This is a genomic window from Cupriavidus sp. GA3-3 (assembly GCF_000389805.1).
Classification (GTDB): Bacteria; Pseudomonadota; Gammaproteobacteria; order Burkholderiales; family Burkholderiaceae; genus Cupriavidus; species Cupriavidus necator_D.
This window is the reverse complement of sequence record NZ_KB944473.1, coordinates 1-56929: the sequence shown is the minus strand read 5'-3', so window position 1 is coordinate 56929 and position 56929 is coordinate 1. Positions and strand designations below refer to the sequence as shown.

The following is a 56929-nucleotide window of genomic DNA, read 5'->3' as shown; positions in this document are numbered from 1 at the left end:
CGTCGCCGTAGATGTTGATCGCGTAGACCACGATAGTGAGGCAGATGCCCGGCGCCAGCGCCAGCCAGGGGCCCTGGAACATGAAGGTGCGCCCATCGCCGGACAGCATGCCGCCCCAGGTCGGCGCGGGCGGCGGCACGCCCAGGCCCAGGAAGGACAGGCCCGATTCCGCCAGGATTGCCGTGCCGACCCGGGTGGTGAACAGCACGATCACCGGGGGCAGCACATTGGGCAGGATATGGCGCCACAGGATGCGCGTGGTGGACGCGCCCATCGACTGCGCGGCGTGGACATACATGTTCTCGCGCACCGAGACCACCGCGCTGCGCACGATGCGCGAGCCGCCGATGCCAAGCAGCAGCCCCAGCGTGCAGACGATCTGCCAGCTGCCCGGGCCCAGCACCGAGACCACCACGATCAGGATCACGAGGTCCGGGAAGCTCATCCAGGCATCGACCATGCGCTGCACGATCAGGTCCAGCTTGCCGCCGAGGTAGCCGGTCAGGATGCCGAGCAGCACCGAGATCGCCGTGGCCAGCGTGGCCGCGCTCAGGCCGATCACCACCGACAGCTGCGCGCCGTACAGGCAGCGCGACAGCATGTCGCGGCCAAGGTTGTCGGTGCCGAACGGATGCGCCCAGGAGGGCGCCTGCAGCCGCTGCAGCATGCTGATCTCGTTCATGCCGTACGGCGCCAGCAGGTCGGCGAACACGCCGCAGAACAGGAAGATGGCGCAGATGACGGCGCCGGCGGCGCCCAGCGGCTTGTCGCGGAACAGCCGCCTGAGCAGCCCGCGGCCGGGCACGGCGCGCCGGACCGGTGCGGCAGCGGCCGCGGGGGCGGCGGGATTGGGGTGCAGGGCGGGCTTGGCCATCAGCGGTGCCTCACTTTCGGATCGAACAGCCCGTAGCTCAGGTCGACGAGCAGGTTGATCAGCATCACCGCGACACCCACCACCAGGAATACGCCGGTGATGACCGGATAGTCGCGCTGGTGCACGGCGTCGAGCAGCAGCAGGCCCATGCCGGGCAGCGCGAAGATCTGCTCGATGATGACCGCGCCGCCGATCAGCAGCGGCGCCTGCAGCCCGATCAGCGTCACCACCGGGATCAGCGCATTGCGCAAGGCGTGGCGCAGCACCACCAGGCGCTCGCTCAGGCCCTTGGCCCAGGCCGTGCGGATATAGTCCTGGCGCAGCACCTCCAGCATCATGGTGCGCGTCATGCGCATGGTGATGGCGGACAGCGCCATGCCCAGCACGATGGCGGGGATCAGCATGTTGCGCACATGCTGCACCGGGTCTTCATGGAAGGGCACGTAGCGGGCCTCGGGCGACCAGCCCCACCAGACCGACGGGAACACCATCACCATGGTGCCTAGCCAGAAGCTGGGGATGGCCAGCATCAGGATGGAGAACGAGCGCGCGATATAGTCGGCGGCGCTGTCCTGGCGGATGGCCGACAGCACGCCGATCGGCAGCGCCACCGACAGCGCCACCACCAGCGCGATCACGCCCAGCGAGAACGTGGCGGGAATGCGCGCGGTCACCATCGACAGCACCGGCTCGCCCTGCCACAGCGACTGGCCCAGGTCGCCGCGCAGCGCGATGCCGCCGACCCAGCGCACATACTGCTGCCACATCGGGCGGTCCATGCCGAGGGCGCGGACCAGGTCTTCACGGGTACGGGTATCGGCGCTGATGTCGTTCTGGCTCAGCATCAGGTCGACCACATCGCCCGGCACCATGCGCACGATGGTGAAGACGATCAGGCTGGCAAACAAGAGCGTGGGAATCAGCGCCAGCAGCCGGCGCAGCACGTAGGCGCTCATCGCAGCCCTGCCTTGGCGCGGCTAGCCGAAACGGAAGATACCGGCAACACGAATCTGCATGATGCTTGGTACATGTCGTCTCCTGTCTCCCGATCCCCTTGCATCCGCCAGCACCGGATCATGCTGCTGAGGGGGGGTGATTTCTTGATATTGCGCCAGTGGCGAAATACCGTTGCGGGTGGTCTTGCGAGGCCGTGATCCCAGCATACTGATCGTTCGAAACGAAAACAACCCGATTGCCGCGCGGAAAAGCTAGTGGTTTTCCATGGTCCCGCGGCGGTATGCGGGACGCGCCGGCTAGTAGCCGCGCAGCGTCGCCCAGCGCTGCAACTGGACGTTGGTATCGCCGAGCAGTTCCTGGGCGGTGCGTGCCCGCTTCATGAAGAAGCCGATCTCCAGCGCGTCGGTCATGCCGATGCCGCCATGCATCTGCACGCCCTCCTGCACGGCCAGAGTCGCGGTGGTGCCAGCGCGCGCCTTGGCCACGCAGACCAGGCCGGCGGCGTCGTCCGTGCCGGCATCGAGCCGCTGCTGGCACTGCAGCACGGCGGCGCGGGTGATCTCGATCTCGGTGAACAGGTGCGCGGCGCGGTGCTGCAGCGCCTGGTACTCGCCGATGATGCGGCCGAACTGGCGGCGCTCCTTCAGGTAGGCAAGCGTGCGGTCGAAGGTTTCGTCGGCGATGCCGAGCAGTTCGGATGCCAGCACGGCGCGGCCCACGTCCAGCACGCGCTCCAGCATGGCGGCGCCATTGCCGGGGGTGCCCAGCACAGCGGCGGCCGGCAGCCGGACCTCGCGCAGGGTCACGCGCGCCGCATTGGTGGCGTCGGCCATGACTGTGCGCTCGATCGAGAGGCCGGCGCTGCCGGCGGGCACCAGGAAGAGCGTGATGCCGTCGCGGTCGTCGCGCGCGCCGGCGGTGCGCGCCGCCACGATCAGGGTGTCGGCGACGTGGCCATCGACGACAAAGACCTTGTCGCCATCGAGGCGGAAGCCGTCGCCGTCGGCGCTTGCGCGCAGGGCATGGCGCGTGGGCCGGTGCCTGGCGCTCTCTTCCAGTGCCAGCGCGGTCAGGTGCTGGCCGGCGGCGATGGCGGGCAGCATCGCCGTGCGCTGCGCATCGCTGCCGTAGTGGCTGAGCAGCGCCGCGCCCAGCACGGCGGTGGACAGGAACGGCGAGGGCGCCAGCGTGCGCCCGATCGCTTCCATGATGACGCCGGCCTCCACTACGCCCAGGCCGCTGCCGCCATATTGCTCGGGCACCAGCACGCCGGCGAAGCCGAGTTCAGCGAGCTGCTGCCACAAGGCGCGGGAGAAGCCGGTCTCGTCGCGGGTATCGCGCAGCATGCGCAGCGCGGAGATCGGGGCGGATTCGCGCAGGAAGGTCAGGGCGCTGTCGCGCAGCATTTCCTGCGTCTGGTTCAGTACGATGGGCATGGGCGGACTCGAGTCTGGGTACGGGGCAGCGGGGGGAAGCGCACGGGGCCGGGCTCAGGCGCCCGGCAGGCCGAGCAGGCGCTTGGCGACGATGTTGAGCTGGACCTCGCTGGTGCCGCCCTCGATCGAGTTCGCCTTGCTGCGCAGCCACGCGCGTGCCAGCGCGCCCTGCTGGCTGCGCTCGCTTTCCCATTCCAGCGCGTCGCTGCCGCCGATTGACATCAGCAGCTCGTAGCGGCGCTTGTTCAGTTCCGCGCCGTAGTACTTGAGCACCGACGAGAACGCCGCGATGCCCTCGCCCTGGCGGGCCAGGTCGCGCACCCGCTCGCCGGCCGCGGCAAAGGCGGCTTCGTCGATCTCGAACTGTGCGACGTGTGCGCGCAGCATCGGCTCGTCGAGCCGGCCGGCGGCGTCCAGCCCGATGGCCTTTGCCGCATGCGCGCCAAGCGGCTGCCGCATGCCGCGGCTGCCGATGGCGCTGATCATCTCGCGCTCGTGGGTGAGCAGGTACTTGGCAATCTCCCAGCCGCCGTTGAGCTCGCCGACCAGCTGTGCGCGCGGCACCGCGACGTCGTCGAAGAAGGTCTCGCAGAAGGGGGATTTGCCGGAGATCAGCAGGATGGGCCGGGTCGTCACACCCGGCGTTTCCATGTCGAACAGCAGGAAGCTGATGCCGGTGTGCTTTTGCGCCGCAACATCGGTGCGCACCAGGCAGAAGATCCAGTCGGCCTGGTCGGCATAGGACGTCCACACCTTCTGGCCGTTGACCAGGAAATGATCGCCGCGGTCCTCGGCGCGGGTCTGCAGCGCGGCCAGGTCGGAACCGGCGTTGGGCTCGGAGTAGCCCTGGCACCAGCGGATTTCGCCGCGGGCGATGCGGGGCAGGTGCTCGCGCTTCTGGGCTTCGGTGCCGTACCTGAGCAGGGCGGGGCCAAGCATGGAGATGCCGAAACTCTGCAGCGGCACGCGGCAGCCGAGCCGGGCCATTTCCTCGCGCAGCACCTTGGCCTGCTCGCGCGCCAGGCCGGCGCCGCCGTATTCCGTGGGCCATTCGGGCACGGTCCAGCCCTTGTCGGCCATGCGGCCAAGCCACTGGCGCTGGGCCTCGGACTGGAAGCGGAACCTGCGCCCGCCCCAGCAGATGTCGTCTTCGTTGCGCACCGGCTGCCGCATCTCGGCCGGACAGTTCTGCTCCAGCCAGGCGCGCGCCTGCTGCCGGAAGGTCTCCAACTCGTCCACGCGTGTCTCCTTGTGCTCAGGTGCCTTTCGCTGGACGCCTCTTTCTCTGGCGCGCTGCCGGTGAGGTCGCCCGCACCTGGCTGGTCGGCCAGGCGGCGTATCCCGTTATACAAGTCGCATCTGGCAGCGTCAATACTCAATTACCTAAAATGGATGTGGCGGGAGCAGCGGCCGGATCTCCGATGTGCGTGCATTGCAGGCCATGGGTCATGTCTGAGGTTGCGCTGCAGCACGAAAAATCCGGGGAAATAAGCGGTAATTCGACGTAGTCATCCAGTGAAAGGAAGGCCGGGCGTTGAAGATGTTTCCTGTGGTAGCATCCATTCAAAACATACTGCTATCACTAAAAAACGGGATGCGCTGGTTGCGTGCGATGCCGGACAGGCAGCTTGCCAACGCAGACCGGTGCCATAGGGAGACCAAGCCGTGCCCGTCGTCATGCCTTCGCTCGACCAGCGAACCGTTTCGTATCCCGGTGCCCGGGCGCCGGACTGCGTGCGCTGGGTGGATTCAGGCGGCACAGGTCTCGGCGCATGACAGGCGAGCGGACCCCCGAGCGGGTAGCCGGCCCCGACGAGGGGCCTGACCTGAGCGCGCATGAACAGGCTGAGCGGTGCTATCTCCAGCATGTCGACCAGCACCTGCCGCGCAACGCCCGCGCCTACCTGGCGCACGGCATGCTGGGCATGACCGGGTTCCGGCTGGTGACCGCGCCCACCTTCGTGCCGGCCTACCTGTACCTGCTGTCCGGCTCCAAGCTGACTGTCGGCATCGTGCTGTCCGCGCAATATGCGGGCATGGCCGCGTCGTCGATCTGGGGCGCCACGCTGATCGAGCACCGCCCGCGCGTCATGCCGCTGATCTATCTGGTGGGCTGGCTGGTGCGCGCGCAGATCCTGGGGCTGGCGCTGTCGGCGCTGTGGCTGTCGGGACGGGCGGCGCTGGTCGCGGCGGGCATCTTCCTGCTGCTGTTCGGGCTGCTCAACGGCGTGCAGAACGTCAGCTTCAACTACCTGACCTCCAAGATCATCCCACTGGCGCGCCGCGGCCGGCTGACCGCGCTGCGCAATTTCTGCGGCGGGCTCACCGCGGCCGCGGTGGCGTGGCTGGGCGGGCGCTACCTGGTGGGCAACCAGGTGCTGGGCAACGGCTATGCCGCCACCTTCCTGGCGGCCTTTGTGCTGACCAGCATCGGCATTTCAGCGCTCACGCAGATGCGCGAGCCGACCCTGCACGACGTGCGCCTGCCGGCGGGCTTCCTGCGCCGCCTGGCCGAGGTGCCGGCGCTGCTGCGTGCGGACCGCGATTTCGTGCGCTTTTTCGTGGCGCGCGCGCTGGTGGCGTCCGGCATGATGGCGATGCCGTTCTATGCGATCTATGCCGGCACCCATATCGACCTGTCCGGTGCGGTGCTGGGCTACATGAGCCTGGCCTACCTGCTGGCGCAGACCACCAGCAGCCTGGCCTGGGGCCGCATCGCCGACCGCCACGGCTACCGGCTGGTGTTCCTGGCCAGCATCGCGCTGTGGGTGGCGGCAACGCTGCTGCTGTTGTGCGGCACCACGCTGCCCGGCTTCCTGCTTGCCTTCTGTGGGCTGGGGGCCGCCTTTGGCGGCTTCTTCATCTCGGCTGACAACCTCGTGATGGAGTTCGGCAGCCGCAAGGACCGGCCCATGCTGCTGGCGGTGTCCGATACCGCCACCTACGCGATGATGGCCATCGGCCCGGTCTGCGGCGGCCTGCTGGCCCAGGGCGTGCGCTTCTGGGTGGTGTTCGCGCTCGCCATCGTGGTCAAGTGCGCCGCCTTCGTGCTGGCCCTGCGCATTGTCGACCCGCGCCGGCGCAGGGCGGCGCTTGAGCATCCGCCGGGCCTGCACCGGCACCCCACACCGATTCAATCCAGGAGAACCGATCCATGACCGCCATCAACGCCGTGACCGACCTCACGGTGGACGCCGACATCGCCGTCCTGAGCCTCGACTCGCCCCCCGTCAATGCACTGTCCGCCGCCGTGCGCAGCGGCATCCGCGACGGCATGGCGCGCGCGCTGGCCGACGATGCCGTCAAGGCCGTGGTGCTGATCTGCGCCGGCAAGACCTTTGTCGCGGGCGCGGACATCACCGAGTTTGGCAAGCCGCCGGCGGGCCCGTCGCTGGCGGAGGTGCAGGCCATGATCGAGGACGCGCCCAAGCCGGTGGTGGCTGCCATCCACGGCACCGCGCTCGGCGGCGGGCTGGAGCTGGCGCTGGTGTGCCACTACCGCATTGCCACGCGCTCGGCAAAGTGCGGGCTGCCGGAAGTCAATCTCGGCCTGCTGCCGGGGGCGGGCGGCACCCAGCGGCTGCCGCGTATCGTGGGCCCGGAACAGGCGCTGGAGATGGTCACCTCGGGCACGCACGTGGCGGCCAGCGCAGCGGCGGAGATGGGTCTGGTCGACCTGCTGACCGATGACGCCTCGTTGCGTGCCGACGCGGTGGCGTTCGCACGCAAGGTGGTGGCCGAGAAGCGGCCCCTGCGCAAGGTGCGCGAATCCGATGACAAGGTGGCGGCCGCGCGCGGCAAGCCGGAACTGTTCGCTGCCTTCCGCAAGGCCAATGCGCGGCGCTTTCGCGGCTTCGATGCGCCCGAGTTCAATATCCGCTGCATCGAGGCGGCGGTGGAGCTGCCATTCGAAGCCGGCCTGAAGCGCGAGCGCGAGCTGTTCACCGAACTGCTCAACGGCACGCAGTCGGCGGCCCAGCGCTACTACTTCTTTGCCTCGCGCCAGGTATGGAACGTGCCGGATGTGGGAGCCGACACGCCCGCCCTTGCGGTCAGGCGCATCGGCATCGTCGGCGCGGGCACCATGGGCGGCGGCATCGCCATGAACTTCCTCAACGCCGGCTATCCGGTGACCATCGTCGAGTCCTCGCAGCAGGCGCTGGACCGCGGCCTGAAGACGATCCGGGCCAACTACGACAACACCGCGCGCAAGGGGCGCCTGAGCGCGGCCGATGTCGAGGCCCGCATGGCGCTGCTCACGCCCACGCTGGACCTGCAGCTGCTGGCCGATGCCGACCTGATCATCGAAGCGGTGTTCGAGAACATGGAGGTCAAGCAGGAGCTGTTCGGCAAGCTGGACAGGATCGCCAAAGCGGGCGCCATCCTTGCCACCAATACCTCGGCGCTGGACGTGAACGTGATCGCGGCCGCGAGCTCGCGCCCGGAGGCGGTCATCGGCCTGCATTTCTTCTCGCCCGCCAACGTGATGAAGCTGCTGGAAGTGGTGCGCGGCGACAAGACCGCAAAGCCGGTGATCCGCACCGCGATGGAACTCGCGCGCAAGATCGGCAAGGTCGCGGCGCTGGTCGGGGTATGCCCGGGTTTTGTCGGCAACCGCATGCTGGCCCAGCGCCAGCGCGAGGCCCAGAAGCTGGTGCTGGACGGGGCGCTGCCGTGGGACGTGGACCGCGTGCTGTACGACTTCGGCTTTCCGATGGGCCCCTTCGCCATGAGCGATCTCGCCGGGCTTGACCTTGGCTGGGTGCGCGAGAAGTCCAGCGGCTCGACGCTGCGCGAGGTGCTGTGCGAGATGGACCGCCGCGGGCAGAAGGCCGGCGCCGGCTACTACGACTACGACGAACAGCGCAACGCGAAGCCGTCGCCGGTGGTCGAGCAGGTCATTCGCGACTTCGCCGCGAAACAGGGCAGGAACAGCCGCGTGGTGTCGGAGCAGGAGATCCTGGAGCGCTGCATCTATCCGATGATCAACGAAGGCGCGAAGATCCTGCAGGAAGGCAAGGCGATCCGCGCCTCGGACATCGACGTGATCTGGGTGAACGGCTACGGCTGGCCGGTGTATCGCGGCGGCCCGATGTTCTATGCCGACACCATCGGGCTGGACAAGGTGCTGGCGGCGATGCGGCGCTATGAGGCGCTGTATGGCGCGGACTTCGCGCCGGCGCCACTGCTGGAGGAACTGGCGGCGCAGGGGCGCAGGTTCGCCGATCTCTAAGGCAGCAAGGGCTGCCTCGGCCGGCCGGTGCCATGCGCCGGCCAGGCGCTTACTTCTTCTTGACCACGCTGACCTTGCCGTCGGCCTCCAGGTACAGCGCCTTGACCTCGTCGATCGATTCCAGTCCCTCCTGCCGGTACTTGGCTTCGAGCTCTTCGTCGGTGATGGATTCGCGCCGCATGTTCTCGCGCAGCTTGGTGCCATTGCGCACCAGCAGCACCTTCCTGGGTTCGGCAAAGCGCTGGAAAGCGGGGGAGTGGTAGGCCAGCAGGTCGATCAGCCGGTTCCAGGCGATCAGCGTGACCACCAGCAGCACGGCATCGGCGACGCTCTCGCCGTTGCCTGCCATGCCGTTCTGCGCGGCGTCGGCGACGATCACCACCAACAGCAGGTCGGCGATGCCCAGCGAGCCGATGTCGCGCCGGACCACGAAGCGGAACAGCAGGAACAGCACCCAGTACATCAACGTGCCGCGCACGATGATCTCGAGCGGGGACAGGGTCAGGAGGAGGGCTTCGCGCCAGTCGAACGACAGGTCCATGCGCGCTACCCAGCAACTTCCGGGCCACTTTGCAACGATGGCGGCTGTGGCGCGGGAGTCGCCGCGCCGCGGGTAATTCTTACACCTGGCGCGTACGGTTTGCTGCGCTGAAAGCCAGGCGTCCCGCACGCGGCGGGGACGCCTGGCGGTCCGGCCTCAGGCTAGTCCGCCTGGATGCCGAACTCCTTGACCACCTTGGTGTAGCGGGCGGTGTCGGCGGCGATCAGCTTCGACAGCACCGCCGGCTCGCCGCCCGCAGGCGTGACCGCGATGGTGGCCATGCGCGCCACCACGTCGGGCATCTTCAGGATCTCGTTGACGTGCGTGTTGAGCGTGCGCACCAGGTCGGCCGGCATGCCCTTGGGTCCGAGCAGGGCCTGCCAGGCGCCGATTTCCACGTCCTTGTAGCCCAGCTCGGCCAGCGTCGGCACGTTGGGCGCGAACGGCGAGCGCTTCTGGTCCGCAACCGCCAGCGGCACCAGGCTGCCGTTGCCGACATACTGCGAGATTGCGCCATAGGTGATGTAGGTCACCGGCACCTGCCCGCCGATCACGTCGACGATGGCCGGCGCCAAGCCGCGGTAGGGCACCTGGCTGATCTTGATGCCGGCGGACTTGTTGAACATTTCGCCCATGATGTGCATCGGCGAGCCATTGCCGGGCGTGGCATAGGTTTCCACCTTGCCGGCCTTGGCGCGCGCCACCAGCTCGCTGACCTTGGTGATGCCGCTGCCCTTGTTGACGACCACGAACAGCGACTGCGTGCCGATCTGGCTGATGGGAGTGAGGTCGTGCTGCACGTCATAGCTGGCGCCGGTGCCGGCCTTGAGCACCAGCGGCGCGAGGGCGACGGTGTTGGGGGCCAGCAGCAGGGTGTAGCCGTCCGGGTTGGCGCGCGCCACGTAGGCGCTGCCGATGGTGCCGGCGGCGCCGGTGCGGTTTTCCACCACCACCGACTGCTTCAGGCGCGGGGCCAGCTTTTCCGCGAACAGGCGCGCCAGCACGTCGACGTCGCCGCCGGCCGGATAGGCTACAACGATGGTGATGGGCTTGTTCGGGTACGCACCCTGGGCCAGGGCGGTGCCGCCGGTGGCAGCGACCAGGGCGGTCGCGGCGGCCAGCGTGGCGAGTACTTTGCGGCGTACGGACTTCATGATGTTCAGACCTCTGTAAGACGTGGCGCCCGGACGGGCCGGGGCCAATGGCTGTGTTGGCGTCCGGCGCCTTGCATGCGCCGGACGGTACCGCCGGGGGGGGCGCGGAGGAAATCAGAAAACGTGCTTGATGCCGATCATCGAGCCCCACTGGTTCTCGCCCGGGCGCGGGTTCGAGCCAGGCGAGCCGCCGCTGACCGACATGGCCAGCTGGCCGCCGTTGTTGATGAAGCCGGCGGTGGCGTACACCGAGGTGCGCTTGCTGAAGCTGTACATCGCGCGCAGCGTATACAGCATGGCCTGGTTGTCGCTGCCGTGGTAGTTCAGGAAGTAGACCTGGCCGGCCAGGTTGACCGCGGGGGTGATGTCGTAGGACGCGCCGGCGTAGTACAGGTCGCTGATCGGGGTGGGGCTGCCCTCGTTGTCGCGGCGGATCCAGCCGGCGCCGATCTTGGTGCGCTGGAACAGCATGTAGCCGCCGAGCGACAGGCGGTCGTCGGTCAGGTTGCTGTTGGTCAGGCCGCCGAAGGCGCCCGGGCCGCCGCGCTGCGAGTCATACGCGGCGGTGACGCCCCAGGTCTTGTTGTCGTAGCCGAGCATGGCCGACCACTGGCGGCACGCCTTCTTGTCGGTGGCGTTCTCGCCGGCGCAGTTGGTGCCCGAGGGGCTGGGGCCGGCGTTGACCGCATCGCGCCCGAAGCTGTAGGTGGCGCCCACCACGAAACCGCTGAAGTTGGCCTTGTACGACACCGCGTTGTCGGCGCGCGTATTGGGCAGGTAGCTGTCGAGCGAGCCCGAGCCGTACACGTTGGGCCCCAGGACATCGCTGTCGAGCGTGGCCCAGAACAGCATGGTGTACTGGCGGCCGAACGACAGCTGCCCGTACTGGTTGCTCAGCCCGACCAGCGCCTGGCGCCCGAACAGGCGGCCGCCCTGGTTGGAGGTGCCCGAATCCGGCGAGAAGCCCGACTCCAGCACGAAGATGCTCTTCAGGCCGCCGCCAAGGTCTTCAGTGCCGCGGATGCCCCAGCGCGAGGGCACGGTCGCGGTCAGGTTGGGCATGCGCACCAGGCCGTCGCCGTTGGCGCCGACATTGCTCACATACTCGACGCCCGTGTCGATGACCCCGTACAGGGTGACCGAGGATTGTGCCGAGGCCAGCAGGGGGAAAGCCGCGGCCAGGCCTGCGGCGATTCGTGCAAGTTTCATCTACCAGTTTCCTTCCGTTTTCCGTTTTGTCGTCTTGTCGTCCGCTGCCACTGCGGATGGCGGCAGCGGATGCTGTTTCGGTCTCTTTTGTGTTTTATATATGAAACATCAAACAACATAAGAAACGTCAAGCAAAATATAGCTGCGAGTTTCCACAAGATGTGAGGAGGGTTATCCCTAGTGAGGCGACGCCGCGACGGCTAACGCCGGCTCTGCGCGGAGGTTTCCGATCTTTCTATCGTTAACCCTCATCCCGGCTGGGCCCCGACACGCCTATGCTTTAAAAGTTTTATTCTCAAACCTAAGTTTTATATATGGAACAAAATCAGCCCCACATCCTGGCCGAGCCAGACCGGCAGTTGCTGGAAGCCCTCGACAGCGGGTTTGCCCAGCGCGTGGTGCAGGTGGGCGCGGACGGCGAGCGCGTGGCTTACCGCAGCGGCGGGAGCACGGGCCCGGCGGTCGTGCTGCTGCACGGCATCAGTTCCGGGGCGGCGTCGTGGCTGCCGTGCGCGAGCCTGCTGGCCGCGCACGCGCGGGTGATCGCCTGGGATGCGCCGGGCTATGGCGATTCGTCGCCGCTGCCGCAGGCGCGACCGCTGGCGTCGGACTACGCGCAGCGGCTGGACCGGCTGCTGCAGGCACTGGGCGTGCAGCCGGCGTTGATCGTCGGGCATTCGCTGGGCGCGCTGATGGCGGCGGCCTATGTTGCCAACGCGCGCCAGCTGCCCGCGCGCCTGCTGTTGCTCAGCGTGGCGCAAGGCTACGGCGGCGCGGGCAGGGAGGCACAGGCAAGGGAAGTGGCGCGGCAGCGGCTGGAGGCGCTGGAATCCCTGGGCGTCGATGGCCTGGCGCAACGCGGCCCGGCCCGGCTGCTGAGCGAGGAAGCCGACCCCGGCGCCCAGGCATGGGTGCGCTGGAACATGCAGCGGCTGAACCCGGACGGCTACCGCCAGGCGGTGGCGATGCTGTGCGGCGACGACATCCACGCCTACCTGGCGCGGCGCCCCGATGCCTTGCCCACGCAGATCGCCTGCGGCAGCCGCGATGTCGTCACCACGCCGCCAGCCTGCGGCACGCTGGCCGAACGCTTCGGCCTGCCGTTCTCGCTGATCCCCGATGCCGGCCACGCCTGCTATATCGACCAGGCCGCCGCCACCGCGCGGCTGATCCGCTCGGTGCTGGACGACGCCACCTGAAGCCACCGCGGCGGCGCCTGCCGCCGCATCCCGAGCGGTGTCGCGCAGCTTGCGCCACCCGTTCCAGATTTCGTATGCCGATCGCGGGTTAACCCCAGTCAATTTTTGCGGCCGCGTTGTCTATAGTCGTACCTGTGTTCAATATCTAAACCAGTGTTTCATTAGTAAAACGTAGCCAGGCGATCGCAAGACCGGTCGGCGAGGCACGCGGAACACGGTCCCCCCGCTGCAAGACATGGAGCAAAGCGCAATGGAAAGCCTCTCGTACAACCCGAACCTGGTGCCCTGGGAGCGTCCGGCGCCGAACAACGTGGCAGGCAAGGGCCATATCGAGCAGCCCGGCAAGGTCGCCAACATCGTCTGGCAGACCCGCGCCGCCGCGCCGACCGCCTATGAGAACGCGCTGGGCGATGCCCTCGAAGCCGCGTTCGAAGGCGGCGCGCAGAACCCGCAGGACATCGTGCGCGCCTTCAATGACGCCGGCTTCCTGGGCGTGGACGGCCAGCCCTGGACCGAAGAGCGCTTCCTGTCCGAAATGCGCCGGCTGGGTGCCTGAGCCCGCCCCAGTCCAAGTCCAGCCTCGAAGCGAGAAAACCATGGAATCGAACAAGCAAGCCCGCACCGAAGCCCGCCTGAACACCGGCCTGCGCAACTACTGGTACCCGGTCGCCGCCTCGTGGGCGGTGTCCCATGCCCCGATCGGCATTACCCGCCTGAGCCAGAACATCGTGCTGTGGCGCGACGGCGAAGGCCAGGTCCACGCCCTGGAAGACCGCTGCCCGCACCGCGGCGCGCGCCTGTCGATGGGCTGGAACCTGGGCGACCGCGTTGCCTGCTGGTACCACGGCGTCGAAGTCGGCGGCGATGGCCAGGTCAAGAGCGTGCCGGCGGTGGAAAGCTGCCCGCTGGAAGGCCGCACCTGCGTGCGCAGCTACCCGGTGCAGGAGAAGGCCGGCGCCATCTTCCTGTGGTTCGGGGACCAGGCCCCGCAAGGCGAGGGCAGCCCCGACGAACTGCGCCTGCCGGAAGAACTGGTCAGCGAGGAACACAGCAACTTCCTGTGCGTGGCGCACTGGGACTGCAACTACCGCTACGCCATCGACAACGTGATGGACCCGATGCACGGCGCCTACCTGCATGCGGTGTCGCACTCGATGGCCAGCGGCGAGAAGTCCGCCGTGATGCAGGTGCGCGAGACCGAGCACGGCCTGGTGTTCGAGAAGACCGGCCAGCGCGGCGTCAATTTCGACTGGGTGGAATTTGGCGAGACCGGCACGCTGTGGCTGCGCCTGGCGATTCCGTACCGCGCCAGCGTCGGCCCCGGCGGCCCGTTCGGCATCGTCGGCATGGCCACGCCGGTGGATGAAGACCACTGCATGGTGTTCTTCTGGCGTACCCGCCACGTGCAGGGCTGGGAGCGCGACGTGTGGCGCTTCCTGTACCGCAACCGCCTGGAGCAGCTGCACTGGGACGTGCTGGAGCAGGACCGCGTGGTGCTGGAAATGATGGCCCCGAACGCGCGCGACCACGAGATGCTGTACCAGCACGACGCCGGCATTACCCGCGTGCGCCGCCTGCTCAAGCGCCGCGCCGAGCAGGAAGTGGCCGACGAGCCCGTCGCCACGCTGCAACCCGCCGGAGCCGCCAGCCATGCCTGAGGCAAACACCAACAACACGCTGCTGGCCGGGCGCAAGGTGCTGGTCACCGGCGCCGCGCGCGGACTGGGCCTGGCCTTCGTCAAGGCGCTGGCCGAAGCCGGCGCCACCGTGGCCATGGCCGACATCCTGGCCGAGCGCCTGCAGCAGGAAGCCGACGCCCTGCGCGCCCGCGGCCTGAAGGTGGTGCCGGTCACGCTGGACCTGTCCGATCCGGCCTCGGTGCAGGCTTGCGCCGAGGCCGCGGTCAAGGCGCTGGGCGGGCTCGACGGCCTGGTCAACAACGCCGCCGTGACGGATTCCGGCGGCCGTGACGCCGCCGCCATCGACATCGCCACCTGGGACCGCGTGATGAACGTCAACGTGCGCGGCACCTGGCTGATGACCACCGCCTGCCTGCCGGCGCTGCGCGCCAGCGGCCGCGGCGCCATCGTCAACCTGGCTTCGGACACGCCGCTGTGGGGCGCGCCCAACCTGCTTGCCTACGTGGCGAGCAAGAGCGCCATCATCGGCATGACCCGTTCGCTGGCGCGTGAACTGGGCAAGGACCAGATCACGGTGAACGCCGTGGCCCCGGGCCTGACGCTGGTGGAAGCCACCGAATACGTGCCGCAGCACCGGCACGACCTGTACCGCGAGCAGCGCGCGATCACGCGCGAGCAACTGCCCGACGATGTTTGCGGCGCGGTGCTGTTTGCACTGTCCGACCTCGCCCGTTTCGTGACCGGCCAGACGCTGGCGGTCAACGGCGGCTTTGTCATGCATTGATCCAACCGATCCACTGAAAACAGAAGGAATCCAAATGAGCGATCTTTCTCAACCGCAAAACATCAAGCGTTCCTGGGACCAGCCGGAGAACGCTTCGTTCGACCAATGGATGGAAAGCCGCGTGGCGCGCTTCTCCACGCGCAAGTACGACTGGGACGCGCTGAAGTTCCAGGCCGACTACGACCCCAAGTACCGCCGCGCGCAGATGCGTTACCTGGGCACCGGCGGCACCGGCGTGGCCGCCGACACCAACACCGTGCCGAGCGAGCATTTCACCTTCTCCACCATGATCATCCCGGCCGGCCATGAAGGCCCGTCGCATATCCACACCGACGTGGAAGAGGTGTTCTTCATCCTGCGCGGCAAGGTCAAGCTGATCCTGGAAAAGGACGGCGAGCGCTACGAGACCATCCTGACCGACCGCGACCTGGTCTCGGTGCCGCCGGGCGTCTACCGCGAGGAAATCAACATCGGCGAGGAAGACGCGCTGATGTGCGTGATGCTGGGCGCGAAGAAGCCGATCACGCCGACCTACCCGCCCGAGCATCCGCTGACGAAGATCAAGCGCTGATGCCGACGAACGTCCGTCAGCACGCATCCACCGAAGCCATGAGCAGCAACCCCATCCCGGCCACGCCCGCCGCCAGCGGAACCCCGGACAAGTACATCGTCCCGGGCCTGGAGCGCGGCCTGCGCCTGCTGAGCGAGTTCAGCAGCAAGGACCGCACCATGTCGGCAGCGGAACTGGCGCGCCGCCTGAAGGTGCCGCGCTCGACCGTGTTCCGCCTGCTGGCCACGCTGGAAATGCTGGGCTTTGTCGAGCGCGCCGATGGCGGCCGGGATTTCCGGCTGGGCATGGCCGTGCTGCGCCTGGGGTTTGAATACCTGGCGTCGCTGGAGCTGACCGAGCTGGGCCGCCCGCTGCTGGAGCGGCTGCGCGACGAGATCGGCTATCCCAGCAACCTGGTGGTGCGCGACGGGCGTTCGATCGTCTACGTGGCCAAGGCGGTGTCGCCGCGGCCGTTTGCCAGCTCGGTCAACGTCGGCACGCGCCTGCCCGCGCATGCCACGGTGCTGGGGCGCGTGCTGCTGGAAGACCTGTCGCTGGCGGAACTGCGCACGCTGTACCCGGAGACGCAGCTTGCGGTGTTTTCCGAGAGCACGCCGCGCACCGTCGACGAGCTGCACGAGATCGTGCAGCGCGACCGCGAGCGCGGCTACGTGCTGCAGGAAGGCTTTTTCGAAGCCAGCATTTCCACCATCGCCGCGCCCGTGCGCGACCGCACCGGCAAGGTGGTGGCGGCGTTGGGCGCCACCATCCCCGCCGCGCATATCGATCCGGCGCAACTGGATGCGATGGTGGAGAAGGTCAGGGATACCGCGGGCGAGTTGTCGCGCCTGCTCGACTACCGCCCGTCGCTGCGCAGCAGCGGCGCCAAGGTGGTGAATCTGTATCGGGAGTGAGGACAATGTCCATGATTGAACTCGGCGGCAAGGTTGCCGTCGTCACCGGCGGGTCCTCCGGCATCGGGCTGGCGACCGTCGAGCTGCTGCTCGAAGCGGGCGCCGCCGTGGCCATGTGCGGCCGCGACGAGAACCGACTGCGCAGCGCCGAAGCGCAGCTGCGCGAGAAATTCCCCGGGTGCCGGCTCCATGCCGCCACCTGCGACGTGCTCAAGCCTGAACAGGTCGCCGCCTTTGCCGCTGCCGTGCAGGCCACGCTGGGCAACGTCGACATGCTGGTCAACAACGCCGGCCAGGGCCGTGTCTCCACCTTCGCCAACACCGAGGACGCGGCCTGGATGGAAGAACTGCAGCTCAAGTTCTTCTCCGTGATCCACCCGACGCGCGCGTTCCTGCCGCAGCTTGAGAAGTCAGGCCAGGGCGCCATCGTCTGCGTCAACTCGCTGCTGGCGCAGCAGCCGGAGCCGCACATGGTGGCGACTTCCGCCGCGCGTGCCGGCGTGCTCAACCTGGTGCGCTCGATGGCCACCGAGTTTGCGCCCAAGGGCGTCCGCGTCAACGGCATCCTGATCGGCCTGGTCGAATCGGGCCAGTGGCGCCGCCGCTTCGAGGCGCGCCCTGAAGCAGACCGCCACCTGGACTGGGCCGCATGGACCGCGCGCCTGGCCCAGCAGAAACATATTCCCCTTGGCCGCCTGGGCCTGCCGGTCGAGGCAGCCCGCGCCATCCTGTTCCTTGCCTCGCCGTTGTCTTCGTACACCACGGGCAGCCATATCGATATCTCCGGAGGACACTCCCGTCATGCCTAATCAACAACAGTACGAGCAACAGCAGGTCACCGTCGGTTGCGCCATCACGGCGTTTCTCGAGCAGTGCGGCGTCAAGGCCGCCTTCGGCGTGATCTCGATCCACAATATGCCGATCCTCGACGCCATGGGCGAGCGCGGCAAGATCCGCTTCGTGCCGGCGCGCGGCGAAGCGGGCGGCACCAATATGGCCGATGCCTATGCCCGCACCACCGGTGGCCTGGGCGTGTGCCTGACCAGCACCGGCACCGCCGCGGGCAACGCCGCCGGCGCCATGGTGGAAGCGCTGACCGCCGGCACGCCGATGCTGCATATCACCGGCCAGATCGAAACGCCTTACCTGGACCAGAGCCTCGCCTACATCCACGAAGCGCCGGACCAGCTCACCATGCTCAAGGCCGTGTCCAAGGCCGCCTTCCGCATCCGCAGCGCCGACACCGCCATCAGCACCATCAAGCTGGCCGTGCAGACCGCGCTGACGGCGCCGACCGGCCCGGTCAGCGTGGAGATCCCCATCGACATCCAGGCCGCGCTGATCGAGATGCCGGCCGACCTGCAGCCGCTGACGGTGCCGCAGCACGTGCCGTCGGCACATGCGCTGGACGCGCTGGCCGAGCGCCTGGCCAAGGCCAAGCGCCCGCTGCTGTGGCTGGGCGGCGGTGCGCGCCACGCCAGCAAGCAGGTGCAGCGCCTGCTGGACCTGGGCTTCGGCGTGGTCACCAGCACGCAAGGCCGCGGCATCGTGCCGGAAGACGATCCCCGTTCGCTGGGCGCCTACAACCTGCATAAGCCGGTCGAGGCCTTCTACCAGACCTGCGACGCGATGCTGGTGGTGGGCTCGCGCCTGCGCGGCAATGAAACCCTGAAGTACGAACTGAAGCTGCCGCGCCCGCTGCTGCGCATCGACGCCGACCCGGCCGCCGAAGGCCGCTGCTACCTGAGCGACTACTTTGTCAGCGGCGACGCCGCGCTGGCGCTGGACGCCCTGGCGGATCGGCTTGAAAAGCGCATGCAGATCGACCCGGCCTTCGCCGCCGACCTGCGCCGCGCCCATGACACCGCCGTCAACAGCCTGGTCGACGGCCTGGGCCCGTACTCGGCGCTGGTGCAGGCGCTGCAGGGCGCGGTCGGCCGCAGCTTCAACTGGGTGCGCGACGTGACCGTGTCGAACAGCACCTGGGGCAACCGCCATCTGCGCATCTTCGATTCGCGTGCCGGCGTGCATGCGCTGGGCGGCGGCATCGGCCAGGGCCTGGCGATGGGCATCGGCGCCGCGATCGGTGCTGCGGCGACCGCTTCGGGCAAGAAGACCTTCACGCTGGCCGGCGACGGCGGTTTTATCCTGAACCTGGGCGAACTGGCCACCGCGGTGCAGGAACGCGCCGACATGGTGATCGTGCTGATGAACGACAAGGGCTACGGCGTGATCAAGAACATCCAGGACGCCCAGTACGGCGGCCGCCGCCACTACGTGGACCTGCATACCCCGGACTACGCCACGCTGGCCAAGTCGCTGTCGCTGCGCCATGCGCGCGTGAGCAACCTGGCCGAGGTCGGCGCCGCGCTGGAAGCGGCCACGGTCGAGTCGGGCCCGTTCCTGCTGGAGATCGACATGCTGTCGATCGGTTCCTTCAAGACCATCTTCGCCGGCCCCCCGGTGAACAAGGACAACGAAGAGCCGGCGCGCGAACAAACCACTGTCACCGCCTGAGGGAGACCGGAGATGCTGCATGTGTCCATGGTTGGCTGCGGCGCGATCGGCCGCGGCGTGATGGAATTGCTCAAGAGCGATCCCGAGGTGGTGTTCGACGTGGTGATCGTGCCGGAGCACACGATGGACGAGGCCCGCGACGCGGTCACCGCGCTGGCGCCGGGCGCCCGCGTGGCGACGCACCTGGACGACCAGCGTCCCGACCTGCTGGTCGAGTGCGCCGGCCACCATGCGCTGGAAGAGCACATCGTGCCGGCGCTGGAACGCGGCATCCCGTGCATGGTGGTGTCGGTGGGCGCGCTGTCCGAGCCCGGCATGGCCGAGCGGCTGGAAGCGGCCGCGCGCCGCGGCGGCACCCAGGTGCAGCTGTTGTCAGGTGCGATCGGCGCGATCGATGCGCTGGCCGCGGCGCGTGTCGGCGGGCTGGACGAAGTCATCTACACCGGCCGCAAGCCGGCTCGCGCCTGGGCCGGCACGCCGGCCGAGCAGCTCTTCGACCTGGATGCGCTGACCGAGGCGACCGTGATCTTCGAAGGCACGGCCCGCGACGCGGCGCGTCTGTATCCCAAGAACGCCAACGTGGCCGCCACGGTGTCGCTGGCAGGCTTGGGGCTGGACCGCACCTCGGTCAAGCTGCTGGCCGACCCGCATGCGGTGGAGAACGTGCACCACGTGGAAGCGCGCGGCGCCTTCGGCGGCTTCGAGCTGACGATGCGCGGCAAGCCGCTGGCGGCCAATCCCAAGACTTCCGCGCTGACCGTGTTCAGCGTGGTGCGCGCACTGGGAAACCGGGCGCACGCGGTATCGATCTAGTCCCGGCAGCCAACGCCCCACAGACTTAGCAGGCAACGACAATGAAGACGCAAGAAGTACTCCCCATCTGCATCGCGGGCGAATGGCGCCTGGGGACCGGCGACCGCTATGGCACCCGCTATCCGGCTACCGGCGAAGTGGTGGCCGAACTGAACGCCGCCAGCCTGGCGGACGTGGAAGAAGCGGTGCAGGGCGCCCATCAGGCCTTCCTCACCAGCGGCTGGGCCCAACGCAAGCCGCATGAGCGCGCCGCCGTGCTGTACCGCGTGGCCGAGCTGATCCGCGCCCAGGGCGAGCAGCTGGCCCAGCGCCAGCGCCTGGACAACGGCAAGCCGATCAGCGAGACGCGCGCCCTGGTGGCCAGCGCCGCCGGCACCTTCCAGTTCTTTGCCGCCGCCTGCGAGACGCTGGAAGAAACCATCACGCCGCAGCGCGGCGACTGCCTGACCATGAGCGTGTACGAGCCGATGGGCGTGGTTGCGGCGATCACGCCGTGGAACTCGCCGATCGCCAGCGAGGCGCAGAAGATGGCGCCCGCGCTCGCCGCCGGCAACGCCGTGGTGGTCAAGCCCGCCGAGGTCACGCCGCTGATGGCGCTGGAGCTGGCGCGCATCTGCGAAGAGGCCGGCGTGCCCAAGGGCCTGCTCAGCGTGCTGCCCGGCAAGGGCTCGGTCATCGGCGACGCCATCACCAAGCATCCGCTGGTGCGCCGCGTGTCGTTCACCGGCGGCACCACCACCGGCAAGCACATCGCCCATATCGCCGCCGACAAGATGATGCCGGTGTCGCTGGAACTGGGCGGCAAGTCGCCGACCATGGTGTTCGACGATGCCGACCTGGACCACGCGGTCAACGGCGTGCTGTACGGCATCTTCAGCTCGTCGGGCGAGTCGTGCATCGCCGGCTCGCGCCTGTTCGTGGCGCGCTCGCAGTACGAGGCCTTTATCGACCGCCTGGCCGCGGGCGCCGCGCACCTGCGCGTGGGCGACCCCGCCGACGAGCGTACCCAGATGGGCCCGCTGATTACCGACCGCCACCGCGACAGCATCGAGTCGTACGTGGCCGCCGGCGTGGAAGAGGGCGGCCAGCTGCGCACCGGCGGCCTGCGCCCAGACGTGGCCGGCCTGCCCAACGGCTATTTCTACACGCCGACCATCATCGAAGGGCTGGATAACAACGCCCGCATCTGCCAGGAAGAGATCTTCGGGCCGGTGCTGGTCGCAATCCCGTTCGACGACGAGGATGACCTGATCGCGCAGGCCAACGACAGCGTCTATGCGCTTGCCGCGGGCATCTGGACGCGCGACTACAAGCGCGCCTGGCGCGTGGCACGCGCCGTGCAGGCGGGCAATGTGTGGATCAACACCTACAAGCAATTCTCGATCGCGACGCCGTTCGGTGGCTGGCGCGACAGCGGCCTGGGCCGCGAGAAGGGGCGGCTTGGCATCCTGCAGTACATGGAGCAGAAGAGCGTGTACTGGGGCCTGAACGAACAACCGCTGCCGTGGGCCAACCACTGAACCCGGCAGGCTGGAGAGAAGCAATGATCAAGGTATTGGGGATCGACGAGATCGTCTACGGCGCGGATGACTTTGACGCCTGCCGTGGCTTTTTCACCGACTGGGGCCTGGCCATCAAGCGCGACGATGCGCAGGGCCTGGATTTTGAAACGCTGAACGGCTGCCGCGTGCTGGTGCGCCGCATCGACGATGCCACGCTGCCGCCCGCGATCGAGGCCGGCCCGACGCTGCGCGAAGTGGTGTGGGGCGTCGAGTCACAGGCCTCGCTGGACCAGCTCGCCAAGGCAATCGCTGATGCACCGGGCTTCGTGAAGCAAGGCGAGGGCGATACGCTGCGCGTGGGCTGCACCGATCCGAACGGCCTGGCCGTGCGTTTCCAGGTCACCCGCAAGCATGACGTGCAGGTCGAATGCGCGCTGATGAACACGTGGAACGACAAGCCGCGCCTGAACCAGCGCAGCCCGATCTACGACCATGCCACCCCGATCGAAGTGGGCCACGTGGTGTTCTTCGTCAAGGACGTCAAGGCCACTGAGCGCTTCTATGTCGAGAAGTTCGGCTTCATGCCGTCGGACCGCTACCCGGACCGCGGCGCCTTCCTGCGCTGCACGCCCGAAGGCGGCCACCACGACCTGTTCCTGCTGCAGCTGCCGGAACCGAAGAGCGGCCTGAATCACGTCGCCTTCACCGTGCGCGACATCCACGAAGTCTTCGGCGGCGGCATGCATGTCTCGCGCAAGGGCTGGGATACGCAGCTCGGCCCGGGCCGGCACCCGATCTCGTCGGCCTACTTCTGGTACTTCAAGAACCCGGCCGGCGGCCTGATCGAGTACTACGCCGACGAAGACCAGCTCGACGAACACTGGGAGCCGCGCGCTTTCGAGCCGGGCCCGACCATGTTCGCCGAATGGGCGATCGAAGGCGGCATCGACGGCAACACCCGCCGCCAGAAGAACGCGGGCGGACCGGCAGGCAAGTTCCTGACCGAGAAGCGGTAAGTCAGCAGCAATCGAAGGAAGCAGCAATGAGTGCCCACCAGTCCCTGACCCTGCGCGTCCACGCCATGCGCTATGAAGCGCGCGGCGTGGTCAGCATCGAACTGCAAGATCCCGAAGGGAAGACCCTGCCCGAGTACAGCCCGGGCGCCCATATCGACCTGCACCTGGGCAACGGCCTGGTGCGCAGCTACTCGCTGTGCGGCGCGCCCGAAGCGCGCCGGCGCTATACCGTGGGCGTGCTGCTGGACCGCGGCAGCCGCGGCGGTTCGCGCTACGTGCATGAGCAGCTGCGCGTGGGCGCCACGCTGACCGTGGGGGCGCCGCGCAACAACTTCGAGCTGGACGAAAGCGCCGCGCACACCGTGCTGGTCGCCGGCGGCATCGGCGTCACGCCGATCGTCTGCATGGCGCGCCGCCTGGCCGAGCTGGGCAGGTCGTTCACGCTGATCTACTGCGCCCGTTCGCGTGCCGAGGCCGCATTCGTCGAACAGCTGTCGGCCCATGGCGATGCCGTGCACTTTCACTTCGACGACGAGGCCGGCGTGCCGCCGGACCTGAACGCGATGCTGGCCGGCCAGGAGGTGCAGACGCACTTCTACTGCTGCGGCCCCGGTCCGATGCTGAAGGCGTTCGAGGCTGCCTGCGAAGCGCATGGCTACCCGAACGTGCATATCGAGCGCTTTGCCGCCGACCCCTCGACCGAGGCGGTGCAGGAGGGCGAGTACACCGTGTCGCTGTCGCGCACCGGCACCACCGTCAAGGTGCCGTCCGGCAAGTCGCTGCTGGACGCACTGCTCGATGCCGGCGTGCAGATGGACTACAGCTGCCGCGAAGGCGTGTGCGGCTCGTGCGAGACCGCGGTGCTGGAAGGTTGCCCCGACCATCGCGACAGCGTGCTCAGCAACAGCGAGCGCGCCAGCAACAAGACCATGATGGTGTGCGTGTCGGGGTGCAAGGGCAGCAAGCTGGTGCTGGACTTGTAATTTCGCGATTGTGTTCTCCCCTCTCCCGCGCGCGGGAGAGGGGCGGGAGAGAGGGCCAGCGCACGCCGTAGCCGATGCGCTGTCGAATCCCGACTGCCTCTTCCCAGGCCGCCGGGCAAGCCGCGGCATCTGCCGTTATCAAGTGCCTGCCCTCTCCCCGGCCCCTCTCCCGCAAGCGGGAGAGGGGAGCAACCCCCGAAGAATCAAACCGAGAAGCCCCGTGTTAACCCAGAGACAAGACGCAGCGTCCCCCGGCGCACCGGTGGCCGCCACCGCAGGTATCGTGACCACGGCCGACAGCGCCGGCCAGAGCGCGGCGGCGGCCCGCAGCGGCCCGCTCACGCGCGGCAATATCGTTGCCCGCATCGAGCGCATGCCGGGCAACGCCATGCATATCCGCGCCCGGCTGCTGATCGGCCTGGCCACCTTCTTCGATGGCTTCGACGTCATCGCCATCGCAGCCACGCTGCCGCTGCTGATCGCGCAGTGGTCGCTGACGCCGGGCCAGATCGGCGTGCTGATCGCTGCGCCTTCGGTCGGCCAGCTGGTCGGCGCGCTGCTGTTCCCGGGACTGGCCGAGCGCTTCGGCCGGCTGCGCTCGATCGGCTGGAGCGCGGGCATCATCGGCCTGATGAGCATTGCCTGCGGCTTCGCGCCGTCGTTCGAGATCTTCTTGCTGCTGCGCATCGTGCAGGGCCTCGGCCTTGGCGGTGAGCTGCCGGTGGCCGCCACCTATATCAACGAAGTCACGCGCGCGCATGGGCGTGGGCGCTTCGTGCTGCTGTACGAGGTGGTGTTCCCGATCGGCCTGATGGTGTCCAACGGCGTTGGCGCCTGGCTGGTGCCGCACTACGGCTGGGAGGTGATGTACTTCATCGGCGGCGTGCCGCTGGTGCTGTTCTTCATCCTGCGCCGCGTGATCCCGGAATCGCCACGCTGGCTGGCGGAGAAAGGCCGTCTTGAAGAAGCCGATGCCGCACTGCGTGCGTTCGAGGCGCGCGCCAAGGATCCGCTGCCGCCGCCGGTCAATGCCGGCAGCTACGACCGCATGACCCAGCACCCGCGCCGGCGCGTGCGTGACCTGGTCAGCAAGGCCTACCTCGGCCGCACGCTGGCGGTATGGATGCTGTGGGCAACCTGCGGCTTTATCCAGTACGGGCTGTCGACGTGGCTGCCCACGGTCTACAAGACCGTCTACCACGCGCCGCTGCAGCTGGCGCTGAACCTTGCCGCCGGCGCCTCGGTGCTGGGCGTGGTCGGTTCGCTGGTGTGCGCGATGATTGTCGACAAGGTGGGCCGCAAGCCGGTGATCAACGTGTCGTTCCTGCTGTGCGCGCTGTCGCTGGTGCTGGCGGGCGTGTTCCACGCTTCGAACGTGTACGTGGTCGCTACTTTCTGCGCGCTGGCGATGGGGTTCCTGGCCAGCGGCTTTATCACCGCCTATGTCTATACGCCGGAGCTGTATCCGACCAGTGTGCGGGCGATGGGGTGCGGGCTGGGTGGGGCGTGGCTGAAGCTGGCGGCGATCTTCGCGCCTGGCCTGATCGCCAGCACCATTGGCAGCGGCAACCTCAGCGTCGCCTTCTTCGCGCTGTCCGTGGTGCCGGCGCTGGCGGCTGTCACCGTGCATTTCCTTGGCATCGAGACCAAGGGGCGGGTGCTGGAAGAACTGGAGGTCTGAACGGGCGTGCTGGTCCCGTTCCCTTCGGGCCGCCCCGCAATCCGGGTGCGGCACTTTTTCTTTATTCCTGCGTGCGCAACAGCTTGCGCAGCCCCTGGTAAACCGCTTCCCGCTCCTCCGGCGACAACTGCCGGATCACCTGCGCCTGCCCCCGCCGCGCCAGCGGCATCACCTGGTCGTGCAGCGCGGCACCGGCTTCACTGATCGCGCAGATCAGCTTCTTGCGCGGCGTGTTGCCGGCTGAGGTCAGCCGCACCAATCCCCGATCCTCCAGCAGCCGCAGCGTGCGGCTCACCAGCGCCTTGTCCGAGGTCGACTGGGTCACCAGTTCGGCAAACGGCAGTTCGCGCGCGTGCGCCAGCAGCGCCAGGATGCGCCACTCCGGCACGGTCAGGCCGAACTGTTCCGCATAGGGCTTGGTCACCGTGCTGCGCAGCGCGGTGACCAGCTGGCTCAGCATCGTGGTCAGGAAATTGTCGACGGTCAGGCCGCTGCCGGCCTCGTCGAGGTCGGTCCACGGGCTGGTGTTGTCGGTGTCTGGCGCGGGCTGGCCGTTGGCGGGCGCGGCGTCACGGGGCATGCGTTCCTCTTGGTCAGGGTCTGCCGGCCGCGGAGTTCGGGCCGGTTGGCGGGCCCGATTGTCTCACAGGCGCTCGCCAATTCCGCCACCGGGTGTCGCTTTCGTGTCATGCAAAAGAATTAAGCAAACTAAATAATGTCAATAGGTATTTAACGTAAGTTGAGTTGTCAATATTGGCGACCTAGGATTACCAATGTTCCTGGTGTGAACGTACGTTTTACTAATAAAACAACCGAAAGTGTTGTAACCCGAGCCAACCCTGTTTTCGCGGTGCGCACAACAGCCCACTCCAACCGCGAATGCGCCCCCACAGGAGCTGTTGATGAGACACGAACGCCCCCGCCGCCTTTTCCTTGCAGCCACTGCCATGGCCGCGCTTGCGCTTGCCGCGGGCAGCGCGCTGGCCACCGCCGCGTATCCGGCCAAGACCGTGACCATGGTCGTGGCCTATCCGCCCGGCGGCGACACCGACGCCATGGCCCGGCTCTATGCCGACAAGCTGTCGGCGCGCCTGAAGCAGCCGGTCATCGTCGAGAACCGCCCCGGTGCCGGCGGCGTGGTCGGCGCCAGCTTCGTCAGCCGCGCGCCGGCGGACGGCTACACGCTGCTGTACACGCCCAACCCTTTCACGCTGGCGCCGATGGTGCTCAAGCTGGCGCCATCGGCCAGCTATGACCCGCTGCACGGCTTCACCCCCGTGATCCAGACCGCGGTGCAGGCGGTGCTGCTGGTGGCCAACCCGCAGGCCGGCATCAAGACCGTCGGCGAGATGATTGCCGTGGCCAGGGGCGGCAAGACGCTGACCTATGGCAGCCCGGGCGCGGGTTCGCCGATGCACATCGCCGGCGAGATGCTCAACCGCGCCGCGGGCGTGAAGATCCAGCACGTGCCGTACAAGGGCGTGGCGCCGGCGGTCAACGACGTGGTGGCGGGGCACGTGAACTTTGCCTACGTCACGCTGGGTCCGGTGGCGCAGTACATCAACACCGGCCGGCTGATCCCGCTGGCGATCACGGACGCAAAGCGCTCGCCGCTGCTGCCCAACGTGCCGACGCTGGCCGAGCTCGGCTACAAGGACGTGGTGGTCGGCGCCTGGCATGGCGTGATGGCGCCCAAGGGCACGCCGCCCGAGGTGGTCAAGGTGCTGAACCAGCAGCTCAACGACGTGCTGCGCCTGCCCGACGTGACCGAGAAGATGGCCACCTTCGGCGCCAGCCCGGTGGGCGGCGCCCCGGCCGCGCTGGAAAAGGTCAACGCGGCCGACTACGAGCGGCTGGGCAAGGTGATCCGCGACCTCGCGATCACGGCGGAATGACGCAGGGCAGCGCATCGCATTCATGCAACCAGACAAGCAGGAGGCCGGCATGAGCAAGGCCATCGTGGGAAGCTCCACGCCGCAGGTGACCGCGCGGGAAAAGGTCATGGGGCGCGCGCAGTATGCCGGCGACATCAAGTTGCCCGGCATGCTGCACGCCAAGGTGCTGCGCAGCCCGCACCCGCATGCGCGCATCGTGCGCATCGACACCTCCGCGGCGAAGGCGCTGCCCGGCGTCAAGCTGGTGGTGACCGGGCACGATGTGCCCGCCCGCAACTGGGGCCCGCACCGCAAGGAGCAGCGCATCCTGGCCTGCGGCGTGGTGCGCCACGTCGGCGAGGAAGTGGCCGCGGTGGTGGCGGTCAGCGAGGAGATCGCGCGTGATGCGCTGGACCTGGTCCGCATCGAGTACGAGGCGCTGCCCGCGCTGCTGACGCCGGAAGCGGCGCTGGCCGATGGCGCGCCCGAGATCCATGCCGGCACGCGCAATATCGGCCATGAGATGCACATCGTGCGGGGCGACGTGGATGCCGCGTTCGAAGCCTGCGCCGCGGTGCATGAGGCCACCTACGACATGCACTCGCAGTACCCGGGCTACCTTGAGCCGATGGCCTCGGTGGCAGCGCAGGACGGCAACGGGCGGCTCACGCTGTGGGCCTCGACCCAGTCCGTGTTCCTGGCGCGCGCGCGGCTGGCCGAGGCGCTGGACCGGCCGGTCTCGACCATCCGCGTGGTGCAGGCGACCACCGGCGGCGGCTTCGGCGCCAAGATCGTCGAGGAGAACAACAGCCTGATCTGCGCCTTCCTGGCCAGCCGGCTGGAGCGCCCGGTGCGGCTGGTCAACAACCGGCTGGAAGACTTCCAGGGCGCGCGCGCCAGCGTGCCGATGAAAGTGTGGCTGCGCATGGGGCTGTCCGCAGACGGCGTGATCCTGGCCAAGGATGTGCGCATCACGGCCGAATGCGGCGCCTACTCCGGGCTTGCCGGTGATGTGATGCACGTCACCGCCATGCGCAGCGACAACATGCACCGCGTGCAGAACGTGCGCTCGCATGCGGTCATGGCCTATACCAACAATCCGCCGCGCGGCGCCTTCCGCGGCTTTGGCGGGCAGCAGATGCAGTTTCCGCTGAACTGCCACCTGACCGTGCTGGCCGGCATGCTCGGCATGGACCCGGTGGAGGTGCACAAGCGCAATGCGATCGGCGCGGGCGAGACCAGCGTGCATGGCTGGAAGATCAGCAGCACCGGCATGGCCGAGTGCCTGGACATGACCCGCAAGGCCATCGGCTGGGACGAGAAGCGCGCCGCGCCGCGCGGCACCGGCACGCGCCGGCGCGGCGTGGGCATTGCCGCGGCCATGCACGTCAGCGGCAACCGCACGCTGGGCAACTGGGACGGCTCGACCATCCTGCTCAAGATCAACGAGGACGGGCGCGCGATGCTGCAGACCAGCGAGTGCGACATGGGGCAGGGCGCCAACACCATGCTCAGCCAGATCTGCGCGCAGGAGCTCGGCATCCCGCTGTCGCACGTGACCGTGATGGCGCCGGATACCGATACCGCGCCGTTCTGCCTGGGCTCGCTGGCGTCGCGCGTGACCATCATCGCCGGCAATGCGTTGCTGCGTGCCGCGCGCGAGGCGCGCCAGAAACTGCTGGCACTCGCGGCGGAGAAGCTTGGCGTGGACGCGGAACAACTGGCGATTGCCGATGGCCGCATCGCCGCGCCGGGCCAGCCCGACAAGTCCGCCACGCTGGCGGAGATCGCGCGGCTGCATATCTTCCGCCACGGCGGCGAGGGCATCCACGTGCGCGCCACCTATGACGCGCCCACGGTGATGCACGACGCCGACTACTACGGCAACGTCGCGCCCGCGCACTCCTTCGCGGCACAGGCGGTGGAAGTGGAAGTCGACACCAGCACCGGCCAGGTCACCGTGATCGACAGCTTTGTCGCCGACGACTGCGGCAAGGCCATCAACCCGCTCGCCGTGCACGGCCAGACCCACGGCGCGACCGTGCAGGCGATCGGCTGGACCCTGTACGAGAACCTGCAATACGAGGATGGCCGCCTGATGAACGGCAACTTTGCCGACTACACCATGCCGACCGCCGACGCGGTGCCGATGTTGCGCACCGACGTGGTGGAATCGAACGACCCCAACGGCCCCTATGGCGCCAAGGGCGCCAGCGAAACCGCGATCCTGCCGGGCGCGGCGGCGATCGCCAATGCCGTCTTCGACGCCGTGGGCGTGCGCATCCAGTCGCTGCCGATCACGCCGGAGAAGGTGCTGGCGGGCCTGCGCGAACTGAAGCAGAAGGAGGCCGTCCATGCGTGACTTTGCCTTCCTTGAGCCGGCCACCGTGGCCGAGGCCAGCCAGATGCTGGCCGAGCTGGGCGACAGTTGCCGCATCCTTGCCGGCGGCACCGCGCTGATGCTCGGCATGCGCCAGCGCATGCTGACGCCTGGCCACCTGGTCTCGCTGGGCCGGCTCAAGGCGCTGCGCGGCATCACCTTCGATGCGCGCGAGGGCCTGCGTATCGGCGCGCTGACGCTGCATGCCGAGGTAGCGCGCTCGCCGCTGGTGCAGGCGCACTACCCGATGCTGGCCAGCATGGCCTCGCGCGTGGCCAATCCGCAGGTGCGCAACCAGGGCACCATCGGCGGCAACCTCTGCTATGCCGACCCCGCCACCGATCCGCCCGGCTGCCTGATGGCGCTGGGCGCGCGGATCGTGGTCAGCGGCCGAGGCGGCGAGCGCGAGATCGATATCGAGGACTTCCTGGTCGACTACTACGTCACGGCACTGGCGCCGGACGAGATCGTCACGCAGATCCGCGTGCCGGCGCCGGGTGCCGGCGCCGATGGCCGCTATGCGCGTTTCCTGCGCACCGCCGCCGAGCACCGGCCGCTCGCCAGCGTGGCACTGGCGGTGCGGCGCGAGGGCGCGTTCTGCGTCGAGGCGCGGCTGGCGGTGGGCGCGTCCACGCCGATCCCGGCCCGGCTGCGCCGCGCCGAAGCGCTGCTGGCCGGCAAGGCCGTCACCGCGGAACTAGCCGAGGAGACGGCCGCCATTGTCGCCGCGGACATCAACGCGGTCTCGGACATGCGCGGGTCCGAAAGCTACCGGCGCGAGATGGTGCGGGTAGTCGCGCGCCGCACCATTGCCGAGCTGTTCGGCGTAGCATCGGAGTAAGGAATCCCCATGAACCAAGTCAGCATCGAACTCACCGTCAACGGCGAGGAACACCAGGTGGAGGTGCCGGCGCGGCGCCTGCTGTCCGACCTGCTGCGCGACGACCTGAACCTGACCGGCACCAAGCGTGGCTGCGAGACCGGCATCTGCGGCGCCTGCTCCGTGCTGGTCGACGGCGAGGTGGTCAAGTCCTGCCTGATGCTCGCCGTGCAGGCGCGCGGGCGCCATGTGATGACGGTGGAGGGGCTGGCCGCCGACGGCCAGCTGCATCCGCTGCAGCAGTGCTTCATGGACAACGGCGGGCTGCAGTGCGGCTATTGCACGCCGGGCTTCCTGATGGCCTCGTGCGCGCTGCTTGCCAATAACCCCAACCCGACCGAAGACGAAGTCCGCCACGGCCTGAACGGCAACCTGTGCCGCTGCACCGGCTATGTCGGCATCGTTGAATCGGTCCTGTCCGCCGCGGAGAAAATGCGTGGAAATTGAAAAGACCCTGGTCACCGCGGCGCCGCCGGCGCGCGTGTGGGAGCTGCTGCTCGACCCCAACGTGATGGGCGCGTGCGTGCCCGGCATGGAATCGATCGAAGTGCTGAGCGATGTCGAGTACATCGCCCATATGGCGGTCAAGATCGCCTTCATCAACGCGCGCTTCCGGCTGCATACGAAGATCGTCGAGACGCGCGCGCCGCATTACCTGCGCACCGAGGGCACCGGCGAGGACGACTCGGTGGCCAGCTCGCTGCGCCAGTCGAGCGAGCTCTTCCTGACCGCCCTGGACGATGGCGGCACGCAGCTGCGCATCAGGGTGGAGGTGGACGTGCTGGGCCGGCTGGGCACTTTCGGCCTGAGCGTGATGAAGACCAAGGCCGATCGCATGTGGGACGAGTTTGGCGCCAACCTGCTGGCGCGGCTGTCGCCGCAGGGGGCGCAGGCAGCGCCCGAGCCGGCGGCGAAGTCCGCACCTGCGGCACCGGTTGCATCGGCCGCGGCTGCCAACGGCCATGCGGTGCTGCCGACACGGTCCGCGCCCGCACCCGCCGCCGGCGGGCTGTTCTCGCGGCTGTTCGGGCGCGGCGAGGCCGCGCGCGGGCCGCTGTCGGACATCTGCGTTGAGCTGCGCCGCAGCGACGAGACCATCGTGGTGCGGTGGCCCGCCGCCCAGGGCGAGCAATGCGCGGCCTGGCTGCGCGACTACCTGCGCCCAGGGGCATAGGCGGAGCCAGGGCGGGGTCTGCCGGCAATACGGGTACCCTACAGGGTGCAGGCGTGATATATGAGAGCGTTACGCCAAGACCGAATATTGCAGAGACAGACCATGACGACCGATTCGCCGCAGGAAGACACGCAGGAAAGCGGCCAGGAGGGCGCCCCGGAGAGCGCCCAGGAGAAGTACATCGTGCCGGGGCTGGAGCGCGGCCTGCGGCTGCTGGCCGAATTCAGCAGCCGTGAGCGCACCTTGTCGGCGGCCGAGCTGGCGCGCCGGCTCAAGGTGCCGCGTTCGACCGTGTTCCGGCTGCTGGCCACGCTGGAAATGATGGGCTTTGTCGAGCGCACCGACGGCGGGCGCGAGTTCCGCCTGGGCATGGCGGTGCTGCGGCTGGGCTTTGACTACCTGGCCTCGCTGGAGCTGACCGAGCTGGGCCGCCCGCTGCTGGACCGGCTGCGCGACGAGATCCACTATCCGTGCAACCTGGTGGTGCGCGACGGGCGCTCCATCGTCTATGTGGCCAAGTCGGTGGCCTCGCGCCCGTTTGCCAGCACCGTCAACGTTGGCACCCGGCTGCCGGCGCATGCGACCGTGCTGGGCCGCGTGCTGCTGGAAGACCTGTCGCTGGCGGAACTGCGCACGCTGTATCCGGAGGAGCGCCTGGAGGTGTATTCCGAAAGCACGCCGCGCACTGTCGAAGAGCTGTACGACATGGTCCAGCGCGACCGCCAGCGCGGCTATGTGCTGCATGAAGGGTTCTTCGAGGCCAGCATCTCCACCATCGCGGCGCCGGTGCGCGACCGCAGCGGCAAGGTTGTGGCGGCGCTGGGCGCGACCATCCCGGCCTCGCGCATCGATCCGGACCAGCTCGACAACGTGGTGGAACAGGTCAGGCGGGCGGCGGCCGAGCTGTCGAGCCTGCTCGACTACCGGCCGGAGGTGCCGAAACCGTTCGCGTGACGGCAGCGCGCGCCGCCAGCCATCCATTGGGAAGCAATATGCAGCAACGCAAGACATACAACAGGCCGCCGCGCCGGCGGCAATGGCTGGCCGGCACGGCGCTGGCCGCTGCGCTGGCGGCGTGCGTGCCGTGGCAGGCGGCGCAAGCCGCCGGCTGCGCCAATGTGCGCATCGTGGTGCCGTTCCCGGCCGGCGGCCCGGCAGACCAGCTCGCGCGCACGCTGGCGCACGGGCTGCAGCAGCGGCGCGGCACGCCGTTCGTGGTCGACAACAAGCCTGGCGCCAACGGCAATATCGGCATCGACACGGTGCGGCGCGCGCCGGGCGACGGCTGCACGCTGCTGGTGGCCCCGGCCGGCAACCTGACCATCAACCCCACGCTGATGCCGGCGCTGAGCTACAACGTCGAGCGTGATTTCCGGCCGGTGTCGCTGCTGGCGGGCTCGCCCAACGTGCTGGCGGTGCATCCGTCAGTAAAGGCGAATTCCGTGCAGGACCTGGTCAGGCTGGCACAGCAGGCAGAGAAGTCCGGCAAGCCGCTGGGCTACGCCAGCCCGGGCGTCGGCAGCGGCCTGCACCTGGCCGGCGAGCTGTTCCGCAACAAGGCCGGCATCACGCTGCTGCACGTGCCCTACAAAGGCACCACGCAGGCGCTCAACGACGTGGTGGGAGGACAGGTGCCGATGCTGTTCGGCACGTGGCCGACGCTGGCGCCGTTTATCCAGTCCGGCGCGCTGCGCGCGCTGGCGGTGACGCAGTCCAGGCGCTCGCCGGCCGCGCCGAACGTGCCGTCGCTGGCCGAGCAGGGCGTGCCCGGCATCGACGTCAGTTCCTGGTATGCGCTGCTGGTGCCCAGGGCCACGCCGCAGCTGGCGGCCGATGCGCTCAGCGCCGACGTGCGCGCGCTGCTGGCCACGCCCCCGGTGCGGGCCGAGCTGCAGCGCCAGGGCATGGAGCCGGTGGGCAGCACGGCGCAGGCGCTCGAGGCCCGCATCCGCGAGGAAACCGCGGCGTGGGCGAAGCTGATCAAGGCGTACGGGATTACCGCGGAGTAGCGGCGCTGCGGTATCCCATCAGGCCCGACAGGTCGCGCGCGGCCTGCCTGACTTCCTTCTCCACGCGCTCGCGCAGCGCGCCATCGGCTTCAAAGCGCTGCTGCGGTCCCGCCACGCTGATCGCGGCGATCACGTCGCCGTCGGCGCCGCGCACCGGTGCCGCGCAGGAATCGATGCCCGGTTCATAGGCGGAAAAGCTCCAGGCGCAGCCGCGTTCGCGATCGGCGGCAAGGATATCAGCCAGCCGCGCGTGCGTGGCCGGGCTCTGGCCGGTGACCGTCGGCAGGGGATCGGATCCCAGCAGCTCGCGCAGCGTCTCCGGCGGCAGCTCGGCAATCAGCATCCGCCCCGGCGTGGTCAGGTGTGCGGCCACGCGGCTGCCCACCTGGATATTGCTGACCAGCGAGGCCGCGGGCATCTGCCGCAGCAGGTAGAGTGCATCGCCGCCATCGCGCACGGCCAGGTAGGCCGACAGCTGCAGCGATGCGCTCAGCCGGGCCAGCACGCGTGCGGCAAAGCTGGTCAGGTCATTGCTGGCCAGCACGCGCGAGGCCAGCTTCAGGAAGTTGAAGCCGACCTGGTGCCCGCCTTGCGGCAGGCGTTCCACCATGCCCTCATGCTCCAGTGTATCCAGCAGCCGCATCACGGTGACGCGGTTCACGTCGATGCGCCGGCCCACTTCGCTCAGGTTGGCGGTGGCGCCGCCCTCGGCGATGAAGCGCAGCAGGCGCAGGCCGCGGATCACCGGCGAGACCAGCTGGGCTTCGCGGGCGTCTTCGGTATCGCCATCGTCGGCAAGGTCAGGCTGTGGGCGGGATTTGGGCATGGTGGTGTCTGCTGTCAACGGAAAACGGCCGCGCAGGCGGCCGTGCTGGCGGAAACGATCGGCGCGGCTTCAGCCGAGGGCGACGTTCCAGGCGTCGTAATCGTACACCCAGTCGGCATTGCCGCCTTCCTTCAGCCAGGCATTGCCGCGCGAGCCGATCTGGATGCGGCTGGTGCGTTCGTGGCGCGCGGCCTGGTAGCGTGCCAGCGCGGCGGGCACGCCTGCGGCACCGCCGGGTGCGGCATCGGCAAGGCAGCGCGCCAGCACCACGCCGTCTTCAATCGCCATGCCGGCGCCTTGTGCCATGAACGGCATCATCGGGTGGCAGGCGTCGCCCATCAGCGTGACCGGGCCGGCGCACCATGTCGGCAGCGGGTCGCGCACGTACAGCGCGGAGATCAGCACCTCGTCGCAGGCATCGAGCAGTGCGCGCGCCTCGGGGTGGAAGCCGGCATAGGCGCTGCGCAGGTCTTGCACGCGGCCCGGCGTGGTCCAGGACTCATGGCGCCAGGCTTCCTGTGCGACGGTGGCGAAGATAAAGATGTCGCGGCCGCGGTTGAGCGGGAAGGTGACGATCTGTGTGGCGGCGTCGGGGCCCCACCATTTGGTGAAGGCGCCCAGGTTGGGCACGCCGGCGAGGCGCTCGGCGGGAACGACCGCGCGGTAGGCCACCACGCCGGTGAAGATCGGGCTTTCCTGGCCGAACAGGGCGGTGCGCACGGTCGAGTGGATGCCGTCGGCGCCGACCAGCACATCGACGCGCTCCTCTGCGCCACTGGCGAAGCGCAGCGTGGCGCTATCGGCATGCGGCTCGATCGCCACGGCCTTGTGGCCAAGGCGCACGCATTCGGCCGGCACGGCGGCTTCCAGTGCGGTCATCAGGTCGGCGCGGTGCATGGTCAGTTGCGGGGCGCCGTAGCGGCGCTCGGCGTCTTTCTGCATCGGCAGGCGGGAAGTTTCTTCGCCGGTGTCCCACGTGCGGCTGATGCGGTGGCTGGGGCGTGCGGCGGTTTCGCGCAGGGCGTCGCCGATGCCTAGCCCGTCGAGCGCGCATACGGCGTTGGGGGTCAGGTTGATGTCGGCGCCTACGCGGGCGAAGCGGGGGGCTTGTTCGTAGACGATTGCGTCCATGCCGAGCTTGCGCAGTGCGATGGCTGCGGCGAGGCCGCCGATGCCGGCGCCGTTGATTCCGATCTTGAGGGGCATTTTGTCTACCTGCTGGTTGTTGGTGTATGTTCAAAAATGAACTATATGTTCATAAAAATATATGAGCGTGAGGGTGAACAGTCAATTAAGGTGAACCCTAGGAAGGTGGTTTGGTGAGGGGGCTGGGGCAATGCGGTCGGTTAGTGGCTTTTGGCAGCGTGGCTGTTTCGCCGGCGTAGCCGGCGAGTCACTTTTTGTCCGAGCGACAAAAAGTAACCAAAAAGCGCGTCGCCTATGCGGCTGGCAATCAATTCCACGGCGTTGGTGGTTCGCACGGTGGTGCTTGCCGTTTGGGCGTGGGTGCCCGTTCGACCCTGCTACGCCATGTGAGTGTGGGACAGTGCCTGCGATAACCCACTATTGAACGATCCCCATGCAGGGCGTAGGCCGCCTGCTGCAAACGGCATTGCGGGGACGCCTACGGCTGCTGCGCAGGCTCAAGATGCGTTGACGGTCATTGGGCGCTTGCGCGGAGCGCAGCCGAAGGCGTTGATGCGATATCGCCAAGCCCCAAAAAAAACAGCCGCACACGGCGGCTGCTCTTGAAACCATCGCCGGTACACAAACGCTCAAAGCCCCAACACGAGCTTGGCAATGATATTGCGCTGGATCTCGTTAGATCCCCCGTAAATCGACGCTTTGCGATAGTTGAAATAACGCGGCGCCAGCACAGCCGCATATTCAGGCCCGACACGCGGCGCGGCCTCGCGTCCCTGCAATTGAGCCCAGGTGTCCTGCACGAACGGCAACGCCGCCGGGCCTGCAGCTTCCACCGCAAGTTCGCTGGCGGCCTGCAGAGTCTCAGTGCCCGTGAGCTTCAGCATGCTCGACGCGGCCCCGATCGAGGTCCCGGATTCCACGCCTGAGAACACCCGCAACTCAACCGCTTCCAGCGCGGCAGCACGCAGGTGCAGCGCCGCCAGCTTGCGGCGGAAGGCGGGATCGTCCAGCAGGCGGCCACCGTCGTCGGCAGGCTGCTCCGCGGCAATCTCCGCGATCTTCGACAGTTGCTTGCGCAGCATCGGGCTATATGTACCGCCGCGCTCGAACTCCAGCAGGTACTTGGCGTAGGTCCAGCCCTTGCCTTCCTCCCCGATGCGGTTTGCCACCGGCACGCGCACGTTCTCGAAGAAGACCTGGTTCACTTCCTGCTGCCCGGTCATGGGACCGTCCAGCGTCGGCAGCGCCGACACCGTGATGCCGGGCGTATGCATGTCGAGCAGCAGGAACGAAATCCCTTCCTGGCGCTTCGATTCGCGGCTGGTGCGCACCAGGCAGAACATCCAGTCGGCCCACTGCGCATGCGTGGTCCAGATCTTGGAGCCATTCAGGATGTAGTGCTCGCCGTCGCTGTCGGTGCCGTGGTCGGCGCGCATCTGCAGCGAGGCCAGGTCGGAGCCGGAGTTGGGTTCGGAATAGCCCTGGCACCACCACACGTCCGAGCTCAGGATCGGCGGCAGGAAGCGCTGCTTCTGCTCGGGCGTGCCGTACTTCATGATCACCGGCGCCACCATCTTCAGGCCCATTGGCGACACTGGCGGGCAGCCGGCGGCGGCCAGTTCCGACTGGAAGATAAAGCGCTCGGTCGAGGTCCAGCCCGGCCCGCCGTATTCCTTGGGCCAGTTCGGCGCGGCCCAGCCGCGCGCGTGCAGCGCCTTCTGCCAGCGCAGCTGCGCGGCCTTGTCGAGGTAGCCGTTCTTGGACTGCGCCATCATCGCGCGCAGGTCGGCGTCATAGGCCTGGGCGATCCAGGCGCGCACGTCTTCACGGAACTGCTGATCTTGCGGGGAGAAATCGAGATTCATCGACGGGCCTCGCTGGGTAATCGTCTGGGTTCGGGGATGCCGGCTTCAGGCCGCGGCCAGGGCGGGGTAGAGCAGGTCGGCGTAGCGGCGCAGGTGGTGCTCGGCCGAGCCCAGCTGCAGGTCGATCGCGGTGACGCGCTTGAAGTAGTGGCCCACGGCCAGCTCTTCGGTGACGCCCATGCCGCCGTGGATCTGCACCGCCGCCTGGCCGACAAAGGCACCGGCCTGGCCGGCCTGGATCTTGGCCGCGCACGCCGCCTGGGCGCGTGCCTGCGGCGCGCTGGCAGCCTGCATCGCCGCCACCTGGGTCAGCGCCACGGATTGCTCCAGCTGCACGTACATGTCGGCCATGCGGTGCTGCAGCACCTGGAAGGTGCCGATCGGCACGCCGAACTGCTTGCGCTGGCGCGCATAGTCGATGGTGTCGGCCAGCATGCGCGCCATCGCGCCATTGGCTTCGGCACAGAGCGCGACCATGGCTTCGTCGCACAGCTGTTCGATCAGGGCAAAGGCTTCGCCTTCCGCGCCGATGCGCTGGCTCGCCGGCACCTGCACGTTGTCGAGCAGCACCTCGGCAGCACGCAGGCCGTCGAAGGTCGGGTACTCGCGCAGCGTCACGCCCGGCGTGTCGCGCGCAATCCAGAACAGGCTGATGCCGTCCCGGTCGCGGCGCGCGCCGGAGGTGCGGGCGCTGACCACCAGGTGGGTGGCGAACGGCGCGCCGACCACGGCGTGCTTGTGCCCGCTCAGCTTGTAGCCGTTGCCCTGGCGCGTGGCGCCGGCCTGCACGTCGTGGCGGCAGTAGCGGCTGGCGGGTTCGGCGTGGGCCCAGGCGGCGGTGGCTTCGCCGCCGATGATGGCCGGCACCCACTGCGCGGCCAGCTCGGGGCTGCCGTGCATCAGCGCGCCCCCGCCCAGCACCACGGTGCCCAGGTAGGGCTCCAGCGCCAGGTGGCGGCCCAGTTGTTCCATCACGATCATGTGCTCGGCCGCGCCGCCGCCCAGGCCACCGAGCGCCTCGGGGTAGGCCGCGCCGAGAATGCCGAGCTCGCGGGCGAATGCGCGCCAGCAGTCCGGGCGCCAGCCCGCGGCGGACTGCACGGCAGCGCGGCGGGCTTCGAAATCATAGTGGTCGGCCAGGTAACGCGCGAGCGTGTCGCGCAGCATCGACTGTTCTTCGCTGAACTGGAAATCCACCTTGGCTCCTTCGGAATGGGGGTGAGGCGTGATTGCAGTAGTCTGGCGGGCATCATCCTGCCAGGCCGCCCGGTGGCGCATCGTCGCATCGGACGAAGCTGTTCCGGCGCGAACGCAGCCCTTTTTTGTGGCACTGCGACAAAACAGCGGCGGTGCCGCTTCGTCGCTTCCGACGATGGTTGAACCGGCTGAGGTTCCGAGAATGCAGGATCGGCATCCGCCAACACACCGACACCCGTCGAGGAGTCCAACGCCATGCATCCGCACATCCACGCGCAGCGCACACCCGAAAAACCAGCCGTCATCATGGGTGGCAGCGGCGCAGTCGTCACCTACCGCGAACTGGACGAACGCTCGAACCAGGTCGCCCACCTGTTCCGCAGCCAGGGACTGCAGCCCGGTGACCGCGTGGCGTTCATGGTCGAGAATCATCCGCGCCTGTTCGAACTGTGCTGGGGCGCGCAGCGCAGCGGCATTGTCTATGTCTGCCTGAGCACGCGGCTGAACGTGGCCGATGCCGCCCACATCATCAATGACAGCGGCGCCAGGCTGGTGGTCACCACGCACGCGCAGGCCGAGGTCGCGGCAGCCCTGGCCGGGCAGACGCCGGCCTTGCGCGGCAGGTTGATGCTGGACGGCACAATGCCGGGCTATGACGCGTACGAGACCGCGCTGGCGCGCTGCCCGGCAACGCGCATTGATGACGAAGTGACCGGCGGCGACATGCTGTATTCGTCCGGCACCACGGGCCGGCCCAAGGGAGTGTATGCGCCGCCGTCGAGCCCGAATATCGACGATCCCACGACCCTGACCAGCCTGTGCCAGCGGCTCTATGGCTTCGATGCCGAGACGCGCTACCTGTCGCCCGCGCCGCTGTACCACGCGGCGCCGCTGCGCTACAACATGACCGTGCAGGCGCTGGGCGGGACCGCGGTGGTGATGGAGCATTTCGATGCCGAGCACTATCTGCAGCTGGTGCAGCAGCACCGCATCACGCATACGCAGCTGGTGCCGACGATGTTCTCGCGCATGCTCAAGCTGCCCGAGGCGCAGCGCCAGGCCTATGATGTGTCGTCGCTGCGCGTGGCGATCCACGCGGCCGCGCCGTGCCCGGTGCAGGTCAAGGAAGCCATGATCGCGTGGTGGGGGCCGGTGATCTGGGAGTACTACGCCGGGACGGAGGGCAACGGCGTGACCGTGGTCAGCACGCCGGAGTGGCTGGAGCGCAAGGGCACGGTGGGCCGGGCCATGGTCGGCAAGCTGCGCATCTGCGGGCCGGACGGCGCGCTGCTGCCGCCGGGCGAATCGGGCACGATCTACTTTGCCGAAGGCCGCGACTTTTCGTACCACAACGACGAGGCCAAGACCGCGGAGTCGCGCCACCCGCAGCAGCCGGAATGGAGCACCATCGGCGATGTCGGCTACGTGGATGCGGACGGCTACCTGTACCTGACCGACCGCAAGGCCAACATGATCATCTCCGGCGGCGTCAACATCTACCCGCAGGAGGCCGAGAACCTGCTGATGACGCATCCCAAGGTGATGGACGTGGCCGTGATCGGCGTGCCCAACGAGGACTTCGGCGAAGAGGTCAAGGCCGTGGTGCAGCCCGTCGACATGAGCCAGGCCGGTCCCGAGCTGGCCGCGGAACTGATCGCGTTCTGCCGCGCCAACCTGTCGGCCATCAAGTGCCCGCGCTCGGTCGACTTCGCGTCCGAGCTGCCGCGCCTGCCGACCGGTAAGCTGCTCAAGCGGCTGCTGCGCGACCGCTACTGGGGCGGCCACGCCAACAAGCTGGTGTAGGGCCGCCTGCCGCTGCCCGCATTTTCGCGAGTGCGGCGGTTTACGTCATAATCCTCCGTTACATCACAGCCACGGCCCGCCTGCCTGCATCCGCAGCGCGGGCGGGCGCATCGCGCGGCCTGCAACGGCAGCGATGTGCGGGAGACGACAACAGCCAATGGCAAGTATCGAGGAGACCGGACGGCGCGCGCCGCCGCCCGCCGGCGCCGCATCGCTGGCGGCCAAACTGCGTCCGCCGCTGCTGACCCCGTTCCAGGTCGAGCGCGCGGCGATCTGCGAGACCGTGTGCGCGGCCGGTTTCGTCAAGCTTGTGCTGGTGCGTGCACCGGCGGGCTTCGGCAAGACCACGGCCATGCTCCAGTGTCGCGCGCGCCTGGAGGCCGCGGGCGGGCGCACCGCCTGGCTGACGCTGGATCGGTCGGACAATGATGCCTCGCGCTTTCTGGGGTCGGTCGAAGCTGCCATCGCGCAGGGCCTGGGCGGCGGCGGCCCCGGCCGGTCCGCGCACGCGACGCTGGCACAGGATCCCGGCGAGCAGGCGCTCGCGCTGATCGACCGCCTGGCCAGCCATAACGGCGCCTTCACGCTGTTCCTCGATGATTTCGAAGCGATCCAGAACGCCGCCGTGACCGGGCTGGTCTGGCAACTGGTGGAAAGCCTGCCGCCCGGCTGCCGCGTGGTGATCGGCACGCGCTGGGTGCCGGAATCCGGCCTGGGCCGCCTGCGCGCGCGCGGCGAGCTGCTTGAGATCGAACCCGCGCAGCTGCGTTTTTCCGCCAGCGAAACTGCATCCTTCCTGCGCCATGCGCGCGGGCTGAAGCTGGAGCAGGCGGCCATCAGCGTGCTGCACCGGCGTACCGAGGGCTGGGCCACGGCATTGTGGCTGGCGTCAGTCGCGCTGGAGCGGCGCAGCCAGCCAGAGGGTTTTATCGCCGGCTTCTCCGGCTCCAACGCGGCGATTGCCGACTACCTGGTCGAAGACGTATTCCTGCACCTGCCCGAGGCGGTGCGCGACTTCCTGCTGCGCACCTCGATCCTGGACCAGTTGTGCGGACCGCTGTGCGACGCCGTGTGCGAGCCCGCGACAGCTGGCAGCAGCGACGAGATCCTGGCCTGGCTGGAGCGCGCCAACCTGTTCCTGCTGCCGCTGGAGAGCGAACGCTATGGCGAGCGTGGCTCCGGTGCGGCATCGGAGCAGTGGTACCGCTATCACAGCCTCTTTTCCGGCTTCCTGCGCGGCCAGCTGGCGCAGGCCATGCCTGACGCCGTGCCGCAGCTGCACCTGTCGGCATCGCGCTGGTATGAGTCGCAGGGGCGCCCGGTGCCCGCCATCGAGCATGCCTTCGCGGCCGGTGCGCTGGCGCGCGCGCTGCCGTTGCTGGACGGCGCCGCGGACGACCTGCTGGCGCAGGGCCGCATGCGCCTGCTGACGCGCTGGCTGGAGGCGGTGCCGGCGGAAGAACTGGCGCGCTGGCCCAAGCTGCAGATCGCGCGCGTGTGGGCGGTGTCGTTCACGCGCGGCCCGGCCGAAGCCATCGCCCTGCTGCAGCAGATCCCCACCGAGGGCGCGGCCGGCGACCTGCTGGCGCATATCCGCGCGCTGCGCCACATGCTGCTGAACATGATGGACCGCTTCGACGATGCGCGCGCCTTCGCCCGCAATGAGCTGCCGCCGTTGCCGATGGGCTATGCCTTCCCCGATGCGATCCTGGGCACGTCGATGGCACGCCTGGCTGCGGTCGCCGGCGACTACCCGGAGGCGCGCCGGCTGCTGCAGGTGGCACGGCACGCGGTGCGAGGCTCGGACAGCAATTTCAACAAGATTTTCTCGGAATCGGTCGAAGGGCTGATCGACCTGCGCCAGGGGCGGCTGCAGCAGGCGCTGGCGCGGTTTCGCATCGCCGCCAGCACGATGCTGCCGAACCGCTTCGGGCCCACCAACGGCAATGCCATGGCCGGCATCCTGCTGGCCGAAGGCCTGTACGAGAGCGGTGATTCCGAGCGCGCCAGCCGATTGCTCAACGTCTACCTGCCGCTGTCGCGCGACCTCGGGCTGCCTGACCAGATCATCACCGGGCACACGGTGCTGGCCCGCATTGCGTTCGAGCGCGGCGAAGCCGACCAGGCGCATGAATGGCTGGCGCAACTGGAAGCGCTGGGGCACCACCGCGGGCTGACGCGGCTGGTGATGGCGGCAATGCTGGAGCGCGCACGGCTGGCACTGCGCCAGGGCAATGTTCACGCGGCGCAGGAGGCGATCGAACGCGCCGCCGATCCGGCGCTGTGGCGCACGCGGCCCGGGGTCAGCTCCTTTGCCAGCGATGTCGAGGACATCACCCTTGGCCGGCTGCGGCTGGACTTGTATGCGCGCCCGGGCACGCCGGTGCGCGAGGTCATCGAGCGCGAGCTGGCGGCTGCCGCCGGCAACCAGCTGATGCGCCGCGCGCTCAAGCTGCGCATCCTGCTGGCGCAGGCGTGCCAGCGCGCTGGCGACGGCGCGCACGCGCTGGTGGTGATGGGCGAGGCGCTGCGTTTCGGCGCTGCCGAAGGCTTTGTCCGCATCTTTGCCGACGAGGGCGACGATGTGCGCAGGCTGGTGGCCGATGCCTGCTCGCGCCAGTCGGCCAGCCTGCCTGCCCCCTATGTGGAAAGGCTGCTGCAGGCCTGCGGCCAGTCCGGGAGCGAGCAGGCCGCCGGCGCCGGCCGGCCGGCGCCGGCGGCGCTGGTGGAGCCGCTGACGCCCAAGGAGCAGAAGGTGCTGCAACTGCTGGCCGAGGGCTATTCCAATGTGGCCATGGCCGAGCGCCTGTTCGTGTCCGAAACCACGGTGCGCACGCACCTGCGCAATATCAGCGCCAAGCTGCACGCCAGCAACCGCACCCAGGCGGTGGCCATTGCACGCCAGCTCGGGCTGCTCTGAGGCCGCGCGCGCAGGTCAGCCCGCGCGCGCTTGCGGCTCAGATGCCGATGAACTCCGTGAATTCCTCCAGCGGTGCGCGCACGGAACGCAGCTGGTTGGCGGGCGCCTCGGGGTCTTCGTAGCCGATCGCCATGCCGGTGAACAGCATCCGTTCGGCCGGCAGCGACAGGAACTTGCCCAGGGTCTGCGGGTACATCGCCCAGCATTCCTGCGCGCAGCTGTCCAGCCCTTCTTCACGCAGCAGCAGCATCACCGTCTGCAGGTACATGCCCAGGTCCGACCATTGCGGCGGGCCCATGCGGCGGTCCACGGTGCAGAACAGCGCCAGCGGCGCGCCGAAGAAGGTGAAGTTGTTGGCAAACTGCGCCAGCCGCCGCGCCTTGTCCTCGCGCGGGATGCCGAGGTAGTGGTAGAGCGCCTCGCCCACCTGGAAGCGGCGGTCGCGGTAGGGCGAGACCAGCTCGCGCGGGTAGATGTCGTACTCGCGCTCTTCACCCGCGGGCGCCTGGGCGATGCGCTTGCGCATGATGGCGCGCAGCCCCTCCAGGGCCTCGCCGCCGATGACATGGATATGCCAGGGCTGCAGGTTGCCCCCCGAGGGGGCGCGCGCGGCGGCGTCGAGCACGCGGCGGATGGTGTCGGGCGCAACGGCCCGGGGCAGGAAGCCGCGGACGGACTTGCGGCTGGCGACGGCTTGGCTGACTTTCATGCGAATTCCGGAAAAGTTGATCGACGGGCGCGCTTCAGATGAAGGGCGGCTCGCTGGTCCAGTCGAAGAAGTCCGGCATGTCGTGCGACACGGTTTCCGGGAAGGCGGCGGGACGCTTCTCCAGGAAGGCGCTGACGCCTTCCTTGACGTCGGCGGAGCGCCCGCGCGACTGGATCGCGCGGCTGTCGAGCTTGTGCGCTTCCATCGGGTGGCTGGCGCCGGCCATGCGCCAGATCAGCTGGCGCGAGATCGCTACCGAAACCGGCGCGGCATTGGCGGCGATCTCGCGGGCAATGGCCTGGGCGGCAGGCAGCAGGTCTTCGGGCGCGTGCAGCGAGCGCACCAGGCCGCGCTCATGCGCTTCCTGGGCCGAGAACACGCGGCCGGTATAGCACCATTCCAGCGCGGTCGAGATGCCGACCACGCGCGACAGGAACCACGACGACGCCGCTTCGGGCGTGATGCCCCGGCGCGCAAAGACAAAGCCGAACTTGGCGTCGGTCGACGCCAGCCGGATATCCATCGGCAGCTGCATGGTCACGCCCACGCCGACTGCGGCGCCGTTGACCGCGGCGATCACCGGCTTGAGGCTGCGGAAGATGCGCAGCGACACGCGCCCGCCACCGTCGCGGTGCGCGCTGTCGGGGCTGGCGCCATAACGCTTCTCGAAGTCGAAGGTGGAGCTGCCGCCGGACAGGTCGGCGCCGGCGCAGAAGGCGCGGCCCGAGCCCGTGACGATCACGGCACGCACGTTGTCGTCGGCATCGGTGGCGTCGAACGCGGCGATCAGTTCATGCATCATCTGCGCGGTGAACGCATTGAGCTGGTCCGGGCGGTGCAGGGTGATGGTGGCGACACCGTCTGCAACGGCGTAGCGCAGGGTTTCGAACGAAGGCGTGGCTTGCGTCATGGGGGGCTCCTGCCGGGATTGCTGCGAATATGGGAGGAAGTGTGCCGGGGCGGGGCGCCGGCACGGGGCTCGGTCAACACTAGTGCAGAATGCGCCGCCCGCAATCGTCGCTTCCGACGAGGCTCGGAATCGGCACCTGGCCGTAGACTGACCCCGATCAAGCGGCAGGGCCGGCACTACCGCGCGCCTGCCGGCGCAGACAGCAAAGGGACAACCATGAAGACACGAATCACCGAACTGCTTGGCATCCGCTACCCGATTATCCAGGGTGGCATGCAATGGGTTGGCTACGCCGAGATGGCCTCCGCGGTTTCCAACGCCGGCGGGCTGGGCATCCTCACGGCGCTGACGCAACCCACGCCCGAGGCGCTGGCCGAAGAGATCCGCCGCTGCCGCGAGATGACCGACAAGCCGTTCGGCGTGAACCTGACCCTGCTGCCGTCGATCAACCCGCCGCCGTACGCGCGCTACCTCGACGTCATCATCGAAAGCGGCATCAAGGTGCTGGAAACCGCCGGCAACAACCCCAAGGAACATATCGCGCGCGCCAAGGCCGCCGGCATCAAGGTGATCCACAAGTGCGTGGCGGTGCGCCATGCGCTGTCGGCCGAGCGCCTGGGCGTGGACGCGGTGTCGATCGACGGCTTCGAGTGCGCCGGCCACCCCGGCGAGGACGACGTGCCCGGCATGGTGCTGATCCCGCAGGCGGTGCGCAAGCTGTCGATCCCGGTGATCGCCTCCGGCGGCATCGCCGACGGACGCGGCATGGCAGCGGCACTGGTGCTGGGCGCCGAGGGCGTCAACATGGGCACGCGCTTCTGCGCCACGCGCGAGGCGCCGATCCACGACAACGTCAAGAAGGCGCTGGTGCAGGCCAGCGAGCGCGATACCAACCTGATCTTCCGCACGCTGCACAACACCGCGCGCGTGCTCAAGAACGCCGTGTCGGACGAGGTGGTGAGCATTGAACGCCGCCCGGGCGGCGCGCAGTTCGAGGACGTCAAGCACCTGGTCGCCGGCGTGCGCGGCAAGGCGGCGCTCAAGGCGGGCGAGACCGACAGTGGCATCATCAGCGCCGGCCAGTGCGTGGGCCTGATCGACGACGTGCCCAGCTGCGAAGAACTGATCACGCGCATGGTGGCCGATTGCCGAGAGCACCTCAGCGTGGCCTCGCGCTTCTTTGCCTGACGCCATGGCCGAGGCTGAAATCGAGCGGGCGATGACCCAGGCCATCGCCGCGCCGGGCGAAGCTGCCGGCGGGGACGTGCCGGAGGGCTTCGTCCCGCTGCGCAGCATGAGCGGCTACATGGCAGGTTTCGGCCAGCTCTACCTGCATGCGGAGCGCCGCACGCTGGCGGTGCGCATCGACGAGAGTCACCTGAATAACCTGGGCATCCCGCACGGCGGCATGCTGGCGACGCTGGCCGATACCGCCATCGGCATGATGATGTCGCTGGAAACCGGGCGCTCCAAAAGCGCGGTGACCGTCAACCTGAGCCTGGACTACCTGGATTCCGCGCGCCTGGGCGACTGGGTCGAGGCCCGCGTGGAGTTCGACAAGCTCGGCTCGCGCCTGCGCTATGGCACCTGCCGGCTGGTCAGTGGCGAGCGCTGCCTGCTGCGCGCGACCGCAATCTTTGCAGTGCTGGCGCCGCGCACCTGAGGCCTGCGGCAAACTTCGTCGCTTCCGACGACGCTTGCCACCGCCCGCGGCGCAACAATGCAAAGCGACACTGCCGGCGCCAGATGCCGGCACTCCGGACAACACCATGGCTGCCCCGGCAGCCTGCACCGAACCAAGGAGATCACATGGCAGAGGCATATATCGTCGCGGCGGTCCGTACCGCCGGCGGCCGCAAGGGCGGCAAGCTGTCGGGCTGGCATCCGGCCGACCTGGCCGCACAGGTGCTGGACGCACTGGTGGAACGCACCGGCGCCGACCCGGCGCTGGTCGAAGACGTCATCATGGGCTGCGTGAGCCAGGTCGGCGAGCAGGCCGGCAACGTGGCGCGCAATGCCATCCTGGCCTCGCGCCTGCCTGAAAGCGTGCCCGGCACCTCGGTGGACCGCCAGTGCGGTTCGTCGCAGCAGGCACTGCACTTTGCCGCGCAGGCAGTGATGTCGGGCGCGATGGACATCGTCATCGCCGCCGGCGTGGAAAGCATGACGCGCGTGCCGATGGGCCTGTCGTCGCAGCTGCCGGCCAAGAACGGTTTCGGTGTGCCCAAGAGCCCCGGCATCGAGGCGCGCTATCCCGGCGTGCAGTTCAGCCAGTTCACCGGCGCCGAAATGATTGCGCGCAAGTACGACCTGTCGCGCGAGCAGCTGGATGCCTACGCCCTGCAGAGCCACCAGCGCGCCATCGCCGCCACCAAGTCGGGCCGCTTCACCGCCGAAATCCTGCCGGTGGAAGTGCGCACGGCCGACGGTGCCAACGGTGAAATGCACACCACTGACGAAGGCATCCGCTATGACGCCACGCTGGAAAGCATCGGCAGCGTCAAGCTGATCGCCGAAGGCGGCCGCGTGACTGCCGCTTCTGCCAGCCAGATCTGCGACGGCGCCGCCGGCCTGATGGTGGTCAACGAGGCCGGACTGAAGAAGCTTGGCGTCAAGCCGCTGGCGCGCGTGCACTCCATGACGGTGATCGGCCATGATCCGGTCGTGATGCTGGAAGCGCCGCTGCCGGCCACGGAAGTCGCGCTGAAGAAGGCGGGCCTGCGCATCGGCGATATCGACCTGTTCGAAGTCAACGAAGCCTTCGCCCCGGTGCCGCTGGCCTGGCTGAAGGCCACCGGCGCCGATCCGGCGCGCCTGAACGTGCATGGCGGCGCGATCGCGCTGGGCCATCCGCTGGGCGGCTCGGGCGCCAAGCTGATGACCACGCTGGTACATGCGCTGCATACGCACGGCAAGCGCTACGGCCTGCAGACGATGTGCGAAGGCGGCGGGCTGGCCAACGTGACCATCGTCGAGCGCCTGTAAAGCTGTGAGAGTCGCTGCGTGCCGCACAGGCACGCAGCGCATGGATCGCCGCAGCAAGGAGTAGTAAAGGGAGAAGGACCGGCGGCGCGGGCATGTCAGAGTGCCCGCGCCAGCAGCCGGAAAAAGGGGCCGCGATTTTCGCGGCTTTTCTTGTTTGCGGTGTGTCGCGCGCGTCAGGCGAACGTCACTGCGCTGCGCCGGTCGGCGCGTTCCAGGTGCGGCACGTTGTTGAAGCTCAGCAGCCGCTGCACGCCGCGGCCGACGATGATCTCGCAGAACGCCGTATTGCGGAATTGCAGGTTCATCTCGATGGCGGCCTGTGCAGGTGCGCCAAGCAGGTCGGCCGTGGCGCGGCCGATGGCGCCACCGGAGCTCACCACCAGGATGGCATCCTCGCGCGTCATGCCTTCGCTTGCGTGCGCCAGGGCGCCGGTAATGCGGGCGCCGAAATCGGCCCAGCTCTCGGGCATCTCGGCCAGCCCGTCCTGGGTCCATGCGGCGTAGGCCGCGCGGAAGGTGCGCCAGTAGTCGTTGTAGTCGCCGTTCTGGTGCGCGCGGTGGTCGGCGCCGCCGGTGTGGCAACGGTACAGCGCCTCGCCGTCGTATTCGTTCAGGCCCGCGTGCGAGACGATCGCTGTCTGCGGCTGACCCATGCCGGCCAGGATCTCGCTGGCGGTGTCCTGCTGGCGCACCAGCGTGCCGGACACCACGCGGCTGAAGCTGACGCCGCGCTCCTGGAAATACTCGCCCAGCCAGCGCGCCTGCTGGCGGCCGGTCGGCGACAGGCAATCGTAGTTGGCGGCGCCAAACGAGGCTTGTCCGTGCCGGACGAGGAAAAGCGTGGCCATGAGCGGTCCCGGTAAACGTGAGGCGGATAGGGCTGCGCCCGGCGCGCCGTTTTGCGGCAGGCCGGGGGCGCCGGGCACGGCGCCCGGCGTGGGCACATTCTAGGGAGGTCCGGCGCGCCAGCCAAGCAAGCGCTGCGCAATTCATGGCAGCCATGGCCTGGCTGCATTACCGCGGGTGGCGCGGGCCGGTGGTGTGCTCAGGCCGGCTCTGCGCAGGGGACGCCGAGATAGCCGGCCATCAGGCGGTTGAGTTCCGGGATCATCTGTTCGTCGTCGAGGTGCAGTGGGCCGGAATCATTGAGCACGGCATTGACCAGCACGCTGAACACCGCCTGCATGGCAAAGCGCACGCGCACCTCGGCGGTGTCGGCAGGCATCGCCAGCCGCGGCACCAGCAACTGCACCATGCGCTCCACGATGGCTTCGCCGCTCTGGCGGTGGGGCACCCATTCCTCGGGCCGCGTGGACGCATGCCGCAGCGATGCCCGGATCACGCCGCGGTTGGCCAGCGTGCCGAGCACCATGAAGCGCGTGGCCTTTTCCAGCAGCACCGGTGTCGGCACGTCCTCCCAGCGCTCCTGCGCCAGGTAGCGCTCAGTCGACGCGGCAGTTTCTTCCATGACCAGCGCACGCAGGGCCTCGAAATAGGCCATCTTGTCGCGGAAGCGCCCATAGAAGGCACCCACCGATACCTGGCACGCCGCGGCGATCTGCGCCACGGAAACGGCGGCAAAGTCACGCGAGGCAAGCAGTTCGCGGCCCGCGCCCAGCAAGGCCTGTTCGGTCTCACGCGCACGGCGCTGGCGCGGCGGCTGCAGGATCGAGGGGGTATCGATACGGGGAAAGGAGGCGTTGGCGGTGAAGCCGGATTGGGTCGCTGACATTGGCACTCCGTATTCGAATTCTGATTCGAATTTGAAAATACCGGTGCGTGCCGCGACGCGTCAAGGATTTTGTCGGGTGGCAGCCCGGCGTGGCGGGTGGGTGGGCTGCGCCGGAGGTGGCGTTGCGGCGCGCATGTGCCGCTTGCCTCGGCGCGGGTCAGAGCGATCCGAACACGGTGCCCAGTCCGTAGGTGAAGGCTGCCGCCATGCCCCCGATCAGCACCTGCCGCAGCGCCGAGAACCATCCCGGGCGGCCATTGAACGACGAGGTGCCCCAGCCAACCAGGCCAAGGCCGGCCAGGCACGCGACGATGCTGCCGAACTGCGCCGATGGCCCTGCGGTCACGAGGAACGGCAGCAACGGCACCAGCGCACCGCTGCTGTACAGCACGAAGGAAATTACCGCCGCCTGCACCGGGTTGCCGCCGCGCTCCTGCGGGTTGATGCCCAGCACTTCGCGCGCAAAGGTGTCCAGGGCCGCGCGCGGGTTGCGCATGATCTCGTCGGCGGCACGCTCGGCATCGGCCGGCAGCACGCCCTTGCCCACAATCACCGTGACCAGCCGCTGTCGGGCCCGGGTGGCATCATGCGCGAGCTCGTGCGCCATGTCGCGCAGGCGCTTGTTGTTCATCTCGCGACTGTTGGTCACCGACAGCCATTCGCCCAGCGCCATCGAGCAAGCGCCCGCCGCCAGGCCCGCCAGCCCGGCCAGGATGACGGCCTCGCGCGAGGCCGCCGCGCCCTCCAGGCCCATCACCAGGCAGAAGCTGGACACCAGCCCGTCGTTGACGCCCAGCACGGCTGCGCGCAAGGCGTTGCCGCTCGGTCGATGGAGCAGGCGCCGTACGCGGGTGCCGAAGCCGGTTGGAGTGGGGGCGCTCGACAGGGGCATGGTCCTTTTGCGATGGAGCGTTGTCAGTTGAAGCGCGGGCCCAGGTCATCCCGCATCCATTCGATAAAGGCGCGCGTGCGTGCCGGCAACAGTCGCGCATGGGGATAGATCAGCGATAGCGGCCATGCCGGCTGCTCGAAATCCTGCAGCACGATGCGCAGTTTGCGTGCTTCGACCAGTTGCGCGACCTGGTAGGACAGGAAGTGGCCGAAGCCCGCGCCTTCGGCACAGGCAGCCACGGCGGGCGCGGTCTGGTTGAATTCCAGGTTGCCGCTGACCTGCACGTGGAACTCCCGGCCGTCCTCCTGGAAGGTCCACCAGTGCGCGTGGTTGCCGGTGAAGCGCACGCAGTTGGCACTGGCCAGTTCCTCGGGATGGCGTGGCACGCCGTGCTTGCGCAGGTAGGCCGGCGTGGCCACCACCACGCGGCGGATGCTGCCGACGGTCTGCGCCACCAGCGTGGAATCAGCCAGCGGGCCGATGCGCACCCCCACGTCCAGGTCTTCTTCAAGCAGGTTCACCACGCGGTCGGTGAATTCCATGCGGCAGCGCACGCGCGGATAGCGCTGCACGAAACGCGTGACCGCCGGCGCCACATACATCTGGCCGAACAGCACCGAGGCGGTCAGCGTGAGCTGGCCGCTGGGTTCGACATGGCTGGCGGTCAGGCCGGCCTCGACCTCGTCGATGGTGGCCAGGATGCGCCGGCAGCTGTCCAGGTAGCTGCGCCCCTCGCCGGTCAGCGACAGCCGCCGCGTGGTGCGGTTGAGCAGCCGGACCTGCAACTCGGATTCCAGCGCCGCCAGCGTGCGCACCACCGCCGGCAACGAGGTATGCAGCGTCGTGGCGGCTGCCGTCAGGCTGCCCTCGTCGACGATCCGCACAAAGGTCTGCATCGCGCGTAGCTTGTCCATGGCGCCACACATTACTCCATTCTTTGGAGTAGTCAAATATCAATTGCCCTATTTATTGCAACGACTTCGGCGCCCAGAATCCGGCTATCCCAACCGTTGAGGAGAGTGCCATGCAAGAAACCAATCGCCCCGCCAAGCCGCTGGTGCTGTACCGCTCGCCGGTGTCCGGCCACGCCCATCGCGCAGAACTGTTCCTGGGGCTGCTGGGCTTGCCCTGCCGGCTGGTGGACGTCGACCTGCGCGGCGGCGAGCAGCGCAGCGAGGCCTTCCTACGCCTGAACCCGTTCGGCCAGGTGCCGGTGCTGGATGACGACGGCGTGGTCGTCGGCGATTCCAACGCCATCCTGGTCTACCTGGCCACGCGCTATGACGACGGCCGCTGGCTGCCGCGCGATCCGGTGGGCGCGGCGCGCGTGCAGCGCTGGCTGTCGGTGGCCGCCGGCGACATTGCCTTCGGGCCGGCGGCGGCGCGCCTGGGCGTGCTGTTCGGCAGGCCGGTGGCGATGGACGATGCCATCGCCCGCGCGCAGCGGCTGTTCACGCTGATGGAAATCCTGCTCGCCGGGCAGCCGTTCCTGGCGGCCGACCATGCCACCATTGCTGACGTTGCCGCCTACAGCTATATCGCCCGCGCCGAGGAAGGCAACGTGCCGCTGGCGCCGTACCCCGCGCTGAACGACTGGCTGCGCCGCATCGAAGCCTTGCCCGGCTTCGTGCCGATGCTGGTGTCGAAGGTCGGCCTGGCGGCGTAGCGCCTGCCGGACCCGCGTATCGCCAATCGATCCGACAAGGAAAAGGAGCTAGTCATGGATCTGCCCACATGGCCGCACGCCGGCCTGCCATTCCACGCCGGCGAACTGGCCGCCCAGGAGCGCGCCGGCAAGCGCGAACGCATGGCCGCGTCCGGCCCGCGGGTAATCCGTGGCGAGATGCCGGAGCAGCACCGCACGTTCTTTGCGCAGCTGCCGTTCCTGCTGGTTGGCGCCGTCGATGCCGACGGGCAGCCCTGGGCCACGATGCTGGCCGGGACGCCGGGGTTTGCGCATACGCCTGATGCCACCCACCTGCGTATCGACGCCGTGCCGCTGCCCGGCGACCCGGCGGCCCCGGCGCTGGCGCAGGGCGCGCGCATCGGCCTGCTCGGGATCGAGCTGCCTACGCGCCGGCGCAACCGCCTGAACGGGGTCATCGTGGCGCGCGACGAGGGCGGGATGACAGTCGAGGTCGAGCAGAGCTTTGGCAACTGCCCGCGCTATATCCAGTTGCGCGACGTGAGCCTGGCCGACCCGGCGCCCGCGCCGCCCGCCTGGCACGGCGACGCGCTGGATGAGCAGGCGGTGGCCTGGCTGCGCGGCGCCGATACCCTGTTCATCGCCACCAGCCACACCGCATCTCCGCAGGACGAGGGCGAGCACACCGGAGGCGCCGATGTCTCGCACCGCGGCGGCAAGCCTGGCTTTATCCGCGTCGACGAGGCCGGCACTCTGACGTTCCCGGACTTCAACGGCAACAACTTCTTCAATACGGTCGGCAACCTGCTGGCCAATCCGCAAGCCGGGATCGTGGTGCCGGATTTTGCCGATGGCTCGCTGCTGCATGTGGGCGGGCGCGCCGAGGTGATCTGGGAGGGCGATGAACTGGCGTCATACGCCGGCGCCGAACGGCTGGTGCGGCTGCATGTCGAGCGCGTGGTGCGGCGTGCGGCGGTATTGCCGCTGCGCTTCGGTTTTCGCGAATACTCGCCGGTGTTGGCGGACACGGGCGCGTGGCCGGTGCGTTGAGTCCGGTAGTCCGGGAGATTGTCATAAAAAGGACATCAGAAAGTCACAAAAGAGTCACAATGGCGGCTGGCGACTGTTCGTAGCACCCGGAACCAGGGCGCTGGCGGGCAGCCCTGTATCAAGGAGAAATCAACCGTGGACAAGACGAAGAACAAGCCGCAAGCCCGCCGGGACATCCTGAGACACGCACTGCTGGCCCTGGCCGCCGCGCCGCTGGCACTGGCGGCGGGGACCGCGCAAGCGGCCTGGCCGGAAAAGCCGATCCGGCTGGTGGTGGCATTCCCGCCCGGCGGCCCGGTCGACACGCACGCGCGCCTGCTGGCCGAAAAGCTGCAGCCGATCCTGGGCCAGACCATCGTGATCGACTACAAGGCCGGCGCCGCCGGCAATATCGGCTCGGACAACGTCGCCAAGTCCGCGCCCGACGGCTACACGCTGCTGCTGGCCAACACTGGGCAGATGGCCATCAACAACTCGCTCTATCCCAAGCTGCCCTACAGCATGCCGAAGGACTTCGCGCCGGTGGCACGCACGGCGCTGATCCCGCTGGTGATGGTGGTCAACAACAACGTGCCGGCGCGCGACCTGAAGGCGTTCATCAGCTATGCCAAGGCCAACCCGGGCAAGCTGAACTTTGCCTCGGGCGGCAATGGCGGCATCTCGCACCTGATGCCGGAAATGTTCAAGCAGGCTTCGGGCACGTTCATCGTCCATATCCCGTACAAGGGCAGCTCGCCGGCGCTGACCGACGTGATGGGCGGCCAGGCGCAGATGATGGCCGACTCGATCCCGCTGTTCACGCAGTACATCAAGGCAGGCAAGGTGCGTGCGCTGGCGGTGACGTCGCCGCAGCGCTCTCCCGCGCTGCCGGATGTGCCGACGATGCAGGAGGCCGGGCTGAAGGGCTTCGAGGTGGTTGGCTTCTATGGCATGCTGGCGCCGGCGGGCACGCCCAGGGAGGTGGTCTCACGCCTGTCCGGTGCCTTGCGCACGGTGCTGGCCGACCCCGACACCAAGGCGAAGCTCGAGCAGCAGGGTGCCGAGCCCGCATGGCAGTCGCCGGAGGCATTTGCCGCCACGATCACGGCGGAGCAGAAGCGCTGGGGGCAGGCAGTGAAGGCGTCGGGCGCAAGTATCGACTGAGCCGGGCGGGCACCCGCGGGTGCCGTGGCTCATGGCTCAGCTGCGGCCCCGATATTTCAGGCTTGCGCAGTGGCCGACGAGCGCGGTGATGCAGCAGGCATCGCCGCGCCATTCGCCGCCGATGACGATGCCGTCCTGGCCGGTCACCAGCTTGCGCTGGCATTGGCCCGGTACCGGCGTGCGCTCCATGCCGGCATCGCGCGGGCCGCTGCCCGGGGGGCGCGCGGGCGCAATCGAATCGTTCCAGACATAGGCCGTGCCGGAGGGCAGGACCTGCACCGATTGCGGCGGACCCCACTGGCGCTTCGCCTCATCGACGGGGACGTTTTTCCAGGAATCGAAGACGTCCTGCATGGCGCTGGCCTCCAGGCCGGCGCAGGCACCGGTGATGGCAGCCGCCCACAAGACGGCCAGGCTTGCACGCACGCTGACGGCGCCGCGGGCCGTTTCGGCCGGAAGGATTGGGTTGGCTGGCATGTAGGCTCCGCATCGGCGCAGCCGGCTGCAAGGGCCGGCCTGTGCAGGCTAGCGGAGCCGCGTGCCTCGCTGCAAGCGTGCTCTGCGCGATGACGCACAGAGCGTGGCCGGCTTCAGTCGGAGACCAGGCCCAGGGGTTGCTGTGCGGCAGCCGGTGGCGCCTTGCGGGCAGTCTGTCCGGCCGGGATGCGTGCCGGGCGTGGCGCCCGGGCGGGGGCCTCGGGGGCGGTCAGCGTGAACGGCCTGTGCACGGACAGCGGCACCGCCTGCGGCATCCATTGCGCCAGCCGCGGCGCGAGGATCTGGTATGTATCGAGGTCGAAATGCGCTGGTGCTGCCGCCAACGCCTGCGCTTCTTCCAGCGTGGCTGCGCAGCCCAGGTAGCACCAGTCGTCGGCGACATGCCACCAGGTGCGTCCGTCGTGCTGCTCGCGCCAGGCAGCCGGGCCATCGAAGGGCCAGGGCATCAGCGCGATCGGCGCCAGCGCGGCGGCCAGCCGGGCGCGGTGCGCGCCCGACGGCTCGGCGCCGACGCAGGCACCGGCGCAGCGATGGACCTGGCGCGCAAAGCAGGGGCTGCCACGGCGGGTGGTTTTCTCCAGCGACAGCGTGGCCAGGCACAGGCCGTGTTCCTGCGCCAGCGCGCGCAAGCGAGCCTCGGCCGCGCCGCGGCTGCCGAACACGCCGAACAGGTCGCGATGCCGGCAGAAATCCGTATCTCGATCCGAGCGCAGGCGTGGCACCGGCAGCTGCTGCGGCAGTTCCCAGGCATAGAGCCGGGCATTGCGGCGCAGCAGCTGGTTGTGCACCGGCTGCATCGCCTTGACCAGCCGGGCTTCGAGCAGCAGCGCGCCGGTCTCGCCGCCGGTCTCGCGCCATTCCACACGGCGTACCAGCCGGGCCAGCCGCATATCCTTGCCGTACCGGTAGTCGCCGGAGAAGTGGGCGCCGATCCGTTGCCGCAGGTGCACGCTCTTGCCGATATAGAGTGGCACGTCCTGGTCGCCATAGAATATATAGACACCGGGCGCCGCCGGCACGTCTTCCAGCGCGGTTTCGTCCAGGCCGGCCGGCAGGCTGGCCCGCCGCACCAGCGTGCGCACGGCCGATTCCACCAGGTCGACCGAATACGTGGCATGGATCTTCTGCCAGAACTGCCACAGCAGCTCGGCATCGGCCAGCGCGCGGTGGCGGCCCTTGGGCGTCAGGCCGAAGCGCGCGATCAGCGCATCCAGGCCGTGGCGTTCCACGGAGGGGAACAGCGAGCGCGACAGCCTTACCGTGCACAGCACGTCGGCCCGGAAGGTCACGCCGGCACGTCGGAAGGCGTTCTTCAGGAAGCCATAGTCGAAGCGCGCGTTGTGCGCCACGAACAAGCGGCCTTGCAGGCGTTCGGCAAGCGATTCCGCCAGTGACTCGAAGCTCGGCTGGCCGCGCACCATCTCTTCGGTAATGCCAGTCATGCGCTGGATGAACGGCGGGATCGACATGCCGGGGTCGAGCAGGGTGTCCCATTCAATGATGCCGTCCGGGCCGACTTCGACCACGCCGATCTCGGTAATGCGGTCGCGCTGGGCGTCCGCGCCGGTGGTCTCCAGGTCGACAAAGGCAATAGGGCGCGACAGCGCCGCGGCGAGAGCTTGGGCGTCGAGCAGGCGCGCCCCGTCCGCTGGCAGGCGCGACGGCAGGTAGGTAGGCATGTCAGGCATTTGCCGATTCTAAGGCGGCGCTGATGGTGGCACGAAGAAGTTTTCAAAAACCCCTTGCCAACCCCGCTGCGGTCCCTTAATATTCGCCCCCTCGCAACACAACGCAGCGCTGCAAAGCAGACGCAGCAAGGGTTGCGGGGTCGACCGGGATGGTTGGCGCAGCGAAGTTGGCGCGCTGACCGCAGCAAAAAAAGATGCTGAAACGGTTGACGAAACGAAGAAAGCTCTGCATAATCTCGTTTCTCTGCTGCAGACAACGCAGCGGCGCTGAACGGCAAAGCCGGCGGCGAAGTTCTTTAACAACCAAACAACCGATAAGTGTGGGCGCTGGGTAGCGGACGCCGCTGTCTTCGGACAGTGTTGCTTCACAAGTTATACAGTGCTCGCACAGCAAAACGTGACTGGGTCTTCGGATCTGGTCAGTCAGTTTTCTGAGAGTGAGCGACCGCTCGAAAGAGCGAGGACCTTCGGGTCCACACAGAGATTGAACTGAAGAGTTTGATCCTGGCTCAGATTGAACGCTGGCGGCATGCCTTACACATGCAAGTCGAACGGCAGCACGGGCTTCGGCCTGGTGGCGAGTGGCGAACGGGTGAGTAA

General features: G+C 68.4%; 50 protein-coding genes and 1 rRNA gene (1 of these 51 cut by a window edge). 31 read left to right on the top strand and 20 right to left on the bottom strand.

Going from position 1 to position 56929, the window contains the following annotated elements:
* The 4 genes from C265_RS11850 to C265_RS11835 all read right to left on the bottom strand — a co-directional run.
* Nucleotides 1-874: the 5' portion of an ABC transporter permease gene (locus C265_RS11850; protein WP_010811699.1), read on the bottom strand. It extends 44 nt beyond the left edge of the window; 874 of the gene's 918 nt are visible here — the first part of the coding sequence; the start codon lies at nt 872-874; the stop codon falls past the left edge of the window.
* Nucleotides 874-1830 (bottom strand): ABC transporter permease, encoded by a 957-nt coding sequence (locus C265_RS11845; RefSeq protein ID WP_010811698.1) that lies wholly within the window; start codon nt 1828-1830, stop codon nt 874-876. The genes C265_RS11850 and C265_RS11845 overlap by 1 nt, the downstream gene beginning before the upstream one ends.
* Before the next feature lie 297 nt (nt 1831-2127).
* A complete protein-coding gene (locus C265_RS11840; protein ID WP_010811697.1) occupies nt 2128-3267 on the bottom strand; it encodes an acyl-CoA dehydrogenase family protein in 1140 nt (379 codons plus the stop codon).
* 54 nt (nt 3268-3321) lie between these two features.
* Nucleotides 3322-4506: an acyl-CoA dehydrogenase family protein gene (locus tag C265_RS11835; RefSeq protein WP_010811696.1), complete on the bottom strand. Its 1185-nt coding sequence runs from the start codon at nt 4504-4506 to the stop codon at nt 3322-3324.
* A gap of 533 nt (nt 4507-5039) precedes the next feature.
* Here C265_RS11835 and C265_RS11830 point away from each other — a divergent pair.
* Together C265_RS11830 and C265_RS11825 are read left to right on the top strand one after the other, a co-directional pair.
* Nucleotides 5040-6425: an MFS transporter gene (locus C265_RS11830; RefSeq protein WP_010811695.1), complete on the top strand. Its 1386-nt coding sequence runs from the start codon at nt 5040-5042 to the stop codon at nt 6423-6425.
* A complete protein-coding gene (locus C265_RS11825; protein WP_010811694.1) occupies nt 6422-8500 on the top strand; it encodes a 3-hydroxyacyl-CoA dehydrogenase NAD-binding domain-containing protein in 2079 nt (692 codons plus the stop codon). Before C265_RS11830 ends, C265_RS11825 begins: the two co-directional genes overlap by 4 nt.
* A gap of 49 nt (nt 8501-8549) precedes the next feature.
* On the opposite strand, the gene C265_RS11820 is transcribed toward C265_RS11825, so the two are convergent.
* From C265_RS11820 to C265_RS11810, 3 genes are all read right to left on the bottom strand, one after another.
* The gene (locus C265_RS11820) at nt 8550-9041 is read right to left on the bottom strand and encodes a DUF421 domain-containing protein (protein WP_010811693.1); all 492 of its coding nucleotides are present in this window, start codon (nt 9039-9041) and stop codon (nt 8550-8552) included.
* Nucleotides 9042-9202: 161 nt separating this feature from the next.
* Nucleotides 9203-10195: a tripartite tricarboxylate transporter substrate binding protein gene (locus C265_RS11815; RefSeq protein WP_010811692.1), complete on the bottom strand. Its 993-nt coding sequence runs from the start codon at nt 10193-10195 to the stop codon at nt 9203-9205.
* Between the two features lie 114 nt (nt 10196-10309).
* The gene (locus C265_RS11810) at nt 10310-11404 is read right to left on the bottom strand and encodes a porin (protein WP_010811691.1); all 1095 of its coding nucleotides are present in this window, start codon (nt 11402-11404) and stop codon (nt 10310-10312) included.
* 314 nt (nt 11405-11718) lie between these two features.
* On the opposite strand from C265_RS11810, the gene C265_RS11805 reads away from it, so the two are divergent.
* The 13 genes from C265_RS11805 to C265_RS11745 all read left to right on the top strand — a co-directional run bounded on the left by C265_RS11805 (nt 11719) and on the right by C265_RS11745 (nt 25003).
* The gene (locus tag C265_RS11805) at nt 11719-12603 is read left to right on the top strand and encodes an alpha/beta fold hydrolase (RefSeq protein WP_010811690.1); all 885 of its coding nucleotides are present in this window, start codon (nt 11719-11721) and stop codon (nt 12601-12603) included.
* Nucleotides 12604-12853: 250 nt separating this feature from the next.
* Nucleotides 12854-13159, top strand: a complete 306-nt coding sequence (locus C265_RS11800; protein WP_010811689.1) for a recombinase-like helix-turn-helix domain-containing protein — start codon at nt 12854-12856, stop codon at nt 13157-13159.
* A 40-nt stretch (nt 13160-13199) separates the two neighbouring features.
* Complete coding sequence (locus C265_RS11795) at nt 13200-14261, top strand: aromatic ring-hydroxylating dioxygenase subunit alpha (protein ID WP_010811688.1); 1062 nt, start codon at nt 13200-13202, stop codon at nt 14259-14261.
* A complete protein-coding gene (locus tag C265_RS11790) occupies nt 14254-15027 on the top strand; it encodes an SDR family oxidoreductase (RefSeq protein WP_010811687.1) in 774 nt (257 codons plus the stop codon). The genes C265_RS11795 and C265_RS11790 overlap by 8 nt, the downstream gene beginning before the upstream one ends.
* 34 nt (nt 15028-15061) lie before the next feature.
* Nucleotides 15062-15598: a cupin domain-containing protein gene (locus tag C265_RS11785; RefSeq protein ID WP_010811686.1), complete on the top strand. Its 537-nt coding sequence runs from the start codon at nt 15062-15064 to the stop codon at nt 15596-15598.
* Between the two features lie 38 nt (nt 15599-15636).
* On the top strand, nt 15637-16491 hold the full coding sequence (locus C265_RS11780; protein ID WP_037024198.1) for an IclR family transcriptional regulator: 855 nt from the start codon (nt 15637-15639) through the stop codon (nt 16489-16491).
* 5 nt (nt 16492-16496) lie between these two features.
* On the top strand, nt 16497-17300 hold the full coding sequence (locus tag C265_RS11775; RefSeq protein WP_011616778.1) for an SDR family oxidoreductase: 804 nt from the start codon (nt 16497-16499) through the stop codon (nt 17298-17300).
* Nucleotides 17293-19008, top strand: coding sequence for a thiamine pyrophosphate-binding protein (locus tag C265_RS11770; RefSeq protein WP_010811683.1), 1716 nt, complete (start codon nt 17293-17295; stop codon nt 19006-19008). Before C265_RS11775 ends, C265_RS11770 begins: the two co-directional genes overlap by 8 nt.
* Before the next feature lie 12 nt (nt 19009-19020).
* Nucleotides 19021-19821, top strand: coding sequence for an aspartate dehydrogenase (locus tag C265_RS11765; protein ID WP_010811682.1), 801 nt, complete (start codon nt 19021-19023; stop codon nt 19819-19821).
* A 41-nt stretch (nt 19822-19862) separates the two neighbouring features.
* Nucleotides 19863-21341, top strand: a complete 1479-nt coding sequence (locus tag C265_RS11760; protein WP_010811681.1) for an aldehyde dehydrogenase — start codon at nt 19863-19865, stop codon at nt 21339-21341.
* 23 nt (nt 21342-21364) lie between these two features.
* Nucleotides 21365-22339 (top strand): VOC family protein, encoded by a 975-nt coding sequence (locus tag C265_RS11755; protein ID WP_010811680.1) that lies wholly within the window; start codon nt 21365-21367, stop codon nt 22337-22339.
* A gap of 26 nt (nt 22340-22365) precedes the next feature.
* Nucleotides 22366-23322 carry a PDR/VanB family oxidoreductase gene (locus C265_RS11750; protein WP_010811679.1) on the top strand — a complete coding sequence of 319 codons (957 nt, stop codon included), beginning with the start codon at nt 22366-22368 and terminating at the stop codon, nt 23320-23322.
* A gap of 373 nt (nt 23323-23695) precedes the next feature.
* A complete protein-coding gene (locus C265_RS11745) occupies nt 23696-25003 on the top strand; it encodes an MFS transporter (RefSeq protein ID WP_231881505.1) in 1308 nt (435 codons plus the stop codon).
* A gap of 61 nt (nt 25004-25064) precedes the next feature.
* Here the strand turns inward: C265_RS11745 and C265_RS11740 are convergent, their stop codons facing one another.
* The gene (locus tag C265_RS11740; RefSeq protein ID WP_010811677.1) at nt 25065-25583 is read right to left on the bottom strand and encodes a MarR family winged helix-turn-helix transcriptional regulator; all 519 of its coding nucleotides are present in this window, start codon (nt 25581-25583) and stop codon (nt 25065-25067) included.
* A 322-nt stretch (nt 25584-25905) separates the two neighbouring features.
* On the opposite strand from C265_RS11740, the gene C265_RS11735 reads away from it, so the two are divergent.
* From C265_RS11735 to C265_RS11705, 7 genes are all read left to right on the top strand, one after another.
* Nucleotides 25906-26898: a tripartite tricarboxylate transporter substrate binding protein gene (locus C265_RS11735; RefSeq protein WP_011616781.1), complete on the top strand. Its 993-nt coding sequence runs from the start codon at nt 25906-25908 to the stop codon at nt 26896-26898.
* 49 nt (nt 26899-26947) lie between these two features.
* A complete protein-coding gene (locus C265_RS11730) occupies nt 26948-29239 on the top strand; it encodes a xanthine dehydrogenase family protein molybdopterin-binding subunit (protein WP_010811675.1) in 2292 nt (763 codons plus the stop codon).
* The gene (locus tag C265_RS11725) at nt 29232-30098 is read left to right on the top strand and encodes a xanthine dehydrogenase family protein subunit M (protein WP_010811674.1); all 867 of its coding nucleotides are present in this window, start codon (nt 29232-29234) and stop codon (nt 30096-30098) included. The genes C265_RS11730 and C265_RS11725 overlap by 8 nt, the downstream gene beginning before the upstream one ends.
* 9 nt (nt 30099-30107) lie before the next feature.
* Nucleotides 30108-30584, top strand: a complete 477-nt coding sequence (locus tag C265_RS11720; protein WP_010811673.1) for a (2Fe-2S)-binding protein — start codon at nt 30108-30110, stop codon at nt 30582-30584.
* Nucleotides 30574-31311, top strand: coding sequence for a CoxG family protein (locus C265_RS11715; protein ID WP_010811672.1), 738 nt, complete (start codon nt 30574-30576; stop codon nt 31309-31311). Before C265_RS11720 ends, C265_RS11715 begins: the two co-directional genes overlap by 11 nt.
* A 102-nt stretch (nt 31312-31413) precedes the next feature.
* The gene (locus C265_RS11710) at nt 31414-32265 is read left to right on the top strand and encodes an IclR family transcriptional regulator (protein WP_010811671.1); all 852 of its coding nucleotides are present in this window, start codon (nt 31414-31416) and stop codon (nt 32263-32265) included.
* A 38-nt stretch (nt 32266-32303) separates the two neighbouring features.
* Nucleotides 32304-33320, top strand: a complete 1017-nt coding sequence (locus C265_RS11705; RefSeq protein ID WP_010811670.1) for a tripartite tricarboxylate transporter substrate binding protein — start codon at nt 32304-32306, stop codon at nt 33318-33320.
* Here C265_RS11705 and C265_RS11700 read toward each other — a convergent pair.
* From C265_RS11700 to C265_RS11685, 4 genes are all read right to left on the bottom strand, one after another.
* Nucleotides 33307-34146 carry an IclR family transcriptional regulator gene (locus tag C265_RS11700; RefSeq protein WP_010811669.1) on the bottom strand — a complete coding sequence of 280 codons (840 nt, stop codon included), beginning with the start codon at nt 34144-34146 and terminating at the stop codon, nt 33307-33309. The two genes, C265_RS11705 and C265_RS11700, sit on opposite strands and share 14 nt — an antisense overlap.
* Nucleotides 34147-34215: 69 nt before the next feature.
* Nucleotides 34216-35352, bottom strand: a complete 1137-nt coding sequence (locus C265_RS11695) for an FAD-dependent monooxygenase (RefSeq protein ID WP_010811668.1) — start codon at nt 35350-35352, stop codon at nt 34216-34218.
* Nucleotides 35353-35921: 569 nt separating this feature from the next.
* Nucleotides 35922-37157 (bottom strand): acyl-CoA dehydrogenase family protein, encoded by a 1236-nt coding sequence (locus C265_RS11690; protein WP_010811667.1) that lies wholly within the window; start codon nt 37155-37157, stop codon nt 35922-35924.
* A gap of 45 nt (nt 37158-37202) precedes the next feature.
* The gene (locus C265_RS11685; RefSeq protein WP_010811666.1) at nt 37203-38354 is read right to left on the bottom strand and encodes an acyl-CoA dehydrogenase family protein; all 1152 of its coding nucleotides are present in this window, start codon (nt 38352-38354) and stop codon (nt 37203-37205) included.
* Nucleotides 38355-38609: 255 nt separating this feature from the next.
* Here C265_RS11685 and C265_RS11680 point away from each other — a divergent pair, with 255 nt between their 5' ends.
* The gene (locus tag C265_RS11680; RefSeq protein ID WP_010811665.1) at nt 38610-40157 is read left to right on the top strand and encodes an AMP-binding protein; all 1548 of its coding nucleotides are present in this window, start codon (nt 38610-38612) and stop codon (nt 40155-40157) included.
* Between the two features lie 157 nt (nt 40158-40314).
* Nucleotides 40315-43077 (top strand): LuxR C-terminal-related transcriptional regulator, encoded by a 2763-nt coding sequence (locus C265_RS11675; protein WP_010811664.1) that lies wholly within the window; start codon nt 40315-40317, stop codon nt 43075-43077.
* A gap of 37 nt (nt 43078-43114) precedes the next feature.
* Here C265_RS11675 and C265_RS11670 read toward each other — a convergent pair whose 3' ends face one another.
* Together C265_RS11670 and C265_RS11665 are read right to left on the bottom strand one after the other, a co-directional pair.
* Entirely contained in the window at nt 43115-43786 is a 672-nt protein-coding gene (locus C265_RS11670; protein WP_010811663.1) for a nitroreductase, read from the bottom strand.
* Between the two features lie 34 nt (nt 43787-43820).
* On the bottom strand, nt 43821-44696 hold the full coding sequence (locus tag C265_RS11665) for a crotonase/enoyl-CoA hydratase family protein (RefSeq protein ID WP_010811662.1): 876 nt from the start codon (nt 44694-44696) through the stop codon (nt 43821-43823).
* A gap of 216 nt (nt 44697-44912) precedes the next feature.
* Between C265_RS11665 and C265_RS11660 the strand changes: the two genes are divergently transcribed.
* The 3 genes from C265_RS11660 (at nt 44913) to C265_RS11650 (ending at nt 47681) form a co-directional block, all read left to right on the top strand.
* Nucleotides 44913-45884: a nitronate monooxygenase family protein gene (locus C265_RS11660; protein WP_010811661.1), complete on the top strand. Its 972-nt coding sequence runs from the start codon at nt 44913-44915 to the stop codon at nt 45882-45884.
* 4 nt (nt 45885-45888) lie between these two features.
* Nucleotides 45889-46359 carry a PaaI family thioesterase gene (locus C265_RS11655; protein ID WP_010811660.1) on the top strand — a complete coding sequence of 157 codons (471 nt, stop codon included), beginning with the start codon at nt 45889-45891 and terminating at the stop codon, nt 46357-46359.
* 146 nt (nt 46360-46505) lie between these two features.
* A complete protein-coding gene (locus tag C265_RS11650) occupies nt 46506-47681 on the top strand; it encodes an acetyl-CoA C-acetyltransferase (protein WP_010811659.1) in 1176 nt (391 codons plus the stop codon).
* 173 nt (nt 47682-47854) lie between these two features.
* Here C265_RS11650 and C265_RS11645 read toward each other — a convergent pair whose 3' ends face one another.
* The 4 genes from C265_RS11645 to C265_RS11630 all read right to left on the bottom strand — a co-directional run bounded on the left by C265_RS11645 (nt 47855) and on the right by C265_RS11630 (nt 51231).
* The gene (locus C265_RS11645) at nt 47855-48529 is read right to left on the bottom strand and encodes a histidine phosphatase family protein (protein ID WP_010811658.1); all 675 of its coding nucleotides are present in this window, start codon (nt 48527-48529) and stop codon (nt 47855-47857) included.
* A 197-nt stretch (nt 48530-48726) separates the two neighbouring features.
* The gene (locus tag C265_RS11640) at nt 48727-49413 is read right to left on the bottom strand and encodes a TetR/AcrR family transcriptional regulator (RefSeq protein WP_010811657.1); all 687 of its coding nucleotides are present in this window, start codon (nt 49411-49413) and stop codon (nt 48727-48729) included.
* A gap of 157 nt (nt 49414-49570) precedes the next feature.
* A complete protein-coding gene (locus C265_RS11635) occupies nt 49571-50305 on the bottom strand; it encodes a VIT1/CCC1 transporter family protein (protein WP_037024178.1) in 735 nt (244 codons plus the stop codon).
* Between the two features lie 23 nt (nt 50306-50328).
* Nucleotides 50329-51231, bottom strand: coding sequence for a LysR family transcriptional regulator (locus tag C265_RS11630; protein WP_081645122.1), 903 nt, complete (start codon nt 51229-51231; stop codon nt 50329-50331).
* Between the two features lie 98 nt (nt 51232-51329).
* On the opposite strand from C265_RS11630, the gene C265_RS11625 reads away from it, so the two are divergent.
* From C265_RS11625 to C265_RS11615, 3 genes are all read left to right on the top strand, one after another.
* Nucleotides 51330-51971, top strand: a complete 642-nt coding sequence (locus C265_RS11625) for a glutathione S-transferase family protein (RefSeq protein ID WP_010811654.1) — start codon at nt 51330-51332, stop codon at nt 51969-51971.
* Between the two features lie 54 nt (nt 51972-52025).
* Nucleotides 52026-53000, top strand: a complete 975-nt coding sequence (locus C265_RS11620) for a pyridoxamine 5'-phosphate oxidase family protein (RefSeq protein WP_010811653.1) — start codon at nt 52026-52028, stop codon at nt 52998-53000.
* A 135-nt stretch (nt 53001-53135) separates the two neighbouring features.
* Nucleotides 53136-54143 carry a tripartite tricarboxylate transporter substrate binding protein gene (locus tag C265_RS11615; RefSeq protein WP_010811652.1) on the top strand — a complete coding sequence of 336 codons (1008 nt, stop codon included), beginning with the start codon at nt 53136-53138 and terminating at the stop codon, nt 54141-54143.
* Between the two features lie 36 nt (nt 54144-54179).
* On the opposite strand, the gene C265_RS11610 is transcribed toward C265_RS11615, so the two are convergent.
* Nucleotides 54180-54620, bottom strand: a complete 441-nt coding sequence (locus C265_RS11610) for a hypothetical protein (RefSeq protein ID WP_010811651.1) — start codon at nt 54618-54620, stop codon at nt 54180-54182.
* Between the two features lie 113 nt (nt 54621-54733).
* A complete protein-coding gene (locus tag C265_RS11605; RefSeq protein WP_010811650.1) occupies nt 54734-56329 on the bottom strand; it encodes an exonuclease domain-containing protein in 1596 nt (531 codons plus the stop codon).
* A gap of 486 nt (nt 56330-56815) precedes the next feature.
* Between C265_RS11605 and C265_RS11600 the strand changes: the two genes are divergently transcribed.
* Nucleotides 56816-56929, top strand: a 16S ribosomal RNA gene (locus C265_RS11600); the annotation flags it as partial.

Coding starts and splice junctions, on each gene's coding strand:
- C265_RS11800 (WP_010811689.1), top strand. CDS start 12,854: ATGGAAAGCCTCTCGTACAACCCGAACCTGGTGCCCTGGGAGCGTCCG.
- C265_RS11825 (WP_010811694.1), top strand. CDS start 6,422: ATGACCGCCATCAACGCCGTGACCGACCTCACGGTGGACGCCGACATC.
- C265_RS11750 (WP_010811679.1), top strand. CDS start 22,366: ATGAGTGCCCACCAGTCCCTGACCCTGCGCGTCCACGCCATGCGCTAT.
- C265_RS11680 (WP_010811665.1), top strand. CDS start 38,610: ATGCATCCGCACATCCACGCGCAGCGCACACCCGAAAAACCAGCCGTC.
- C265_RS11675 (WP_010811664.1), top strand. CDS start 40,315: ATGGCAAGTATCGAGGAGACCGGACGGCGCGCGCCGCCGCCCGCCGGC.
- C265_RS11720 (WP_010811673.1), top strand. CDS start 30,108: ATGAACCAAGTCAGCATCGAACTCACCGTCAACGGCGAGGAACACCAG.
- C265_RS11740 (WP_010811677.1), bottom strand. CDS start 25,583: ATGCCCCGTGACGCCGCGCCCGCCAACGGCCAGCCCGCGCCAGACACC.
- C265_RS11635 (WP_037024178.1), bottom strand. CDS start 50,305: ATGCCCCTGTCGAGCGCCCCCACTCCAACCGGCTTCGGCACCCGCGTA.
- C265_RS11610 (WP_010811651.1), bottom strand. CDS start 54,620: ATGCCAGCCAACCCAATCCTTCCGGCCGAAACGGCCCGCGGCGCCGTC.
- C265_RS11830 (WP_010811695.1), top strand. CDS start 5,040: ATGACAGGCGAGCGGACCCCCGAGCGGGTAGCCGGCCCCGACGAGGGG.
- C265_RS11810 (WP_010811691.1), bottom strand. CDS start 11,404: ATGAAACTTGCACGAATCGCCGCAGGCCTGGCCGCGGCTTTCCCCCTG.
- C265_RS11815 (WP_010811692.1), bottom strand. CDS start 10,195: ATGAAGTCCGTACGCCGCAAAGTACTCGCCACGCTGGCCGCCGCGACC.
- C265_RS11770 (WP_010811683.1), top strand. CDS start 17,293: ATGCCTAATCAACAACAGTACGAGCAACAGCAGGTCACCGTCGGTTGC.
- C265_RS11660 (WP_010811661.1), top strand. CDS start 44,913: ATGAAGACACGAATCACCGAACTGCTTGGCATCCGCTACCCGATTATC.
- C265_RS11655 (WP_010811660.1), top strand. CDS start 45,889: ATGGCCGAGGCTGAAATCGAGCGGGCGATGACCCAGGCCATCGCCGCG.
- C265_RS11730 (WP_010811675.1), top strand. CDS start 26,948: ATGAGCAAGGCCATCGTGGGAAGCTCCACGCCGCAGGTGACCGCGCGG.
- C265_RS11820 (WP_010811693.1), bottom strand. CDS start 9,041: ATGGACCTGTCGTTCGACTGGCGCGAAGCCCTCCTCCTGACCCTGTCC.
- C265_RS11805 (WP_010811690.1), top strand. CDS start 11,719: ATGGAACAAAATCAGCCCCACATCCTGGCCGAGCCAGACCGGCAGTTG.
- C265_RS11785 (WP_010811686.1), top strand. CDS start 15,062: ATGAGCGATCTTTCTCAACCGCAAAACATCAAGCGTTCCTGGGACCAG.
- C265_RS11625 (WP_010811654.1), top strand. CDS start 51,330: ATGCAAGAAACCAATCGCCCCGCCAAGCCGCTGGTGCTGTACCGCTCG.
- C265_RS11790 (WP_010811687.1), top strand. CDS start 14,254: ATGCCTGAGGCAAACACCAACAACACGCTGCTGGCCGGGCGCAAGGTG.
- C265_RS11725 (WP_010811674.1), top strand. CDS start 29,232: ATGCGTGACTTTGCCTTCCTTGAGCCGGCCACCGTGGCCGAGGCCAGC.
- C265_RS11705 (WP_010811670.1), top strand. CDS start 32,304: ATGCAGCAACGCAAGACATACAACAGGCCGCCGCGCCGGCGGCAATGG.
- C265_RS11780 (WP_037024198.1), top strand. CDS start 15,637: ATGAGCAGCAACCCCATCCCGGCCACGCCCGCCGCCAGCGGAACCCCG.
- C265_RS11845 (WP_010811698.1), bottom strand. CDS start 1,830: ATGAGCGCCTACGTGCTGCGCCGGCTGCTGGCGCTGATTCCCACGCTC.
- C265_RS11735 (WP_011616781.1), top strand. CDS start 25,906: ATGAGACACGAACGCCCCCGCCGCCTTTTCCTTGCAGCCACTGCCATG.
- C265_RS11670 (WP_010811663.1), bottom strand. CDS start 43,786: ATGAAAGTCAGCCAAGCCGTCGCCAGCCGCAAGTCCGTCCGCGGCTTC.
- C265_RS11710 (WP_010811671.1), top strand. CDS start 31,414: ATGACGACCGATTCGCCGCAGGAAGACACGCAGGAAAGCGGCCAGGAG.
- C265_RS11650 (WP_010811659.1), top strand. CDS start 46,506: ATGGCAGAGGCATATATCGTCGCGGCGGTCCGTACCGCCGGCGGCCGC.
- C265_RS11840 (WP_010811697.1), bottom strand. CDS start 3,267: ATGCCCATCGTACTGAACCAGACGCAGGAAATGCTGCGCGACAGCGCC.
- C265_RS11605 (WP_010811650.1), bottom strand. CDS start 56,329: ATGCCTGACATGCCTACCTACCTGCCGTCGCGCCTGCCAGCGGACGGG.
- C265_RS11775 (WP_011616778.1), top strand. CDS start 16,497: ATGTCCATGATTGAACTCGGCGGCAAGGTTGCCGTCGTCACCGGCGGG.
- C265_RS11640 (WP_010811657.1), bottom strand. CDS start 49,413: ATGTCAGCGACCCAATCCGGCTTCACCGCCAACGCCTCCTTTCCCCGT.
- C265_RS11695 (WP_010811668.1), bottom strand. CDS start 35,352: ATGCCCCTCAAGATCGGAATCAACGGCGCCGGCATCGGCGGCCTCGCC.
- C265_RS11700 (WP_010811669.1), bottom strand. CDS start 34,146: ATGCCCAAATCCCGCCCACAGCCTGACCTTGCCGACGATGGCGATACC.
- C265_RS11630 (WP_081645122.1), bottom strand. CDS start 51,231: ATGTGTGGCGCCATGGACAAGCTACGCGCGATGCAGACCTTTGTGCGG.
- C265_RS11690 (WP_010811667.1), bottom strand. CDS start 37,157: ATGAATCTCGATTTCTCCCCGCAAGATCAGCAGTTCCGTGAAGACGTG.
- C265_RS11765 (WP_010811682.1), top strand. CDS start 19,021: ATGCTGCATGTGTCCATGGTTGGCTGCGGCGCGATCGGCCGCGGCGTG.
- C265_RS11760 (WP_010811681.1), top strand. CDS start 19,863: ATGAAGACGCAAGAAGTACTCCCCATCTGCATCGCGGGCGAATGGCGC.
- C265_RS11795 (WP_010811688.1), top strand. CDS start 13,200: ATGGAATCGAACAAGCAAGCCCGCACCGAAGCCCGCCTGAACACCGGC.
- C265_RS11645 (WP_010811658.1), bottom strand. CDS start 48,529: ATGGCCACGCTTTTCCTCGTCCGGCACGGACAAGCCTCGTTTGGCGCC.
- C265_RS11755 (WP_010811680.1), top strand. CDS start 21,365: ATGATCAAGGTATTGGGGATCGACGAGATCGTCTACGGCGCGGATGAC.
- C265_RS11620 (WP_010811653.1), top strand. CDS start 52,026: ATGGATCTGCCCACATGGCCGCACGCCGGCCTGCCATTCCACGCCGGC.
- C265_RS11665 (WP_010811662.1), bottom strand. CDS start 44,696: ATGACGCAAGCCACGCCTTCGTTCGAAACCCTGCGCTACGCCGTTGCA.
- C265_RS11745 (WP_231881505.1), top strand. CDS start 23,696: ATGCCGGGCAACGCCATGCATATCCGCGCCCGGCTGCTGATCGGCCTG.